At 55.9% G+C, this 56376-nt stretch carries 61 protein-coding genes (2 of these 61 cut by a window edge); 6 read left to right on the forward strand and 55 right to left on the reverse strand.

Going from position 1 to position 56376, the window contains the following annotated elements; translation table 11 throughout:
• Both H8709_RS02810 and H8709_RS02815 read right to left on the reverse strand, forming a co-directional pair.
• Positions 1–763, reverse strand: the 5' end (the start) of a protein-coding gene (locus H8709_RS02810; protein WP_316248740.1) for a DEAD/DEAH box helicase. Its footprint begins 764 nt before the window's first position; 763 of the gene's 1527 nt are visible here — the first part of the coding sequence; its start codon is at positions 761–763; its stop codon lies off the left edge, out of view.
• Between the two features lie 290 nt (positions 764–1053).
• A complete protein-coding gene (locus H8709_RS02815) occupies positions 1054–2316 on the reverse strand; it encodes a glycosyltransferase family 2 protein (RefSeq protein ID WP_262396846.1) in 1263 nt (420 codons plus the stop codon).
• Between the two features lie 734 nt (positions 2317–3050).
• Between H8709_RS02815 and H8709_RS02820 the strand changes: the two genes are divergently transcribed.
• The 3 genes from H8709_RS02820 to H8709_RS02830 are packed head-to-tail and all read left to right on the forward strand — an operon-like array spanning position 3051 to position 5312.
• Positions 3051–3797, forward strand: coding sequence for a methionine ABC transporter ATP-binding protein (locus tag H8709_RS02820; protein WP_262396847.1), 747 nt, complete (start codon positions 3051–3053; stop codon positions 3795–3797).
• 20 nt (positions 3798–3817) lie between these two features.
• Entirely contained in the window at positions 3818–4456 is a 639-nt protein-coding gene (locus H8709_RS02825; protein WP_262396990.1) for a methionine ABC transporter permease, read from the forward strand.
• A 19-nt stretch (positions 4457–4475) separates the two neighbouring features.
• Positions 4476–5312 carry a MetQ/NlpA family ABC transporter substrate-binding protein gene (locus H8709_RS02830; RefSeq protein ID WP_262396848.1) on the forward strand — a complete coding sequence of 279 codons (837 nt, stop codon included), beginning with the start codon at positions 4476–4478 and terminating at the stop codon, positions 5310–5312.
• Between the two features lie 237 nt (positions 5313–5549).
• Here the strand turns inward: H8709_RS02830 and H8709_RS02835 are convergent, their stop codons facing one another.
• From H8709_RS02835 to H8709_RS02970, 28 genes are all read right to left on the reverse strand, one after another.
• On the reverse strand, positions 5550–5909 hold the full coding sequence (locus H8709_RS02835; protein WP_262396849.1) for a VOC family protein: 360 nt from the start codon (positions 5907–5909) through the stop codon (positions 5550–5552).
• Between the two features lie 265 nt (positions 5910–6174).
• Positions 6175–6381, reverse strand: a complete 207-nt coding sequence (locus H8709_RS02840) for a heavy-metal-associated domain-containing protein (RefSeq protein ID WP_262396850.1) — start codon at positions 6379–6381, stop codon at positions 6175–6177.
• Positions 6382–6386: 5 nt separating this feature from the next.
• Positions 6387–8624, reverse strand: a complete 2238-nt coding sequence (locus H8709_RS02845) for a heavy metal translocating P-type ATPase (RefSeq protein WP_262396851.1) — start codon at positions 8622–8624, stop codon at positions 6387–6389.
• 145 nt (positions 8625–8769) lie between these two features.
• Entirely contained in the window at positions 8770–9645 is an 876-nt protein-coding gene (locus tag H8709_RS02850) for a DegV family protein (RefSeq protein WP_262396852.1), read from the reverse strand.
• 115 nt (positions 9646–9760) lie between these two features.
• Entirely contained in the window at positions 9761–11365 is a 1605-nt protein-coding gene (locus H8709_RS02855; protein WP_262396853.1) for a peptidoglycan D,D-transpeptidase FtsI family protein, read from the reverse strand.
• 92 nt (positions 11366–11457) lie between these two features.
• Complete coding sequence (locus H8709_RS02860; RefSeq protein ID WP_262396854.1) at positions 11458–11766, reverse strand: cupin domain-containing protein; 309 nt, start codon at positions 11764–11766, stop codon at positions 11458–11460.
• A gap of 18 nt (positions 11767–11784) precedes the next feature.
• Positions 11785–12252, reverse strand: coding sequence for a pyridoxamine 5'-phosphate oxidase family protein (locus H8709_RS02865; RefSeq protein WP_262396855.1), 468 nt, complete (start codon positions 12250–12252; stop codon positions 11785–11787).
• Entirely contained in the window at positions 12249–12752 is a 504-nt protein-coding gene (locus H8709_RS02870; RefSeq protein ID WP_262396856.1) for a flavodoxin family protein, read from the reverse strand. Before H8709_RS02870 ends, H8709_RS02865 begins: the two co-directional genes overlap by 4 nt.
• Before the next feature lie 68 nt (positions 12753–12820).
• Positions 12821–14089, reverse strand: coding sequence for a phosphoribosylamine--glycine ligase (gene purD, locus H8709_RS02875; RefSeq protein WP_262396857.1), 1269 nt, complete (start codon positions 14087–14089; stop codon positions 12821–12823).
• Between the two features lie 13 nt (positions 14090–14102).
• Entirely contained in the window at positions 14103–15650 is a 1548-nt protein-coding gene (gene purH / locus H8709_RS02880; RefSeq protein ID WP_262396858.1) for a bifunctional phosphoribosylaminoimidazolecarboxamide formyltransferase/IMP cyclohydrolase, read from the reverse strand.
• Entirely contained in the window at positions 15650–16270 is a 621-nt protein-coding gene (gene purN / locus H8709_RS02885) for a phosphoribosylglycinamide formyltransferase (RefSeq protein WP_262396859.1), read from the reverse strand. The genes purH and purN overlap by 1 nt, the downstream gene beginning before the upstream one ends.
• Before the next feature lie 145 nt (positions 16271–16415).
• Positions 16416–17447 carry a phosphoribosylformylglycinamidine cyclo-ligase gene (gene purM, locus H8709_RS02890; RefSeq protein ID WP_262396860.1) on the reverse strand — a complete coding sequence of 344 codons (1032 nt, stop codon included), beginning with the start codon at positions 17445–17447 and terminating at the stop codon, positions 16416–16418.
• Positions 17448–17472: 25 nt separating this feature from the next.
• On the reverse strand, positions 17473–18915 hold the full coding sequence (gene purF / locus H8709_RS02895; protein WP_392391649.1) for an amidophosphoribosyltransferase: 1443 nt from the start codon (positions 18913–18915) through the stop codon (positions 17473–17475).
• 15 nt (positions 18916–18930) lie between these two features.
• A complete protein-coding gene (gene purC, locus H8709_RS02900) occupies positions 18931–19641 on the reverse strand; it encodes a phosphoribosylaminoimidazolesuccinocarboxamide synthase (RefSeq protein WP_262396862.1) in 711 nt (236 codons plus the stop codon).
• A gap of 33 nt (positions 19642–19674) precedes the next feature.
• Positions 19675–20175, reverse strand: coding sequence for a 5-(carboxyamino)imidazole ribonucleotide mutase (gene purE / locus H8709_RS02905; RefSeq protein WP_262396863.1), 501 nt, complete (start codon positions 20173–20175; stop codon positions 19675–19677).
• A 72-nt stretch (positions 20176–20247) separates the two neighbouring features.
• Positions 20248–20370, reverse strand: a complete 123-nt coding sequence (locus H8709_RS02910; protein WP_262396864.1) for a hypothetical protein — start codon at positions 20368–20370, stop codon at positions 20248–20250.
• A 512-nt stretch (positions 20371–20882) separates the two neighbouring features.
• The gene (locus tag H8709_RS02915) at positions 20883–22037 is read right to left on the reverse strand and encodes a site-specific integrase (RefSeq protein WP_262396865.1); all 1155 of its coding nucleotides are present in this window, start codon (positions 22035–22037) and stop codon (positions 20883–20885) included.
• Positions 22038–22180: 143 nt separating this feature from the next.
• Positions 22181–22375 (reverse strand): excisionase, encoded by a 195-nt coding sequence (locus H8709_RS02920; protein ID WP_035301233.1) that lies wholly within the window; start codon positions 22373–22375, stop codon positions 22181–22183.
• 239 nt (positions 22376–22614) lie between these two features.
• The gene (locus H8709_RS02925; protein WP_262396991.1) at positions 22615–23910 is read right to left on the reverse strand and encodes a virulence-associated E family protein; all 1296 of its coding nucleotides are present in this window, start codon (positions 23908–23910) and stop codon (positions 22615–22617) included.
• 13 nt (positions 23911–23923) lie between these two features.
• Positions 23924–24559: a CHC2 zinc finger domain-containing protein gene (locus tag H8709_RS02930; protein WP_262396866.1), complete on the reverse strand. Its 636-nt coding sequence runs from the start codon at positions 24557–24559 to the stop codon at positions 23924–23926.
• Between the two features lie 15 nt (positions 24560–24574).
• Positions 24575–26050: a MobQ family relaxase gene (gene mobQ / locus H8709_RS02935; protein ID WP_262396992.1), complete on the reverse strand. Its 1476-nt coding sequence runs from the start codon at positions 26048–26050 to the stop codon at positions 24575–24577.
• Between the two features lie 2 nt (positions 26051–26052).
• Entirely contained in the window at positions 26053–26352 is a 300-nt protein-coding gene (locus H8709_RS02940; RefSeq protein ID WP_262396867.1) for a DUF3847 domain-containing protein, read from the reverse strand.
• A gap of 307 nt (positions 26353–26659) precedes the next feature.
• Positions 26660–27661, reverse strand: a complete 1002-nt coding sequence (locus tag H8709_RS02945) for a 3'-5' exonuclease (RefSeq protein ID WP_262396868.1) — start codon at positions 27659–27661, stop codon at positions 26660–26662.
• A complete protein-coding gene (locus H8709_RS02950) occupies positions 27658–28842 on the reverse strand; it encodes an MBL fold metallo-hydrolase (RefSeq protein ID WP_262396869.1) in 1185 nt (394 codons plus the stop codon). Before H8709_RS02950 ends, H8709_RS02945 begins: the two co-directional genes overlap by 4 nt.
• 14 nt (positions 28843–28856) lie before the next feature.
• Positions 28857–29447, reverse strand: a complete 591-nt coding sequence (locus H8709_RS02955) for a winged helix-turn-helix transcriptional regulator (protein WP_262396870.1) — start codon at positions 29445–29447, stop codon at positions 28857–28859.
• Positions 29444–29776 (reverse strand): hypothetical protein, encoded by a 333-nt coding sequence (locus tag H8709_RS02960; protein ID WP_262396871.1) that lies wholly within the window; start codon positions 29774–29776, stop codon positions 29444–29446. The genes H8709_RS02955 and H8709_RS02960 overlap by 4 nt, the downstream gene beginning before the upstream one ends.
• A 69-nt stretch (positions 29777–29845) precedes the next feature.
• Entirely contained in the window at positions 29846–30727 is an 882-nt protein-coding gene (locus tag H8709_RS02965) for a hypothetical protein (RefSeq protein ID WP_262396872.1), read from the reverse strand.
• A gap of 72 nt (positions 30728–30799) precedes the next feature.
• On the reverse strand, positions 30800–31021 hold the full coding sequence (locus H8709_RS02970; RefSeq protein ID WP_021632991.1) for a hypothetical protein: 222 nt from the start codon (positions 31019–31021) through the stop codon (positions 30800–30802).
• Between the two features lie 196 nt (positions 31022–31217).
• Here H8709_RS02970 and H8709_RS02975 point away from each other — a divergent pair, with 196 nt between their 5' ends.
• Positions 31218–31592 (forward strand): hypothetical protein, encoded by a 375-nt coding sequence (locus H8709_RS02975; protein ID WP_262396873.1) that lies wholly within the window; start codon positions 31218–31220, stop codon positions 31590–31592.
• Positions 31593–31607: 15 nt separating this feature from the next.
• A complete protein-coding gene (locus tag H8709_RS02980; RefSeq protein WP_262396874.1) occupies positions 31608–32450 on the forward strand; it encodes a helix-turn-helix domain-containing protein in 843 nt (280 codons plus the stop codon).
• Positions 32451–32597: 147 nt separating this feature from the next.
• On the opposite strand, the gene groL is transcribed toward H8709_RS02980, so the two are convergent.
• The 8 genes from groL to H8709_RS03020 all read right to left on the reverse strand — a co-directional run bounded on the left by groL (position 32598) and on the right by H8709_RS03020 (position 39236).
• Positions 32598–34229, reverse strand: coding sequence for a chaperonin GroEL (groL, locus tag H8709_RS02985; RefSeq protein WP_262396875.1), 1632 nt, complete (start codon positions 34227–34229; stop codon positions 32598–32600).
• Positions 34230–34271: 42 nt separating this feature from the next.
• Entirely contained in the window at positions 34272–34556 is a 285-nt protein-coding gene (locus H8709_RS02990) for a co-chaperone GroES (protein ID WP_262396876.1), read from the reverse strand.
• 49 nt (positions 34557–34605) lie between these two features.
• Positions 34606–34809 carry a hypothetical protein gene (locus H8709_RS02995; protein WP_262396877.1) on the reverse strand — a complete coding sequence of 68 codons (204 nt, stop codon included), beginning with the start codon at positions 34807–34809 and terminating at the stop codon, positions 34606–34608.
• A 5-nt stretch (positions 34810–34814) separates the two neighbouring features.
• Complete coding sequence (locus H8709_RS03000; protein ID WP_262396878.1) at positions 34815–35540, reverse strand: conjugal transfer protein TraX; 726 nt, start codon at positions 35538–35540, stop codon at positions 34815–34817.
• A 2-nt stretch (positions 35541–35542) separates the two neighbouring features.
• On the reverse strand, positions 35543–36283 hold the full coding sequence (locus H8709_RS03005) for an AAA family ATPase (RefSeq protein ID WP_262396879.1): 741 nt from the start codon (positions 36281–36283) through the stop codon (positions 35543–35545).
• A gap of 191 nt (positions 36284–36474) precedes the next feature.
• Positions 36475–37278: a TPM domain-containing protein gene (locus H8709_RS03010; RefSeq protein ID WP_262396880.1), complete on the reverse strand. Its 804-nt coding sequence runs from the start codon at positions 37276–37278 to the stop codon at positions 36475–36477.
• A 30-nt stretch (positions 37279–37308) separates the two neighbouring features.
• Entirely contained in the window at positions 37309–37890 is a 582-nt protein-coding gene (locus H8709_RS03015; RefSeq protein WP_262396881.1) for a LemA family protein, read from the reverse strand.
• A gap of 230 nt (positions 37891–38120) precedes the next feature.
• Complete coding sequence (locus H8709_RS03020) at positions 38121–39236, reverse strand: THUMP domain-containing class I SAM-dependent RNA methyltransferase (protein WP_262396882.1); 1116 nt, start codon at positions 39234–39236, stop codon at positions 38121–38123.
• A gap of 213 nt (positions 39237–39449) precedes the next feature.
• Here H8709_RS03020 and H8709_RS03025 point away from each other — a divergent pair, with 213 nt between their 5' ends.
• Positions 39450–40862 (forward strand): glutamate synthase-related protein, encoded by a 1413-nt coding sequence (locus H8709_RS03025; RefSeq protein WP_262396883.1) that lies wholly within the window; start codon positions 39450–39452, stop codon positions 40860–40862.
• A gap of 440 nt (positions 40863–41302) precedes the next feature.
• On the opposite strand, the gene hpf is transcribed toward H8709_RS03025, so the two are convergent.
• From hpf to hemZ, 17 genes are all read right to left on the reverse strand, one after another.
• Complete coding sequence (gene hpf, locus H8709_RS03030; protein ID WP_262396884.1) at positions 41303–41830, reverse strand: ribosome hibernation-promoting factor, HPF/YfiA family; 528 nt, start codon at positions 41828–41830, stop codon at positions 41303–41305.
• Positions 41831–41963: 133 nt separating this feature from the next.
• On the reverse strand, positions 41964–42806 hold the full coding sequence (locus H8709_RS03035; RefSeq protein WP_262396885.1) for a fumarate hydratase: 843 nt from the start codon (positions 42804–42806) through the stop codon (positions 41964–41966).
• Positions 42807–42848: 42 nt separating this feature from the next.
• Entirely contained in the window at positions 42849–44000 is a 1152-nt protein-coding gene (locus H8709_RS03040) for an amidohydrolase (RefSeq protein ID WP_262396886.1), read from the reverse strand.
• 215 nt (positions 44001–44215) lie between these two features.
• Entirely contained in the window at positions 44216–44650 is a 435-nt protein-coding gene (locus H8709_RS03045; RefSeq protein WP_262396887.1) for a S1 RNA-binding domain-containing protein, read from the reverse strand.
• A gap of 98 nt (positions 44651–44748) precedes the next feature.
• Entirely contained in the window at positions 44749–45003 is a 255-nt protein-coding gene (locus H8709_RS03050; RefSeq protein WP_262396888.1) for an FtsB family cell division protein, read from the reverse strand.
• Positions 45004–45013: 10 nt separating this feature from the next.
• Entirely contained in the window at positions 45014–45580 is a 567-nt protein-coding gene (yabQ, locus tag H8709_RS03055; RefSeq protein ID WP_262396889.1) for a spore cortex biosynthesis protein YabQ, read from the reverse strand.
• A 63-nt stretch (positions 45581–45643) separates the two neighbouring features.
• On the reverse strand, positions 45644–45928 hold the full coding sequence (yabP, locus tag H8709_RS03060; RefSeq protein ID WP_262396890.1) for a sporulation protein YabP: 285 nt from the start codon (positions 45926–45928) through the stop codon (positions 45644–45646).
• Between the two features lie 131 nt (positions 45929–46059).
• Positions 46060–46302, reverse strand: coding sequence for an RNA-binding S4 domain-containing protein (locus tag H8709_RS03065; protein ID WP_262396891.1), 243 nt, complete (start codon positions 46300–46302; stop codon positions 46060–46062).
• An 88-nt stretch (positions 46303–46390) separates the two neighbouring features.
• Positions 46391–46666, reverse strand: a complete 276-nt coding sequence (locus H8709_RS03070; protein ID WP_262396892.1) for an HU family DNA-binding protein — start codon at positions 46664–46666, stop codon at positions 46391–46393.
• 63 nt (positions 46667–46729) lie between these two features.
• Entirely contained in the window at positions 46730–47539 is an 810-nt protein-coding gene (gene mazG / locus H8709_RS03075; RefSeq protein WP_262396893.1) for a nucleoside triphosphate pyrophosphohydrolase, read from the reverse strand.
• 85 nt (positions 47540–47624) lie between these two features.
• A complete protein-coding gene (locus tag H8709_RS03080) occupies positions 47625–49367 on the reverse strand; it encodes a putative polysaccharide biosynthesis protein (protein WP_262396894.1) in 1743 nt (580 codons plus the stop codon).
• 75 nt (positions 49368–49442) lie between these two features.
• Positions 49443–51560 carry a glutamine synthetase III family protein gene (locus tag H8709_RS03085; protein ID WP_262396895.1) on the reverse strand — a complete coding sequence of 706 codons (2118 nt, stop codon included), beginning with the start codon at positions 51558–51560 and terminating at the stop codon, positions 49443–49445.
• A 62-nt stretch (positions 51561–51622) separates the two neighbouring features.
• Entirely contained in the window at positions 51623–52948 is a 1326-nt protein-coding gene (locus tag H8709_RS03090; RefSeq protein ID WP_262396896.1) for an amidohydrolase family protein, read from the reverse strand.
• A 16-nt stretch (positions 52949–52964) separates the two neighbouring features.
• Complete coding sequence (locus tag H8709_RS03095; RefSeq protein ID WP_262396897.1) at positions 52965–53783, reverse strand: purine-nucleoside phosphorylase; 819 nt, start codon at positions 53781–53783, stop codon at positions 52965–52967.
• 168 nt (positions 53784–53951) lie between these two features.
• Positions 53952–54446 (reverse strand): zinc ribbon domain-containing protein, encoded by a 495-nt coding sequence (locus tag H8709_RS03100; protein WP_262396898.1) that lies wholly within the window; start codon positions 54444–54446, stop codon positions 53952–53954.
• 121 nt (positions 54447–54567) lie between these two features.
• Positions 54568–55506: a uridine kinase family protein gene (locus tag H8709_RS03105; protein ID WP_262396899.1), complete on the reverse strand. Its 939-nt coding sequence runs from the start codon at positions 55504–55506 to the stop codon at positions 54568–54570.
• Positions 55484–56376, reverse strand: the 3' portion of a protein-coding gene (hemZ, locus tag H8709_RS03110; protein WP_262396900.1) for a coproporphyrinogen dehydrogenase HemZ. The gene runs 598 nt beyond the window's last position; only the last 893 of its 1491 coding nucleotides appear in the window; its start codon lies off the right edge, out of view — the gene reads right to left on this strand; the stop codon is at positions 55484–55486. The genes H8709_RS03105 and hemZ overlap by 23 nt, the downstream gene beginning before the upstream one ends.

The raw sequence follows: 56376 nt of genomic DNA on the forward strand, positions 1-56376 counted from the left end.
GCTTGGTACGGGTAAAGACCAACGCCGACGTGACCTTGTCATCCCGAAGCAAGTGGGTCAATAAGCGGCGCTTGTTGGCCTTATCCACAAAATACACCGACTGGTCAATGAGCTCCACCGTGGTAGCTTGGGGTGTCACTTCCACCCGGATGGGGTTAGTCAGCAGCGAGGAAACAAGCTCCTGAATCTCTCTGGGCATGGTGGCCGAGAAAAACAGGGTTTGCTTCTTTTGCGGAAGCTTGGCCACGATCTTTTTGACATCGTTGACAAAGCCCATGTCCAGCATCCGGTCGGCTTCGTCCAGCACAAAGATTTCCACCGCGTCCAAACGAATGTGTCCCTGGTTCATTAGATCCCACAGCCTACCCGGCGTGGCCACCAGAATGTCCACTCCGCGGCGCAGGGCCTCCACCTGGGGCACCTGGGAAACGCCGCCGAAAATCACCGCGCTGCGCAGGCGCAGATGACGGCCGTAACCGCAAAAGTTTTCGTAGATTTGCAACGCCAACTCCCGGGTGGGAGTCAGTACCAGCGCACGGATAGGGCGTCTGCCCTGCTCCTTGGCATGTGGGGCGAGGCGTTGGAGAATGGGAAGCGCAAAGGCGGCCGTCTTTCCTGTACCGGTCTGGGCGCATCCCAGGATGTCCCGGCCTTCCAGCGCGCCGGGGATCGCTTTTTCCTGGATGGGGGATGGTGTTTCGTATCCTTCCTGTTCTACCGCCCGAAGTAGCGGCGTAATGAGATGCAGTTGTTCAAATTTCATGCTTATATTTACCTAATCTTTCCAGACAGACGTCTGCCCACCGCAGCTCTCATCCTGCGGCGTCTTGTCTTCGGGAGCCGAATCCCGATCTGATATTAACCGAGTTTTTGGTAAGTCCTTCCTGCCACCGGCCCTTCATTTTCATGGGCAGTACGAGCGAGGTGCGGCAGAACGAAAACTCTGATGTAAGTTTAGTATATCACACTTTGAACAAAAAATAAACCTCAGCATTAGTCACGATCACAAGAAGTAAAAAAAGAGCACGCCTAAACGGCGTACTCTTTTTATCTTCAAGACTGAAAGTCCTCGATGGTTTTGACGACGGTATGCTCGATGGGCTTCCAGGTGATCTTCTGGAAGAGGGCGCAGACCGCGATGGGGATATAGGTCATCATAAACAGCGGGAAAGTAAAGAGATAGAAAATCTTTTTCCCCGTGGGGCAATGAATTTCCTTCCATTCGGTGAGGGTGGTGAGCGTCCCCATGACAAAGGCCAGCAGATAGACGTTGAGACAGGACCCGGCGATGGCAAGGAGGGTGGCCGGGATGATCTGGGGCGCCACACGCAGATTAAAGATGCCCACGATACAGAAAATGCCGTTAAATAAAAGGCTCGCGAAGGTGACGAACATGGCTGGAGATACATTCATGATCATGTCGTAGCAGGAGAAGCTGCGCTTTTTCACCGCCTGCTTGACTAGGGCACCGCCGTAATGTCCGAAGACCTGGTAGCTGCCCTTGGCCCAGCGCAGGCGCTGGTTCCAGGACTGCTTGAAGGCGATGGGCTGCTCGTCGTAGAGCTTGGCCGTGGCGCAGTAGCCAATTTTTTCGCCCTGCAGCACGCTGTCTACGGTAAACTCGATGTCCTCGGTGAGCAGATAGTGCTTCCAGCCGCCATTTCTCTCCACGATGTCCCGGTGGATGAGGAATCCGGTGCCCGAAATGGCGCAGCTGGTGTGCAGGCGCATCCGGACGTGGTTGAGGAATTTGGCCTCTCTGAGAAACCACAGGGAATATCCGGCGGAAATCCAGTTGGAATCGTAGTTTTTGGAGTTGCGGTAGCTGGTCACCACCCGGTAGCCGCTGTCAAAGACCTTGTTCATCTCCCGGATGTAGTTTTCATCCAGGAGGTTGTCCGCGTCAAAGACAAAGAAGCCGTCGTATTTTTCTAAAACGCCGTCCTGTTTCATCTCGTTAAACAGATCGTGGAGGGCATAGCCCTTCCCCACCAGGCGCTGATTAAATCGCTCGAAGACTTTTGCCCCGGCCCGGCGCACCACTTGGGCCGTATCGTCGGTGCAGTTGTCGGCCACCACATACAGGTCGATGAGCTCCTGGGGATAATTCTGCTTCCGGATGCTTTCGATGAGCCCCGGCAGCACCGAGCGCTCATTGCGCGCGGGGATGAGGACGGCATAACGATGCTCCTCCTTGGCCTCATACTTCTTGGGGCGCAAAAACAGACTGAGCACCGCATAAACCATTTGATAGGAATAGCAGGCTGTGAAGATGACGCAGATGGTCAGGTTGACGCCTTGAATGATGGAAAGCATGCCGTTTTCCTCTTTTCCTCATGCGGAAAGCATCCCTTCCGCCTGTTATTTTCGTTTTTGCTAATCCCATCATAGAGGAAATAGGGGGCGAAAACAATAAACATTCTCTTACTTAATCTTACGGAAGTCTTAACTTTACATGAAGAAAGTCTTCAATTTTTTTCCTATATCCGACACCATTTTTTGTGCCTCCCAGGAGGGCGCGGAAACCGCCCAAAATTTCCTCGCAAAATTTCTGTTGACGAAAGGGAGAAAATAGGGTAGAATGATGGCAATAACCACAAAGGCTGTGAAGAGAAGAGTAGGCAAAAGAACCCTCACAGAGAGTCCGGTAGGCTGAGAACGGGCAGGAAGATTGTTTTGCTGAACATGGTCTCGGAGCTGCGCACCGACGCATCATTGCCAGGCTGCGACGCATTCGCCCGTTAAAGCGAGATGGTATAAGCGGATTTTTTCGCCGTACCTGATGAGGCTGCCGGATGTGAGTCCGACGGCAAACAGAGGTGGTAACACGAAGCGATGGCTCTCGTCCTCGGATGCATAATCCGGCGGCGGGAGCTTTTTTGTATTGTGCCCTGGGGTGCCCGAAAGCGGAGCTCCTTCGGCGCCCCGTTCTTCCGGCGGTCGGGAAAACTGGGGCGAAAGAACCCTTACCCGCTCCGATGAAGAACCATTCCCAACACATATCCAACCGAAAATCTTGCCCATGTAGCAGAAAGTGGACGGTGAAAAATATGATCGAAATTACTGGTCTCACCAAAGTCTTTGGCGCCGACGGCAGCATCCGGGCGCTGGACAACATCAATCTTTCCATCGCCGACCGGGACATCTTCGGCGTCATCGGTATGAGCGGTGCGGGAAAAAGCACATTACTGCGCTGCATCGCTCTCCTAGAGCAGCCCACCGCCGGCACCATCTCCATCGACGGGCAGCCGGTCCAGGGGCTCAAGAACGCGGCGCTCATCAAGATGCGCCGGGAAATCGGTGTCATCTTCCAAGGCTACAACCTGCTCATGCAGCGCACGGTCATCAAAAACGTTATGTTCCCACTGGAGATCGGACGAATGCCCAAGGAGGCGGCTCTAAAGCGCGCTATGGAACTTTTAGAGCTGGTGGGCCTCTCCGACAAGGCCCAGGCCTATCCCTCCCAGCTCTCCGGCGGGCAGAAACAGCGGGTGGCCATCGCCCGGGCCCTGGCGGTCAAGCCCAAGCTCCTACTCTGCGACGAGCCGACCTCCGCCCTCGACTCCCTGACCACCCGCTCCATCCTGGACCTACTCAAGGAGATCAATAAAGAGCTGGGAGTCACCATCCTCATCATCACCCACGAGATCGGGGTGGTGCGGGCCATCTGCAACCGAGTGGCCGTCATCGATAACAGCAATCTTATTGAAATGGGCGAAACCAGCGAAGTGTTGGAGCATCCCAAGAGCGACATCACCCGTCTTCTCTTGGGCCAGACGCAAGGAGGTGACCGGTAGTGACTACGAAGATTATTTTCATGCTGCTCGAAGGCATCGGAGGCACCTTATATATGACCCTTCTCTCCACCCTCTTTGCCTATCTCATCGGCCTGCCTCTGGGCATCCTCACCGTCATTACCGGCAGAAACGGCATCAAACCCTGCCGCAAGCTCAACATGGTCTTGGGCTGGATTGTCAATATCGGCCGCTCCATCCCCTTCATCATCCTGATTGTGGCCCTGATTCCCTTTACGAAGTTCGTCATCGGCCGGACCATCGGCCCCACCGCGGCCATCGTGCCGCTGGTCATCGCCGCCGCGCCCTTTATCGCCCGACTGGTAGAGCAGTCCTTGGAGGAACTGGATTCCGGCATTGTGGAGGCCGCCAAAACCATGGGCGCTTCCAACTGGCAAATTATCTATAAGGTGCTTCTCCCCGAGGCCATCCCCTCCCTCATCCGGGGCGGTTCCATCACCACCATCACCCTCATCGGCTACTCGGCCATGGCCGGCTGCGTGGGCGCGGGAGGACTGGGCGACATCGCCATCCGCTACGGCTACCACCGCTATCAAAGCGACATCATGATTATCACGATCATTTTGCTTGTCATCATCGTCCAGGTCATTCAGTGCATCTTTAACCTGGCCGCCAACAAAATCGACAAACGAAACCGATAAAGAAAGAGAGGAACTACCTATGAAAGCAACCAAGAAAATTTTAGCAGGTCTCTTGGCTCTGGTCCTTGTTTTTGCCCTCGCCTCCTGCGGAGCAAAGGAGGAATCCTCCTCCGCCTCCGGCGGAGAAAGCCTCAAGGTGCTCAAGGTGGGCGCCAATCCCTCCCCCCACGCTGAAATTTTAGAAAATATCAAGCCTCTGCTGGCCGAAAAGGGAATTGACCTGCAGATCGTGGAATTTACCGACTATGTCATGCCCAACACGGCGCTGGACCAGGGGGACTTGGACGCCAACTACTTCCAGCACGGCCCCTATCTGGAAAAGTTTAACGCCGAAAAGGGGACCCAGCTTTCTGTGGCCGCCAACATTCACTATGAGCTGATGGGCATTTACAGCGAAAAGCTCACCGATCTTGGGGCGCTCAAGGACGGCGCCGAGGTGGCTGTTCCCAACGACCCGACCAATGAGACCCGGGCGCTCCTTCTCCTGGAGGCGAGCGGCCTGATCAAGCTGGAGGACGGCGCGGATGTGACCGCCACCGTCAACGATATCGCCGAGAACCCTCACAATTTCAAATTTACCGAAATCGAGGCGGCTCAGGTGCCCCGCACCCTGGGCGATGTGGACATCGCCGTCATCAACGGTAACTACGCGCTAGAAGCGGGCCTCATCGACAAAGTCCTGGTCACCGAGGAAGACAGCACCGAGGCCGCCCAGAAATATGTCAACATTCTCGCGGTCCACACCGGCGACGAGAACCGGGAGGACATCAAACTCCTGGCCGACGCCCTGCGCTCTGAAGAGTCCAAGAAGTTTATTGAGGAAAAATACGGCTCCATCGTCAAGGTTGCCTTTTAAAAACCAGGTGCATAAAAATAGCCGCAAAGCGGCTATTTTTTTTGCGCATTGAGGGCGGAGCGCTTAACGCGAATGCCCTGCGCATTGACTTTTATTTTTTGGTGTCACAAGTCTGCGCGTCATAGGCACGCTCCGCAAATCCGCATAAAATGACCATTTTCCCACGTATCCGCCGGCATAACCAGAACAGCGCGGTTTTGTAGAGCGGGGCGGCGATGGGAACTGGGCTTTTAGCCCTTACTTCCAAGGCATGATGGGAGGGAGTATACAAAACGGATGGCCCGCGGGATCAATCATGACCCGCCAACGATCATCGAATTGGATTTCCGACAGGGTTGCCCCACACGCTAGGGCATGCTGGACACCTATTTCCACATCTAAAACATGAAAATCTAAATGGGCCATTTGTTGTTGCTCCTCTTTTGTCGCAGGCCAAACGGGCGGGACATAGTCATCCACCTGTTGAATGGTAATCCAAGTGGGTATCCCTTCTTGTTCTAGATTGACCAGGACTGTATATTCCTCGCCTTTGAATCGGGTCCAGCCCAACAATTTTTCGTAAAATGCAGACAGCTCGTCCGCTTTATCGGAATCCAACACAACATTCCATCCTGCAAGATGAAGCGCCATCGTATCATACCTCGCTTCTAATGAGTTCAAATTGTCTGCCTTAGGCGTTTGAGAGCAAAAGGATAACTATTTCCATTCTAAGAGCAGCGAGCAGAATTGTCAACCGGCCCCTTTCATGTCATTATTTTATCCTGAGGAACAATTGATTTCTATTGGGGCACAGCAGAAAACGTACACACTCAAAAAAAACGCAGCCGCATGACGCGGCTGCGTTTTTTAAGCTCTTTGCGACTTAGGACATGACGGCCACGTCGTAGCCCAGCGCTTCGATTTCGTTTTTAAGAACGCGCTGGTCCAAGCTGTCGCCGGACACCACCACGGTCTTGGCGTCGAGGTGGACTTCCACCTCCCGGACTCCCTGGAGCTTTTTGAGACCTTCTTCAATTCTGCGGGAGCAGGCGCTGCAGCTCATACCGTCCACAATAAATCTTTCTTTCATTTTCTTCATCCTTTCTGATTGTCTACCCTTTGAAAACGCGAGAGACGCAGGGAATTGAGCACCACCGACACCGAGGAGAGCGCCATGGCCGCTCCGGCGAACACCGGAGAGAGCAGAGGCCCCCCAAACGCGTAGAGCACGCCCGCCGCGATGGGAATGCCGATGGTGTTATAAATAAAGGCCCAGAACAGATTCTCTCTGATAATCCGCAGGGTCTTGCGGGAGAGGGACAGGGCGTCCACCACCGAGGTCAGCTCCTCCCGCATGAGAATGATGCCGGAGGACTCGGCGGAAACGTCGGTGCCGCCGAAGACGGAGATGCCCACATCGGCGGCGGCAAGAGCGGGGGCGTCGTTGATGCCGTCGCCGGTCATGGCCACCCGCCTACCCTGTTCTTTAAGGCGCTGGACCTCCCCGGCCTTGTCCCCGGGCAGGACGTTGGCCAGTATCCGGCTGAGTCCCGCCTGCTTGGCGATGAGACCGGCCGCCTTGGCGTTGTCCCCGGTGATCATGGCCGTCTCCACCCCCATCTCCTTTAGGAGGCTCACCGCGTGGGCCGCGTCCTCCTTAATGGTGTCGGAGAGGGCTACCGCGCCCAGCACCTCTTTGTCCCGGGCCAGATAGATGGCCGTGCAGCCGTCTGGTATTTCCGGAAGGGACTCTTCCCTAATCTCGATTTGCCGGCCCGCCAGCAACTTGAGCGTCCCCGCCGTGATGGTCATGTCCTCATATTCGGCGATGATGCCCCGGCCCGCTACCGTCTTGGTGTTCCTGGGCGGATGCACCTGGATTTCATGCTCTGCCGCGTACCGGGCGACGGCCTCCGCGATGGGGTGCTGGGAGCCGTATTCGGCCCAGACCGTCAGACGCATGACCTCCTCTTCCCTCACCCCCGCCATCGGGAGGATGGAATGGATGGCCAGCTCCCCCTTCGTGATGGTGCCGGTTTTGTCAAAGAGCACCGTGTCCACCTTGGCGGCGGCCTCCATCACGTCGCCGCCCCGGTAGAGGATGCCCAAAGATGCCCCCCGGCCCGACCCGGCCATGACAGCGATGGGGGTCGCCAGTCCCAGGGAGCAGGGGCAGGCCACCACCAATACAGAAACAAAGACATTGATAATAAAGTGGAGGTCCTCTCCAACCAGCCACCAGATGACGGCGCTGACAACGGCGATGACGATGACCGCCGGCACAAAGATGCCGGAAATCTGGTCGGCGAGGCGGGCCGCAGGGGCCTTGCGGTTCTGGGCCTCGGTGACGAGCTTGAGCACCTGGGAGATGGCGGTGTCCCCGCCCACGCCGGTGGCTCTCAGGACCAGATGTCCGTCTTTGCAGATGGTGCCGCCTGACACCTTGGATTCCGGCTCCTTGAAGACGGGGAGGCTCTCCCCGGTGAGCATGGATTCATCCACCGCCGCTTCCCCCGAGAGCACCACGGCGTCCACTGGGATGCGGCCGCCGGGCTTGACCACCACCTTGTCCCCCACCTGGACTTCCCCGGCGGGGACCTCCACTTCCCCCTCCTCCCGGATGACCACGGCGGTCTGAGGAATCATGGAGACCAGGGATTTGATGGCGGAACGGGCCTGGTTTTTGCTGCGCTCCTCGAGGAATTTGCCCAGCAGCACCAAAGCCACCACCACGGCCGCCGACTCAAAATAGAGGTTGTGCACCGCGTGGGCGTCCCCCTCGTAAATGCGCCAGAGGTAGTAAAGGCTGTATAGAAAGGCGCTCCCCGTACCGATGGCCACCAGGGAATCCATGTTGGGGTGAAGCCGCACAAGATTCTTGGCGCCGTTTATAAAGAAGCTGCGCCCCGCGATCAAAATGGGCAAGGTGAAGATAAGTTGGATGAGGCCGAAGTTAAACGGGTGTTCTGCCGCGTCAATGATGGAGGGCAGCCAAAGTGGGAACGGCAGCATGTGGGACATGCCGATATAGAGGGTAAAAAGCCCCAGAATGAGCGCCACGGCAATTTCCCAGGAGCGAAACCGGCTCTTCTCGGCGCCCAGCCCGGTTTCCTCGTCGGTGAGGATGGTGGCGCCGAAGCCCACTTTCTCGATAGCCCGGACGATCTCGCTGTCTTTGAGTTCCCCCCGCATCCGCACCGTGGCCGTGTTGGTGGCCAGGTTCACCGTGGCCTCGATGACGCCCGGCACCCGGCGGATGGCCTTTTCACTGGATACTGCGCAGGCGGCGCAGGTCATGCCCGTCACCTGCAGCCGAATCTTCTTTTCGTCCATAGCACCCTTCCTTTCGGAAAATTTCCAGCGCGATTGCGCTGATCTTCTCACTTTAGTGTGCGCATCTTTGCGTAAAAAATGAGGGATAGGGAAAAATGGGCGCAAAAAAGCCGCCGCAAATTGCGGCGGCAATTGCCTATACAGTTTATCTTGTCTCCCCCATAAAGAAGAGGGCCACGGTGCCCGGCCCCGAATGGGCGCCGATGATGGGACTGATGTAGCCCATGACAAAAGCTTTGATGCCGAAGCGCTTTTCCACCAAGTCCTTGACAAACAGGGCGTCTTCCTCGCAGTCCCCGTGGGAGATGAAGACCACGTCGTTTTGATATCCGCCCAGCTTTCGCTCCATATTGTCCACCAAGGCGATCAGCGACTGCTTCCGACCCCGGATTTTGCCCTCCGGTACCAGCTTGCCCGCGTCGTCCACGTGGAGAACGGGCTTGATGCCAAGCATGGTGCCCACCACCGCCGTGGTCTTGGAAATCCGGCCGCCCCGGTGGAGATAGGCTAAATCCTCTACCGTGAAGTTGTGGCACAGGTGCAGCCGGTTTTCTTCCAGCCACCGGGCCACCTCTTCCATGGACTTGCCTTCCTTTTGCAGCTCCAGCGCCTTGTGCACCAAAAGCCCCTGGCCCATGGAGGCGCACAGGGAGTCGACCACAATCACCTTGCGCTCGGGGAACTCCTCGCGCAGATCGTCCCACGCCAGACGCATGTTGTTAAACGTGCCGCTGAGCCCCGATGAAAAGGCCACATGCAAAAGATCATATCCCTCTTGAAGATAGGTTCTAAAAAAGTCGATGGCCTGGTCCGGATTGATCTGCTGGGTTTTGACGACCGAACCCCCGCGCATCTTGTCGTAAAATTCGTGGATGCCCATGTTGGGATCGTCGCTGGAATAAGCCACATCGTCGATGGTATAGGTAAAATAGGTGACTGCCAGATTGTGCTCCTTCAAATAGGAGTCCGGCAGGTCCACATTGTTGTCCGTCGTAATGCGGTACCCTTTATTTTCCGCCATGCTTCCCACCTCATTCCTCTATTGTCCTGTAGGATGGTTCAAATTATAAACGATCTCGCCTGGAATTTCAAGCGAAATCGACCATTCTTTGGAAAAGGACGATGGGAGCGCGCCGCTAACCGACGTGGTTTTTTTCCATGGAATCGGCGATCTCTTTAAAAACGGGGGCCGCGAAGTCGCCGCCCGACTCCTTTTCCTCGCAGAGCACCACGATGGCATACCGGTGCTCCCCCACATCGCAGAAACCGGAGAACCATGCGTGAATGAGCTCCTCCCCATTTTGGAACATGCCCGTCTGGGCCGAGGCCGTCTTGCCCCCCGCCACGCAGTAGTCGGGCTTCGCCTTCTTACCGCTGCCCTCGTCCACCACGTTGATCATGAAGTTCTGCACCTTACCGGCCGTCTCCGCGCTCATGATGCGGGTGGGCTCCAAGATGTCCATGGCCTCCTCCAATTCCTTGCCCTCGCTGTCGGTGACGCCCCTCACAAGACTGGGCGTCACCGCGTAACCGCCGTTGGCGATAGCGCTGATGAGTTTGGCGATCTGGATGGGCGTGGCCATCAGGGTGCCCTGGCCAAAGCCCAGGTTTGCCAGCGTCGCCTCATTTTTTATTTCGTCCGCGGTGGTCATATGGCCCGCCGCCGAGGCGTAATCGGTGTAAAAGATGTCCTCCTTGCCGAGTCCCATGGCGTCGGCCATTTTGGCGATGTCCTCATACCCCACCTGGAGGGCCAGTTGGATAAAATAGGGGTTGCAGGAAACCTCCACCGCCCGGTTCATGTCGGAATATCCGTGTCCGGCCAGGTTGTGACAGTGGAAGATTTGGCCCTGGATGTCGATGGCCCCCTTGCATTCAAAGGTGGTATCGGGAGAAATTCCCTTTTCCAGCGCCGCCGCGCACACCAAAAGCTTGAAGGTGGAGCCCACGTTATAGGGGGTCATGGTCCGGTTGATGAGGGGGCCCCGCTCGTCGCTCAGGGACGCCCCCACATTTTCCGCGTCGTAGCTCGGGACGCTGACCAGAGCCTTGATTTCCCCGGTGGCCGTGTCCATCACCACCACCGCGCCCTTTTCAATGCCCTTGCGGGCCGCGTTTTGGGCGATGCGCTGGATGTCCCGGTCGATGGTCAGCATGACGCCCTTTTTGTCGCTACCCTCCTCCACCACTTCCAGCTGGCTTCCCGAGAGCGCCCGACCCAGGGCGTCCACCTGGTAGCGCGCCGAGGTGGTCTTGGTGCTCTGGGAGAGAACGTCGTCGAAGACCTTTTCCAAGCCGTCCACCCCGTGGCCCTCGCTGTCCAGGTAACCGATGACATGGCGGCAGAAATTCTCCGAGCCATACCGGTCCGGCTGGTCAAAAATCGTGATGTCGCCGCAGTCTACATCCAGGTACCCGATATTGACGGTGAAGGGGAGATTGTCCTCCCCCTTTTCCACCACATAGCTGCGCTTTTGTCCCCGCAAAAGAGACGTCAGCGCCGTGATGGATTCCGGCGTGGGAACCACGGCGGCAATATGGTCCACCGACGTATTGACGAGGGGTCTTCCATAGGTGTCATAGATCATGCCGCGGGACTGCCCCACCTCCAGCAGATAAGAGCTTTGTTTGTCGGCCGCCATGGCCAGAGTATCCTGCGTTGTCAGCGAAAAGATGCGGAAAAAGATGAGACTAAAAAGCAAAATCAAAACGCTGAGAATGCCAACCACCCGTTTTGCCACGGGTATCACCTCCCCCATATTCTGTGGGTTAGTTTGCCCACAGGGGAAGAAAAATATTTGGTTTTTAAGACAAAGAACACTGCCTGCGGGAACTATTTGACGGAAATGCCGATCATCACCGTCTCTTCCTCGCTGTGGTTCCAGACCGCGTGGGGGACCTGTCCATCCACTAAGAAGCTCTCGTCCTTCTTCACGATGACTTCCTCGGTATCCAGCTGGATTTTCGCCTCTCCCTGGGTGACGATGAACAGGTGGCTGTGGGCATGGGTGTGTAGTTCGGTGGGGCCGCCGCCGTTTACATCGATATAGGCGATGGCGCCGTCGAGAATCTTCCCCATCTCCCCAAACAGCTTCTTGGCTTTGAAATTCACATGGTTGGGCGGTGTCATAAATTCGCTCATCTTCTATTTCCTTTCTTCCTAGCCGTTTTTCTTTGCTGTAAAGCTAAAAGCCTTCACTTCTATTACCGTCACGCCGGTCAGATTTTTTTCGGGCAGTGGTAGTTCCTCCCTTGTAAACTTTCGCATCAGGCAAAAGAGCATGGCCCTTTTCTCCGCCGGGTCCTCCACAATTCTGGCCGTCCCCTCCCCCAAAACGCTTCCAAAGGTCATGGTATAATCGCAGGCATTGGGGCCGGTGATGAGGCGATAGGGCCGGTCGATGGCAAAGGACACCTGGGGATTCTTTCTCAGGATGTCGAGTTTTCTTCCCTGCTTGGCACAATGGAAATAGAGGGTGAGTTCCCCGTCCTCCAGCGAATAGCCGAAGTTGAGCGGAACCACATAGGCCCGGCCGTCGTCCACAAGGCCCAGATGGCAGACGTCGCACTCCTCCAATATCGCCCGGATGGTCGCGGGGTCGGTCACCTCCCGCTCCCGGCGCCTCATGCTTTCTCCCCCGCTCCGAAGAGGGCGTTTGCCTTGGCGGCAATGCGCCGGCCAAAGACTTTAGCCTGGGCCTTACCCGTTTCCACCTGGTCTTTGACCACCACACAGCCCAGGTGCAGATAGGGCTGGCCCAGGGCCGAGCCGCCCGAGTAGACCAGCATCCCTTTGACCAGCATGTGACCGATGATGTTCATGATGGCGGTGTCCGCCCCGCCCTGGATATAGTCGGCGGTGGCAAAGACGGCTCCCAGCTTTCCTTCCAGCCGGTAGCGGTGGGACTCATCGAACCATTTTTTCACCTGCCAGCAGGTGTTGGCGTAATAGGTGGGGGTGCCGAAAACCACCGCCTGGCTTTGAGAGAGAAACGCGTCTTCGATGGCGTCCAGAGGGAAGGCCCGGACTTCGCATTCGGGCGCCTCCTCCAAAATCCCCTCCAAAATAGCCTGGGCGATGTCACGCGTCCGGCCGGTTTTGCTATAATAGAGTAGTGATATTTTCATAGTTGCTCCTCCTCTTAAAAAGCGGATGGGACCTTTGGGTCCCATCCGCTTTGTCTGCGCTACGGCAATTATCTCTTGACCCGGCCGATATCTTTGCGGAAGTGGGCCCCGTCAAAATGGATGCGCTCCACCGCCTGGTAGGCTTTGTCAAGGGCGTTCTCCAAGCCGTCCCCGACGGCGGTCACGCCCAGCACCCGTCCGCCGGCGGTCACGAGCCTGCCGTCCTTGCCGGCCGTTCCCGCGTGGAAGACGGTGATATCGGGGAGTTGTTCCACCGTGGCAAGCCCCGTGATCTCCTTGCCGGTCTCGTACTTTTTCGGGTAGCCGCCCGACGCCATGATGACGCAGGCCGCGGCTTTGTCCTCCCACTCCACCTGCAATTCTCCCAGGCGCTCCTCATGGATGGCGTCGAAGATCTCGTACAGGTCGGTTTTGAGCAGCGGCAGGACAACCTGGGTCTCCGGGTCGCCGAAGCGGCAGTTGTACTCAATGACATAGGGACCCTTGGGTGTGAGCATCAGCCCAAAGTAGAGGCATCCCTTAAAGGGACGGCCCTCCTTGTTCATGGCCTCCATGGTGGGCAGAAAAATCTCTTTCATGCAGCGCTCGGCCATCTCCGGGGTGTAGTAGGGGTTGGGGGCAATGGTCCCCATGCCGCCTGTGTTGGGGCCGGTGTCCCCGTCCCCGATGCGCTTATGGTCCATGGAGGAGACCATGGGCGCCATGGTCTTGGAGTCGGTGAAGGCCAGCACCGATACCTCGGGACCGGTGAGGAATTCTTCCACCACCACCTGATTGCCCGAAGCGCCGAAAATTTTGTCCTCCATGATGGACTGAATCCCGTCCTCAGCGTCGGCCAGGGTCTGTGCGATGATGACGCCCTTGCCCAGCGCCAGCCCGTCGGCCTTGATGACCACCGGGAACTCGTTTTTCTCCTTAATATAGTCAAGGGCGCTTTTTGCGTCGTGAAATACTTCATAGGCCGCTGTGGGGATGTGATACTTTTTCATCAGGTTCTTGGAGAAGACCTTGCTCCCCTCGATCATGGCCGCCTCAGAGCGGGGTCCAAAGGTCTTGATGCCGGCCGCTTCCAGCGCGTCCACCATTCCCAGCACCAGCGGATCGTCGGGGGCCACCACCACCATGTCCATGTGGTTCTCCGTGGCAAACTTTACCACCCCGTCGATGTCGGTGGCCTTGACGGGCACCGAGGTCGCGATCTGATTGATGCCCGCGTTGGAGGGGCAGCAGTAGAGCTGCGTGACCTGGGGGGATTCCTTCAGCTTGCGCGCAATGGCGTGCTCCCGGCCGCCGGAGCCTACGATCAATACTTTCATCACTTCGACCTCCTTAGTGCTTAAAGTGCCGCATGCCGGTGAAGAGCATGGCAATGCCCGCTTTGTTGCAGGCGTCAATGCTCTCCTGGTCGCGGATGGAACCGCCCGGCTGGATGATGGCGGTGATGCCCGCCTTTTCGGCCGCCTCCACGCAGTCGGAGAAGGGGAAGAAGGCGTCGGAGGCCATCACCGAGCCTTTGACCTTGTCGCTGCCGTATTTGATCGCCAGCTCCAATGCGGTGATGCGGTTGGTCTGGCCGGGGCCCACGCCCACGGTCTGGTCATTTTTAGCCAGCACAATGGCATTGGATTTGGTGTGCTTGACCACCTTCCAGGCAAAGAGCAGATCCTTCATCTCCTCGTCGGTGGGGGCGCGGTCGGTGACCACTTTGAGATCCTGGGGATTGTAGATTTTGGTGTCGATCTCCTGCACCAGCAGGCCTCCCGCCACCTTTTTCATATCTACCATGTCGGAGGTGTTGGGGTTCGCGAGCCCCGGCAGCTCCAAGAGGCGGATGTTCTTTTTCTTGGTGAGGATTTCCATTGCCTCCTTGGAGAAGGAGGGGGCGATGATGATTTCCAAGAAAATTTTGGCGAGTTCGGTGGCGGTGGCTTCGTCCACCTCCCGGTTGAGAGCCACGATGCCCCCGAAGATGGACACCGGGTCCGCCTCGTAGGCTTTCTGGTAAGCTTCCAGGATCGTCTCTCCCAGTCCGACGCCGCAGGGGTTGGCGTGCTTAACGCCCACCGCGCAGGGGATGTCGTAGCCGAACTCCTTAATGACGTCCAAAGCTCCGTTGGCATCGTTGATGTTATTGTAGGAAAGCTCCTTGCCGTGGAGCTGTTTGGCGGCAGAGAGGACGTTGTCCCGATTGCCGATCTCTTTATAGAAGGCGGCGTTCTGATGGGGGTTCTCGCCGTAACGCATCTGCTGGACCTTTTCGTAGGTCATGGTCAGGGTGTCGGGGAGGCTGTCCTTGCCCAGTTGTTTTCTCAGGTAATTGCAGATCATGGCGTCGTAGGAAGCGGTGTGCTCGAACACCTTGTAGGCCAGCTCAAACTTGGTCTCCTTGGAGACGCCGCCCGCCTTGATGCCGTCAATGACGGTCTGATAGTCGGCGGGATCCACCACCACCGCCACGTCCTGCCAGTTTTTGGCCGCCGCGCGAATCATGGTGGGGCCGCCGATGTCGATGTTCTCGATGGCTTCCTCCAGCTCCACGCCGGGCTTTAAAATGGTCGCTTTGAAGGGATAGAGGTTGATGGCCACCACGTCGATGAGGGTGACGCCCAATTCCTCCACCTGGCGCATGTGCTCGGGGTTGGAGCGCATAGCGAGGATACCCGCGTGGACCTTGGGATGCAGGGTTTTCACCCGGCCGTCCAGGCACTCGGGAAACCCGGTGATGTCGGAGACGCCGGTGACGGCGACGCCGTTTTCCCTCAGGGTGCGGGCCGTGCCGCCGGTGGATACGATCTCATAGCCGAGGGCTTCCAGCTCCTTGGCAAACTCCACGATTCCCGTCTTGTCAGAAACACTGAGAACTGCTCTTTTTTTCATCATAAACTCCCTTTCTTCCCTTGTTCCAATTCCCTTTTTTGGCAGAGCATCTGCACCGCTTTGGGCAAAAGCTCCCATTCCGCCTCTTCCATCACCCGGCGCTGCAAAATTTCGGGGGTGTCCCCCCCCCTTACCTCCACCGCCTTTTGGGCAATGATTTTGCCGCCGTCGGCCACCTCGTTGACAAAGTGGACGGTGGCCCCCGTCACCTTGACGCCGTAATCGAGCGCCGCCTCATGGACCCGCAGCCCATAATAGCCCTCGCCGCAAAAAGCGGGAATCAGGGCCGGGTGGATGTTGATGATCCGATCCTTATAGGCGTCGGTCACCTCTTTGGAGAGGATGGACAAAAAGCCGGCCAGCACCACCAGATCGATCTGGTGGGCGTTTAGGACCTGGATGATTCTTCTGCCGTAGCTAATGGAGTCCGGGTAGTCCTTCCGGGCCACAACCGCCGTCTCGATACCGGCGCGGCCCGCCCGCTCCAGCGCATAGGCCTTCGGGCTACTGGAAACGACCAGCACCACCCGGCCGTCGGTGATGACGCCGGAGGACTGGGCATCCAGAATCGCCTGCAAATTGGTCCCGCCGCCCGAGACCAAAACCGCTACCTTCTGCATGGTATTCCTCCTGAATTGATGGTGGCAAAGCGTTGGAAACATCCGCCGCTTTCCCCCTACCCCGCATAATCCCTCGCGGGAAAAAGCAACAAGCGCATGACCGCCACATGGGGCATACGCCTGTTAAGCTCAGTAAAAAGCTGGTTTATTTGATCTCGATTCCCTCGCCCGGGCGCACTTCACCGATGACATAGGCGTTTTCCCCGTAAGAGCGCAGGATTTCCACCGCCTTGTCCGCTTGGGACCCCGGTACGATGACGCACATACCCACGCCCATGTTGAAGGTGTTGTACATGTCCCGCAGCGGAATCTGTCCCACCGCCTGAATCATCTTAAAGATGGGCAGCACTTGCAGGCTGGCTTCCTCGATGGAGGCCATCAGGCCCGCTTTGAGGCTGCGGGGAATATTTTCATAGAATCCGCCGCCGGTGATGTGGGCGATGGCCCGCACCGGCACCGACTCCAAGAGCCCTAGAATGGGTTTGACATAGATTTTAGTGGGAGTCAAGAGGGCCTCGCCCACCGTCATGCCCAGCTCGTCGCTATACATGCTCAGATCCCGTTTCTCCACGTCGAAGACCTTGCGCACCAAGGAAAAGCCGTTGGAGTGCACGCCGCTGGAACCCAGGGCGATGATGGCGTCCCCCGCCTCCATGGTGTTCTGATCCAGAATCTTTTCCTTATCCACAACGCCCACCGAGAAGCCGGCCAGGTCGTACTCGTCCTCGGGGTAGAAGCCCGGCATCTCCGCCGTCTCGCCGCCGATGAGGGCGCATCCCGCCTGGACGCAGCCCTCCGCCACGCCGGACACGATCTGGGCCACCCGCTCGGGGACATTCTTGCCCACCGCCACATAGTCTAGGAAAATCTGGGGTTTGGCGCCGGAGCAGATGATGTCGTTGACGCACATGGCCACGCAGTCGATGCCCACGGTATCGTGTTTATCTAAGAGGAAGGCGATTTTCAGCTTGGTGCCCACGCCGTCGGTCCCGGCCACCAGCACCGGGTGTCGAATTTCCTCCAAATCCAGCGCAAACAGGCCGCCGAACCCACCCAGGCCCGACAGAACGCCGGGCAGCATGGTGCGGGCGACATGCTCTTTCATCAGTTCTACCGCTTTATACCCGGCCGTCACGTCGACGCCGGCCGCTTTATAGCTGTCGCTAAAACTATTCATGGTTCGATTAACTCCCCTGCTCGTTCTATTTCTGTTTTTTGCTGATCTTTTGCTCAAATTTGTCCTTGGGCATCTCTCCCGGCACGTCGATGGGGTAATTGCCGGTAAAGCAGCCTACGCAGAACTCGCTACCTGGGATGCCCGCAATCTTCTGCACGTCCTCGACGCTTAAAAAGCCCAGGCTGTCCACGCCGATGTGGCGGGCCATCTCTTCCTCGCTCATCCGGCAGGCCAAGAGCTTGTCCCGGCTGTCCACATCCACGCCGAAGTAGCAGGGGTTGCGGAAGGGCGGCGAGGAAATCCGCATGTGGACTTCCGTCGCGCCCGCCTCCTTGAGCAGATCAACAATGCGGGCGCTGGTGGTGCCGCGGACGATGGAGTCGTCGATGAGGACCACCCGCTTGCCCCGCACCGTGGCTTCCAGGGCGTTGAGCTTGATGCGCACCGCGTTTTCCCGCTGCACCTGGGTGGGCTGGATGAAGGTCCGGCCCACATAGCGGTTCTTGATAAAGCCCACGCCGTAGGGGATGCCGGACTGTTTGGCAAAGCCCAGCGCCGCGTCGAGGCCTGAGTCGGGGACGCCGATGACCACGTCCGCCTGCACCGGATGCTGCAACGCCAGATAGGCGCCCGCCCGCTGTCTGGCTTCGTGGACGCTGCTGCCCTCGATGACTGAGTCGGGTCGGGCGATGTAGACGTATTCAAAGACGCACATATTGCATTTGTGTCCGCAGTGGGTCTTGATGCTGCGCTCCTCTTCCTTATCCACTACCACAATTTCGCCGGGCTCGATGTCACGGACAAATTTGGCGCCTAAGCTGTCCAGCGCGCAGCTCTCGGAGGCAAAGATGGTGGAATTGTCCAAGGTGCCCATGCACAGCGGCCGGAAGCCGTTGGGGTCTCGGGCCGCGATGAGCTTGGTCGGGGACATGATGACCAGGCTGTAAGCGCCCCGCAGATGCTTCATGGCCCGCTCGACGGCCTCTTCGATGGAGCCGCACTGGAGCCGCTCCTTGGTGATCATATAGGCGATGACCTCGCTGTCATTGGTGCTGTGGAAGATGGCGCCTCCCATCTCCAGCTCCTCCCGCAGCTCCCTGGCGTTGACTAAGGCGCCATTGTGGGCCAGTACCATGGGGCCTTTGATGTGGCGGATATAGAGGGGCTGGGCGTTGGAGCGGCTGGCGTTGCCCATGGTGGAGTAGCGCACATGACCCACGGCCATCTGGCCCTTGCCCAGCTTTGCCAGCACGTCCTTATTGAAGACGTCGGGGACCAGTCCCACGTCCTTGTGGGCGGTGATGACACCGTCGTCGTTGACCGCGATGCCGCAGCTCTCCTGGCCGCGGTGCTGCAAAGCGTAGAGTGCGATGTAGGATAAGAAAGCCACGTCGTGGTCGTCCCGGTCAAAGACGCCAAAGACGCCGCATTCATCGTTGAGCTTGTTTAGCACAGAGGTTCCTCCCATGTTTATCAAATCGGATTATTCGCCCAGCAGGCGCTTCATGATCTCCTGATAGGCGTCTTCCACATTGCCCATATCCCGGCGGAAGCGGTCCTTGTCCAGCTTTTCGTGGGTGACGGTGTCCCAAAAGCGGCAGGTGTCGGGGGAAATTTCGTCGGCCAGCACGATGGTGCCGTCGGCAGTTTTGCCGTATTCCAGCTTGAAGTCGATGAGTTCGATGTTGAGGTCTTTGAGGTAGTCGGTGAGGAGGTCGTTGATCTTAAAGGAGTAGTCGGCGATGAGGCTCAGTTCCTCCGGCGTAGCCAACTCCATGGCGAAGACATGGTAGTCGTTAATCATCGGGTCACCCAGCGCGTCGTCCTTATAGCTGTATTCCAGCACGGTTTTCGCTAGCTTGGTACCCTCGGGGATGCCCAGGCGCTTGGAAAGGCTGCCCGCGGCGATGTTGCGCACGATGACTTCGATGGGGACGATGGTCACTTTTTTGACAATGGTCTCCCGGTCGGAGATCTCCTCCACGAAGTGGGTGGGGATGCCCTTGGTCTCCAGCATCTTCATCAGATGGTTGGTGACGCGGTTATTGATGATCCCCTTGTCCTGAATGGTGCCCTTTTTGAGCCCGTTAAAAGCGGTGGCATCGTCCTTATAGTCGACGATGACCAGATTGGGGTCGTCGGTGGCGTATACCTTTTTTGCCTTGCCCTCATAGAGCTGTTCCATCTTTTTCATTTGATTGCCTCCCGTTTATCATAAATTAATTTTTTACAGATCATACAGCTGAGATTGGAGCTTGTCGTCCTTGGCGACTACCTTTTGCACCATGTCCTGTTTCATGTCGAGGAGTTTTTCCGCGATGGACTCGTCGGTGACACCCAGAATTTGCAGCGCCAGGATGGCCGCGTTCTCCGCGCCGTCAATGGCGACGGTGGCCACTGGAATGCCGGAGGGCATCTGGACGGTAGCCAGCAGGGCGTCCAGCCCATCCAAAGTGGACGACTTGATGGGGATACCGATGACCGGCAGGGTGGTGTGGGCCGCCAGGACGCCGGCCAGGTGGGCCGCCTTCCCCGCCGCCGCGATGATGACGCCAAAGCCGTTGTCGCGGGCTCTCGACGCGAAGGCGCAGGCAAGCTCCGGAGTGCGGTGGGCGCTCATGACATGGACTTCCACCTCCACGCCGAAACTTTTGAGTTTGGTGACACACGCTTTTAAAACCGGGAAGTCGCTGTCGCTCCCCATGATCAGTGCTACTTTCTTTGCCATTGTTTCATACTCCTTCTCTTTTTAGTAAAACGGAAAAGGGCTACATGCAAAATCTTGCACGTAGCCCTCATTTTATTGCAGTTTTCCGCCATTCGGCACACAAAGGCTGTTCGGAAGCAGGGAAATGCCCGCTAACTGGCGCACCCCACCCAAACCAAATACAGTTTCTACATTGAATTTTGCTTTCAGTACCATCACAATACCTCGCTCACATTCAATATATATCTAATCATATACGATTGACCCGGGAAATGCAATTGTCAAAAATGAATGGGATTTCTTCCCCGGCGGCAGAGGCAATCGGGCAATTTTTACATATTCCTTACAATCCCGTCCCATTTGTCCGCATTTTTACAGGAATCGCGGGTACCGCCGCCTCTTATCCCCTGACTTTTCCTGCTTTCTTTTGCAGGAAAAAGCCGTTTTCCCTGCACAAATGAAAAAAAGAGCGGCTGTCCGCAGACAGCCGCTCTTTTGAAAAGACGTACAAGGAATTAATACATGCCGCCCTTCAAAACCGCAACTTTTTGAAGCAAAACGCATATAACGCAAAACGTAGATTCTCGTAGAGTTATCAAGGCTTTGAGCTGCTTTTTTCAGTTTTCTTGATTTTGATGAAATTCACACATTTCTACGTAAATCTACGCCACTTGACAGGAAATTGGCGTAAGTTGTGGCGTAAGCCAGCCAACTTCGTACAATGAAAATTACAGGCTGCTGGCGATCTGTTCAAAGGCTCTCTCGACGGAATCAAAGCTGCTGTGCGTGTAGACGTCCAGCGTCACGCTGGCGTTGGAATGTCCCATCAGATATTGCAGGCTTTTCACATCAAGTCCTGCCTGCTGAACGTTGGTGCAGAAGGTATGCCGTAGCACATGGGGCGTGATCCGAGGGACAGGCTTGCCGTATGCCTTTTCAAATCGCGCTTGCAGACCCCGCATATAGTTCTCCAAGTGCATCGCGACCTTCGGCATCCCGGACTTGTCCAGAAAGAGGAAGCCGCTGTGACCGTCCACCAGCAATTCCACCTTCGGGGCAGTTCTGGCTTTCACCACCCGCATCAGCGCCATGTAAACCGCGTCCGTCATAGGAACGTTTCGGATGCCGCTTTTGGTTTTGGGCGGTGTGACGAAATAGGGCTTTTCTGCCGTCCGGCATAGTTGCCGCCGCACATGGATACAGCGTCGGTCGAAGTCAATATCTGCCCGTGTCAGACCGTACAGCTCACTCACACGCAAGCCGGTTCCCAGCAGGATTACAATGTCATCATAGTAATTTCCGCCGCAGTCCTGCACGAATTGAAGATACTTCTCCTGCTGCTCCTTGGTCAGCGCGTCGCGTACATAGGCGTCTTTTGGCACCACGTCAGACAGCTTGAACTTGAACGGATTCTTGCGAATGATGTCATCATCCACTGCCATTTCAAACGCCGGTCTGACAACGCTTTGCAGGACACCGATGGTGTTTTGCTTGATGCCGCTGTCGTGCAGGAACACAAACCAGCCTTTTGCGTCGGACAGCTTTACGGTTTTGATCGGCTTCTGCCCAAAGGGGTCGGCATGAATCCGCTTGACCGCAGAACCATACGACCGCAGGGAGTTTTGCTTCAAGCCCCGTTTCAGGTTCATGTAGCGGTCAACCAGCTCTGCCACGGTCATGTCACCCGCTGCATAGTCGATGCCGTCTGCCATGTCGCGCCGCAGCTCGTCCTCTTTCTTCCGCAGCTCTGTCAGGGATTTGGCGTAAATACAACGCCGTTTCTTGTGTATATCGGTATAACGATAGTCATAGGTGCCGTTTGCTCTCTGGCTCTCGCCATCCTTCAAAACACGCCCCTTGCTATCTTTGCGCTTTTCAGACAATTCAGAAACTCCTTTCCGTGAAAAGCGCGATTATAGGGATTGATACAAGTATATCATACCGAATATGCGATTTCCACTGATCTTGAACGGAAACAGACAACTTTTTCAAAGTATCGCTGTGTCATGATTTTCACATCACTTTTTCAAATAGAATACGCCTGCTCGATGAACTGATCGAACAGGCGGCGTTTAATCAGGCGCTTGTTTCCCACCCAGAGGACGAATTTGCATCGGTCTTCGTTGGTGATTTCGCGCAGCTTGTTGATACCAATGCCGGAGTAAGCCGCAGCTTCCTCCAAGCTCAGATTGCTCTTTTCCCAAATCGGGATTTCCTTCATAGGCAGTTTACCCTCCTTATAAAAATAGCCAGGCAGGGCGAGGCGGCAACGAAGTCCGGCAACGGACTTCCAAAAACCTCGAAACATACCCGGTCTGACGGTTGATTTACGATTTTCTTTTTCTTCTATTTTTCTGTTGTTTTGGTTGTCAAAGGTAGAAAAACCTGACAGGACAAGGATTTCTCCGGCAACCAGCCCGGCAACGGGACAGCAACAGGCTTTGCAACAAACCGTGCCTTTCAGAACGGCATCTCGATCTGCTCTGTAATCTCTACAAAGCCGTCCGGGATTTTTGCGGCTGAGTTGCCGCTGCCGGTTGCAGCTCTTTCGCGCTCCCAGCCCTTTTGCCTGCCGTACCCGGCAAAGCTGCGGGGATTGGAGAAATACGTCCAGCCGGTCACGCACTGGTTCATAATCTCGTTGATCTCGCGGATCTCCCATTGCTTCGGCTCGTCAAAAGCATGGTTCAGCGCCTCCTTGTAAAGCTGCTTGGAACAGACGGTATCGCCCGTGTAGCTGTCCAGAAACGCCTGAATCATGCCCGCTCTCGTGTCCTCCGGCATGAAGTCCTTCTGATGCTCTTTGAGATAGCGTACCATTTCCGGGCTGAATGTCAGCTTCCAGCCACCTGCCCGGTAGATGGTCATTGCCTCTGCCCACACCTGCTGTAAGTAGGCTCTGGATGCGGCTTCATCCTCCAGAATGTGAACCTCTGCCTGCTCCGGACAAACCAGCACCGGCAAAAAGCGCCGGTTGCCGGAGCGGTCGAGGGGCAGGAAGTCCATTGCGTTGGACGTGCCGCCGAATACGCATTGCCGCAATCGGTCTGCCGGGTGGGTTTCATACGGGATTTTGTAGACCTCCTTCTGGCGACTCAGAAACGACTTGATTTCCTCAATGCTCTTGGCATTGGCGGTGGCGATCATTTCAGACATTTCGATGATCCAGTGACCTTGCAGCTTGCGGTACACGTTTTCATCGTCCAGCTTCCGCAGATCATCAGAAAACCACTCGTCCTTGCCTGCCAGTAGGCGAAAGAAGGTGGACTTTCCCGCGCCCTGACCGCCCACCAGACAGAGCATGACCTCAAATTTACAGCCCGGACGGAATGCCCGATGAATCGCACCCAGCAGGAACAGCCGCAGCGCCTGAAAAGTGTATTCGTCTGCTTCCGCGCCGAGAAAGTGGTGCAGACAGTAGCGGATACGTTCTGTTCCGTCCCATGCAAGACTGTTCAGATAGTCCCGGACCGGGTGATAGCTGTTCTGGTGGGCGGCAAGATCGGCGGCATCTATGATTTTCTTCTCACTTGTCAGGTCGTAATTCTCTTCCAGATACAGCCGGATGTATTTCATATCCGTGTCGGTCATGGAGGTGCCGGGGCTTCGGTCGTAGCCGATGGGCTTCACAATGTCGGTGCGGTCGGTCAGCAGATTGTAGGCAATCGCGCCGGAGAGCAGCGGATCGTGCTGAAATACCGTCAGGCAATTCTTGATACTGTTGCGGACACCGCCTTTTTCCGTGGTGTCCAGCATGGCTTTTACTTCTTCAATGCTCATCGGCGGCGCTATACTGCCCGCCTGAATTTTGAGCTGCTGCCTCATCTGCGGCGGCAAGCTCTGCCATTCGCTGCTCAATTTTTCTCACTTCCTCTCCATATTCGATCACAACGGACGCCCGCGCCTGCATATCCCCGCACAACAGTTCGTCCAGCAGATATTCAACCAGCGGGAGCTTCTGCAAGGCTTCTCCAAAGCGCGGATGATAACCGTCCTCCGGCGTTTGCGGGGCATAATCCTCCTTCCAGCGGCATAACAGCCGGTAATAGTCCAACAGCACACGGAAGCAGTATCGTTCCATGTGCTTATAATTTTGTTCGTCAGTATTTTGTTGTCGCGGCTTGCTCATTTTGCCCGTGCCATCCTCATACGGAATAGCAAAATCCTGTGCCAGCAAAGTTGCCGCCTCCTTGCTGCCGATCCCGCGAAGCCGGGAAACGAAGTCGATCACGTCCCCGGTGGCACCGCAGCCGAAGCAGTAATACCGGCGATCCAGCTTCATGCTGGGTGTGCTGTCATCGTGGAACGGGCAGCGGCACATTCCGTTTCGTTCCACCCGGATGCCGTATCGCTCCGCAGCCTGCCGGGTGGTCACGGACTGCTTGACGGCTTCAAAGATACTCAATAGGCAACGCCCTCCTTAGTGTTCGATTTCCTGCTTTTTCTGCCGCAGCTCGGTGTTCTGGCGTTCCTGTTCATGCTGCACCTCGTAGATGTTGTAGTGAATCGCCCAGAGCTTTTTCGCGTCGGCATGGAGCGGCGAAAGCTCCGTCTGAATGTCCCTGTATTCCTGCTCCAACTGCTCGCGCTCCCTGCGCCATGCTGTGATGGGCAGTTTGCCGTCCTTAAAATACGGCTTTAATTTGCGCTCTGCCATGTAGAACGTCCGCAACTCGTTATCGTGTTCGGATTTGTATTTCTGCCTGGATTTCTCAAATCGGATGGATTTCAGCTTGTCCGCAGCGGGCTTGCCAGACTTGTAGTAGTCCACCATGCGCAGCAGCCCGTCCAGTTCCTTAATACGGGATTGCTTTGCCGATGCCGACTTTTTCAGCGCGTCGATCTTATCCTGCATGGCGTGAAGTGCGTTATCCAGATCGTCCACAGTGTAAAGGTTTTTGGATTGCAGAAAGCTGAACGCCTCGGCGTAACGCTGCAAATTGGCGTTCTTTGCTTTGTTGCTGTATGCACCCCTGTTGCGGTTGCTGCAATGCAGCGCCAACAGATCGTTGAGCGTAGGCGGCTGGGGCTTGGCAAGCTCGGCTTTTACATCCCTCAGCCAGCCGATCAGCGCGGCGATTTTCTCTTTGGCTTCCCGTAACAGCGCGTTGGTTTTCCGAATAAAGCGGTTGAGATTGCCCTTGTCGGTGCGGATACCCTTTGCCTCCATTGCCCGGACGGTGGGACCTTCGTGCTGGGTGGGGATCTGCTCCACACCCTGACAGGCAAAGCTGCGGTGGTCGATGCGGCAGTCCAAATTCTTCTCTGCAAACATGGCATTGCACAGTTCAGCCCACGACTGCCGCCACGCTTCCAGCGTTTCGGGCTTTCCCCAATCTGTCGTGGGAACGGCGTTGAACACATAATTGCCTGCCTCGTCCAGAACGCGCTCCCCATGCTCGTCCAGCACATATTCCCGCCGCTGTTTGTTTCCCCATCTGCCATCCGGCTCGATGGGGCGAATCGGACACATGACGTGAAAATGCGGATTGGAAATGCCGCCGTCTCCTTTGTCGGGCGAGTGAACAGCGAAGTCCACCACCATGCCCCGGCTCACAAAATTATCCGATAAAAATTGCCTTGCAAGGGCGATGTTCTCCTGCATGGAAAACTCGTTCTGCAAGGCAATGTCAAAGCTGTACGCAAGCTGTGCTTTCTTCCCGCGCTCGGCTTTCTCCACGGCGTTCCAGAGCGTTTCGCGGTCTGCGTACTCTGGCGGGGCGTGTGACGGCAGCAGGATTTCAGAACAGATCACTCCGCCTTTGCGGGTGTAGTCACTGATCTCGCCGTAGTATTCGCTGTGCAGCTTTTCCCCGGCACGGTAGGCGGCAGCAGCCACGGCAGATTGCCCCGCGCTGCGCTTGATCTGAGTTACATGAAAATGGAACAGTGCGATGCTCAATCACCTCCTGCATGGTTGCTGATAACTTCCGTGAGCAGCCTTTGCGTGTCCGGCAGAGCAAAGAGCTGTTCGGCAAAAGCGTAAAACGCGGTTTCACTCAAATCCTTCGTCTGCGGTGCAACGCTCTCAATGGCAGCGCCGCGAGTGATAAGCCGGTGTGCTCGCTTGCGCCGATCTCCCTTTTCGTAGTAGGCGGCGCGGTTCTCAAGGCGTTGGATTTTATGCTGCTCCTGCACAAGCTGCCGCTCGAATGTTTCCTGTTTGGCTTGCAGTTCTTTAATTTCTTTTTCGGGCATGATTTTGACCTCCTGACTGATAAATGGATAGAAAAAGACCGCCTACGTTTTCGGTAGACGGTCTAACTCACGGTACGGTTTTTTCAGACTTTGCAGCGGGAACGGTCTGTGCCAGCAGACCGTTTTCGCTGCAAAGTGCGCTGGGATAGCTGCTATGGCAGCGCAAGGGAGGCAATCCCTTGCTCGGAACGGAGTGACGCAAAACAGCCCGGACATTCGGAGTGTCCGGGCTGTTTGCCTCGCAGAGCGCACATACAGGGCTTTCCCCTGTATAGAAGTGCGCCCTTGTTACCAAGGGATTTTTTCATCACTCACAGAGTTCTGCCGCATATAGTTTCGCAAATTCTTCTGGGCAGCGGACATCGCAGCGAGTTTGCAGCGCCTCAAAGGTGCAGGCGGTCAGAGCGAACAGCTTCTGAAGTTCCTCATCCAATGGCTGTTTTCTCAAAGTTTTAAAGCCAACCAATGCTGGAATGTTCCACGCCTTTCGCTGCATCAGATAGCCAAATGGGATATTTGCCAGCTTGTCGATTGCGACATACGGGCGGTCAAAGGTTTTCCCGCAGCGAAGGTACTCGGCATTCAGAAAGACAGCTGCAAAATCCTCGTTGGTAAACAGGAACGGCGTATCCTTGCAAGGAAGACTGTCCAGTTCTTCCAATGCTTCTTCCATCGAAACGCCGCCCGCCAGCATATCGTCTGTGATACCGGTAATTTCAGAAATTTGTGCTGGCAGCAGTTTATCTTGACGAATATAAATCGTCGGTCGCTCCCAGTTGATTTCGTAATTTGCCATGCGCGCAATGCGAATGGCGATGATGCGGTCTTTCCATCTGTCCAGCCCTGTCGTTTCAATGTCGATCAAATACCACGCATCGTTAAACATATTGCTGCGCATGGCTTCCCGGTTCTGCCAGCAGGGAAGTGTCGATTCCCGGAGCAGCTTTACCGCAAGATTTCGATTCCGGTCGAAACGCTCGTGCAGATCAACCGAAAGGATTGAATACTCCGGCATGAAAACCTCGTGGCGTTGTTCCTTGGTCATGGTGTCTGAGAACAAAATAATCGGCACAGGCGCATTGTTCCACCGCTGATAGTCCTGCCCGCGCAGAAAATCATCCAGCAAATCTACGGAGAGCCGCTTCGGATTCAGGATGATGCAGCGCGCCTGATCGATTACACGCACGACGGCGGCATGATCCAGTGCTTCCGATGAAACAGGGATGATCCGGAATGTAATTGGTAGAAGAACGCCCAGTGTTTGCAGCTCCGTCCGTGTCAAGCCGACGCAAAAAATATCATTCGTCATAGCAGTAGTTCCTCCCTGTCTTTCAGTAGAATCACCCTACGATTCTGGCAGAGTGTCTGCATTTTCTGCGGTGCGTCGGTGTGCATGGGGATGACGATTTCCGGGTCTGCCTTTTCAATCACATGGCGCAGATCATCCGGCGATGCGTGACCACTGGTGTGAAGCTCTACCCATGTTCCGGTCAGTGACAGAAACTCCGGGATGGTGCTGTCCGGTTTTGTTCGGTAGCCGTCCCACATGGAATAGAGCAGAATGCTTTGCTGCGGGTCAAATTGTCGGATAATGCGTTCAAACTGCCGATTGACACGGACAAACATCAACCCGCCGCGCTCTTGAAAGCCCTGAAGAATACTGGAACCGGGAGTATTCAGCTTTGGCATCTCATAAAATGTCGATAGACTGCTCCAACGCTCGGAAACCACCTTGACCAGCGTTTTTTGATACTCGTCACAAATGCAGTATTTTCCACGCGGCACTGCCCGCGCCAGCGCAAAAATCCGGTCAAGGTTCGTCGTTGCACACAGCACGAATACATATTTGTACTGCTGCAAATAGTTCCTTACCCGCGCTTGCAGTTCCCATTCTGTGACGGTTTTGCCGTCCGTGCGGGATACCGTCGTCCCCTCAGTGATGATGGCATCGACCTTTCCAATCCGACGGTCCAGAATTTTGTCCATTGTCTTGCCCCGCACCCCGTGCAGCCGGAAGTCTCCAGTATACAGCACGCGCTTGCCGTCGGCTTCGATGAGGAACAGATAACTGTCCGCAGCGGAGTGGTCAATACAAAAGGGTGTGATTTGGATGTCGCCAATGAGAAACGGTTCGCCAGGAGAGAAGGTTTGAATGGTCTGCATCCGAGCGGAGAGTGCGTCATCTTTATGCCCGCCATGTTCTGCTGACTGGAGCATAATGTCCTTCGCCAGTGCCCCGGCATAGAGCGGAATCTCCGGGCGGATACGCAGCATCTGACCGGTGTGGTCGCCATGATAGTGGGTAAACAGCACCGCGTCACAGTGCCCGTTGGCATCAGTCACACCCGAAATATTCAGCGGAGCGGAGACAAAGTTGGAGTCAAGGGATAGCTCATCACCCATGTCGATGAGGATTCGTGTCGTTGCCGTGGAGATTTCTGCGGCAATGCCGCCGATCTGATGCGTCCCACGATGAATGCAGAGTTTCAATCCCATTCCTCCTTTCAGACCTCGCCATAGAGCATCGAAATTCCATGAAACAGCTTCCAGCCTCGAAGTGACCGGTCATATTCGATCCATTCTCCAGTGGCTTGCAGGGCGGCAATATAGCGCTGTACACTGCGCAGCGGTAGTTCGGTCAGCTCAGCCAGTTTCTGCGTGGAGATGCCAGGATGACTCCGGATCAAGGCGAGGATTTTCAGCCCGTTTACCAACTTTTCACTGTATTCGTGCGCCTTTTTACTCTTGCTGTGTGCCGTGAGCAGCAGATATTTGAGCTTGTCCGTGATTGCATCAAAGGAATCGTAGCATTTGAAAAACTTTTGCAGCTCTTTTGGAGGTTTGGGCTCTCCAAGCCAGATAACGGTTTCGTCGGTGCAGCCGTTGACCTGCGAATAGTAATCGAAGATCATGCCGATGGAATCCTGGTCCATCTCCGGGGCATAGATGATCAGTACCTCACAGTTGATTGCGATCAGGTCGGTCGGCGCATCGGTGTCAAAAACCTCATAGTCCCGTGTCGGGATATTATCTTCAACGAGTGCGTTCTGTTCTTCGGTCAGACCGAAGGTATTGATACGATAGTCCCGACTCATTTGCTGCTGCCCCCTTTCGCGAGTTCACTTCTTGCCACATCAAAATTTGTTCCGCAGGTGATGCACCGCATCCGGATATACTGCTTTGCCAGCTTGTTTTGTTTCAGCCGGATCACCAATGCGATGCTCCAGAAAACAATACCCACTATCGTGACAAGCACTGAGAGCATATAACCGCCGAACGCAACGATCAGCCACAGAAAAAACCAGATACCAAACTCTACTTTTGGATACGGAACGCAGTACACATTGTGACTGCCGCAGTTCGGACAGGTCACATCGTCCCCCGTCAGAACGGTTTTGCCCTGTGTGAATTGTTCTTCTGCCATAAAACCATCCTCCTGTTTTTGAGGACAGTATAGCAAACCGCCGCGACAACAGGGTGGTAGTGCAAAAAATTATTTGCCTTTTATCTGCTTCATCTGTTCGGCATAAAGACCATAGCCCATATAGGAGGCATTTGCAACCAGAATGGGGAAGGGATACTTATCCGGCTCAACTTCTTTTAGAAGAGCAGGAAGAATTTTGCTCTCTGGATCGTGGTTTGCGAAGAGAAAAATCACTTCCGGGTCCAAGGAACTGATTTTAACATCATACTGTCTTTCATTAAGACCATCTACCAGTCCCAGCCGGCACTTCTGGGAAAATACCAGAGACATGTCCCGGCAGAAATCACTTACTTTTTCCCTGTCACTGAGAAACGCCTGAAAATCCTCCAGATGCTTCTCAATTCCGGCAGTCCCTTTTAATGCACCGTCCCCATATTTGACTTCAATCAGTGCGAGAGAAATTCGGCTAGTGTCTTTTCGTACGGCGCCATTGGACAGCCATTTTAGTGCTACCATGTCAAATCTGGCGCTGCCGTCAGCAAATTCAATGTCGGCAATGTAATAGTCTGTGCCGTTGGAAATTTTGCCGTGGTTATTGTTTTCCCGCGCGATTACCTGTTGGAACTCTCGTTCATATTTTGGATGTTTGTGAAACCACCAGTCCATGGCCTGCTTATAAAAGGGAAGATTTGAGACTGCTTCTGCAGGAGATGGATTTCTGCTAAGGCTTGCAGAGTCTTCTGTACAGTAGTTTGTATCAAAAGATATCGAGAACGAGTTGTTGATTTCCTCAATTTTGAAAATGCTCCCTCCACGGTAATAGATGTTCACGGAGTCTCCACGAAGTTCCAAGTCTAAAGTATCATCTTTTTTGACGGCCTCCAGCAAGGAAGACAGCTCTCCGGACAAGAAAGCGTTTAACATTTTCTCGGAAATTTGTCTCTTTTTCATGCAATTTACCTCCTGCTTATTTTTATGTCTACATTATATGATTTTACCATATAAGGCACAAGCCCAAAAGTTTTATTTTCTCTTCTGCCACACAATGTCATACCCCAGCGCGTCCGCCAGTTCCACCGCCTCGCCATAGCGGAGCGAGCCGCGCTTGAGCTTGCCGGAGAGATTGGGAACGCTGCGGCTCCAGCCGTACTCGTCGGAGAGGTAGTCCACCACCTCGGTCATGGTCATGCCGGTGCGGACGATGTAGGACTTGATCTCGTTGCGATAAGTTTCAGATTTTCTCATATTAAAACTTCCTCCTGTTATTTCGTTGCGCTCTATGGTAAAATAGGTTTGTCAAATCGTGACACCTATTCGCCATAGGGCGCTGGTTTTTGATGCACGGCTTTCGGCTGAAAATACTGCCAATGATACGTTGGTCACGGGCAACACCCGCAGCTTTTGCCGTTTGATGTGTCTTTGCGTGAAGCGGAGAAATATCATGTTGAACGACAAACGTCGTTCACTGCTGAATAGCGCTCTATTCCGTGCATATAACCGCACAGAGCGGAAAACTATTTCGCTGTTTTCACTTGCTTTGATTTTTACGTTTGATTTTGCCGCTCTTTCCGAACGTCGTTCCTGCCCGGAGGATCGCTCCCGGCGTTTCGTTCTCCTTGGTGCGCTGGATGCGGCACTTCGCCAGAGAACATATCCCGTTCGGACGGTCATGCAATTTTCAAGGTTCAGGTGCGATTGCAAGACCATTTTAGTGAAAAATATAGCCCTCTCCCGTATATCCAAGAGGTCGGAAAACGCGCCAAAAAATGCAAATTTCCACGCTTATGGACAAGACCGGAAAAGGGCAGAAATTTGAAGGGAGGACACCGCTATGCAGCCAAAACTCACCATTCAGGAACGGCTCAAAGACCTGCGTGTGGAGCGCGGTCTGACGCTGGAACAGCTATCTGCGGAAACAGGTATTTCAAAGTCTGCGCTGGGAAAATACGAAGCCGATGATTTTAAGGACATCAGCCCGTTCAGCATGGTAGAGCTGGCAAAGTTCTACGGCGTGACCACCGACTATCTGCTGGGGCTGACAGAACAAAAAAATCACCCAAACACAGAGCTGGACGCTCTGCATTTGGGTGATGATGCAATCGAAGTATTGAGAACGGGCAAGTTCAATCATCGGCTGCTGTCGGAATTGATCTGCCATAAAGATTTCCAGCGGTTTATGCTGGACACAGAAATTTACGTTGACCGGATCGCGGATATGCGGGTCAACGACATGAACGCCGTGCTGGAAGCAGTCCGGCAGATGACATTGATGAAAAACGGCGGCGAGGAAAATGATCTGCACCTGCGGACACTGGAAGTCGCGCAGATCAGAGAGGACGAGTATTTCGGAAGTCTGATTGCGGGCGATTTGAAAGATATTCTCCGTGATATACGGAGTGAACACCGCCCTGATACCATGACGGCAGATGAAACATCCCTTGTCGCAACCGTACAGGGGCAGTTGCAGGATGCGATGAACTTTGAGGGGAGCGTCGAGGAAAAGAAAGCAAAAGCACTGCTTGCCACATTGGGGATTGATTATGATGCCATTACGATGGAACAGTTTGTCAACTTGATCGAGGTGCTGAAGCTGTCCAAGCACCTGAAAACTCCCATCAGTCAGCGTGGGAAAACAACCATGACCCACGGCAAGGGAAAACGGAAACGAAAATAAGTAAAATCGGCACCTGCTTTTTGGCAGGTGCCGATTTCTGTTACCCTATAATGCGCTTGAATTTTTGGCGTAAGTGGCGTAAGTTTGGCGTAAATCCGCTTTTGCACGCTCAAAAAATCAAGCAATTTCAAGGCTTTGCGGTGTCTCTTAGTACATGCCGCCCATCTGGCCGCCGGCGGGCATGGGAGGAACGGGGTTCTCCTCTTTCTTGTCAGTGACCAAGCTCTCGGTGGTTAGCACCATGGCTGCCACAGAAGCGGCGTTTTCCAGTGCGCTTCTGGTGACCTTGGTCGGGTCGACGATACCAGCCTCCATCATGTCGACATACTTTTCGTTGTAGGCGTCAAAGCCATAGCCGACCTTGCGGGCACGGCGGATCTTGTCGATGATGACGGAGCCTTCCAGGCCTGCGTTCTCCGCGATCTGGCGGATGGGGGACTCCAGCGCTTTGAGGACGATGCGTACGCCGGTCTTCTCATCGCCGTCGCAGGACGGAATGATTTTCTCCACCGCGGGCATGGCGTTGATCATCGCCACGCCGCCGCCGGCCACGATGCCCTCTTCCACAGCCGCCTTGGTTGCGGAGAGTGCGTCTTCGATGCGCAGTTTCTTCTCTTTCATCTCAATTTCAGTGGCCGCGCCGACCTTGATAACGGCAACGCCGCCGGCCAGCTTGGCCAGGCGCTCCTGGAGCTTCTCGCGGTCAAAGTCGCTCTTGGAAACATCCAGCTGCGCTTTGATCTGGGCAACTCTCGCCTTGATTTCCTCAGGATTGCCGGCGCCGCCGACGATGATGGTGTTCTCCTTCTGAACTTTGACCTGGCGCGCATGGCCCAGCTGCGCCATGGTGGTCTCTTTGAGATCCAGTCCCAGTTCGTCGCAGATCAGGGTGCCGCCGGTCAGGATGGCGATATCCTGGAGCATCTCTTTTCTTCTGTCGCCAAAGCCGGGGGCCTTGACGGCGACGCAGGTGAAGGTGCCTCTGAGTTTATTGACAACCAGGGTGGTCAGCGCTTCGCCTTCCACATCCTCGGCGATGATGAGCAGCTTCTTGCCGGCCTGTACGATCTGCTCGAGCAGGGGCAGCAGATCCTGGATAGAGGAAATCTTCTTGTCGGTGATCAGGATGAGGGCGTCGTCGAGGACCGCTTCCATCTTGTCGGTGTCGGTAACCATATAGGGTGCGATATAGCCGCGGTCAAACTGCATGCCTTCCACGACCTCGCTGTAGGTCTCGGCGGTTCTGGACTCTTCGACGGTGATGACGCCCTCGGCGGTCACCTTATCCATGGCCTCGGCAATCAGGGTGCCGATGGTCTCATCGCCGGAGGAAACGGAAGCGACACGGGCGATGTCCTCGGTGCCGGAAACCTTCTTAGAGTTTTTGACAATCTCACTGACAGCGGCGTCCACCGCTTTTTTGATGCCTTTTTTGACGACCATGGGATTGGCGCCAGCGGCTACGTTCTTCATGCCCTCGTTGACAAGCGCCTGGGCCAGCAGGGTGGCGGTGGTGGTGCCGTCGCCAGCGGCGTCGTTGGTTTTGGTGGCCACTTCTTTGACCAGTTGCGCGCCCATATTCTCAAACGGGTCGTCCAGGTCGATCTCCTTGGCGATGGTAACGCCGTCGTTGGTGATCAGCGGAGCGCCGAATTTTTTATCGAGAACTACATTTCTGCCTTTGGGGCCCATGGTGATTCTGACGGTGTCCGCCAGCTGGTCAATACCGGCCTGCAGAGACTTTCTTGCCTCTTCGCCGTAGGAAATAATCTTAGCCATAATAAACTCCTCCAATAAAACTATGTTTCGTTGTTCTTATGCTTATTCTACCACAGCGAGAATGTCGGACTGGCGCAGGATGATGTATTCCTGGCCGTCGATTTTCACATTGGTGCCTGCGTACTGGCTCATCAGGACCTTCTGTCCCTCTTTGAGGTACATTTTCACTTCTTTGCCGTCGACCATGCCGCCCGGGCCCACCGAAATTACTTCGGCAACCTGGGGTTTCTCTTTGGCGTTGCCGGCCAGAATGATGCCGCTCTTGGTGGTTTCCTCGGCTTCCACCATTTTAATCACGACTCTGTCAGCAAGAGGTTTGATTGTCATTAGTAGTTCCTCCTTGTATGTTGGTTTTGATTAAACAAATTTTTAGCACTCAATATTCCCGAGTGCTAACTAATATTTTAGCCGATTTTTTATAAAAATCAAGCCCTTTTTTTATTTTTTTCGCTTTCTCATAAAATTTAACAAATCGTTCAACATTTGGCGGCAGTCCCATCTTATTCCTATGTGAAGCGGTCCCCCTGTGTGAAAAAAGGACAGCGGCGGCGGCCGCTGTCCTTTTTTCAACGCTTTTCATTATGCTTACATCCACTGGCCGATCAGATACAAAACCCAGATGTGCAGCGGATAAAACACATAAAACAGATATTTGACAAAGGGCGTATTCCTGCCCCGCTTCCCGTTATAGAGGAGGAGGGGGACGATGGCAAAGACCATCATCCACTGGGGATTGACCTGGAAATAATAGCTCGCCGGCTGCAACAAAAAGACCTCGCTTGCCAAGAGGGACGCCACCACATAGGCGGCGGCGAGGGGGCCGCGGGTCCCGTGGAAAAAGTAGAAGGCCAAGGTAATGGCAATGCCAATGAATCCCGCCTCGGTAAAGAGGACAAAGAGCATGGAGAGCAGGACGCCGACGAGGCTTATTCCCCGGCGTTTCCCCCGCAGGAAGCTGTCGATAAAAATGACCATGAGCAGACATCCGGCCAGTCCGAGAAAGATATTGTTGGGGATGCCGCTGTCGTCGTGGAAAAGCTTTACCAGCAGCCAGTTGCCAAACTGCATCCCCACACCGCAGCCCAATAGCCGCAGGAGATACTTTTCCACGTGCCGGCTGTGGAAGAAGGCTTCTACCATCAAAAAGAAAAAGATGGGCGCGCTCAGCCGCCCGATGTATCGCAGCCAAAGGGGCGTGCCGGGGAGAAATTCCCCGATGTGATCAGCCACCATGCACAATAGGCCGAAGACCTTCAAGCTCAGGCCGCTGAGTGCCCCGCCCCCGGCGCTCTCTCTTTTTTGCAGTTGCATGCTTATTCCTCCTCCCCCCGCAGCAGCTCCCGGAGCATCCGCTGGGGACTTTCCAAAAATGCCTTGGTAATCCGGTAGTGCTCGGTCTCCTCATATTTGACCCGGCGGATGCCATCCTCCCCAAAGAGCAGGATGTCCGCTCCGGGGTAGGCCATCAAAATGGGGGAATGGGTGACGATCAAAAACTGGGAGCCGTCCCGGACCAGTTCTCCCATCCGAGCCAAAAAAGTGAGCTGCCGGGAGGGCGACAGGGCCGCCTCCGGCTCGTCGATAAGATAAACGCCCTTCCCCCAAAAGCGGTGAATGGCCAAGGACAAAAAGCTTTCCCCATGGGACTGCTGGTGCAGCGACTTCCCGCCAAAGGAGTCAAAGAGGCCGGGCCCCCCGATTTCCTCCAGCCGCTCCACCTCGGTGGCCACGTTATAAAAGCTCTCCGCCCGCAGAAAGAACCCGTCCCTGGGCCTGACGGGTCCTTTGACCAGCCGCAGGGCCTGGTAGAGCCCCGAATGGGTGGGGTTGGAGGAAAAGGCAAAGTTCTTCGAGCCGCCCTCGGGGTTAAAGCCATAGGCCACGGCCACGGCTTCCAGCAGGGTGGACTTGCCGCTGCCGTTTTCCCCCACAAAGAAGGTGACCGGGCTTTGTAAATCCAGCGTTTCCAGCCCCCGGATGGCCGGGATGTCAAACAGGTAGCTGTCACACAGTTCCCTGGCATTTTCCTTGAGGACAATCGACCGAATATACATGCGCTTCCCCTCCATGCTCCCCAGTATAACACAATCTTCCTCATGGGAACACCCTCCCCCGCCTTGAAAGGAGCATACTCCCGCCGAAAACGGGTGACATACGGGGTTTGGCCCGCCCATTCGTTTGCTTGCCGGACAATAAAAAAGAACGGCTTTCGCCGTTCTTTTTTCTCTTTGATTCAGCTTCCCGTTTAGAAGCCGCGGGAACTGCCGCCCCCGCCGAAGCTGCCGCCTCCGCCGGAAAATCCTCCGCCGCCTCCGAAACCACCGCCGCCAAAGCCGCCCCCTCCGAAGAAGGTGTCATCGTCGTGGTGATGGCCGCGGCCATACATCATCGGCATAAAGAGGAAGCCGCCTCCGCCTCCACGGCCTCCACGGCCGCCGCGGGTAAGGACGCTCGCCAGGATAATGAGGCCAATGATGCCCATCGGCACAAGGACGGCGGGAAAACTTCTCCCCTCTTTCTCCTCGATCTCTTCGGCCGAGGGAAGCTCGTCGACCTGGATGCCGTATTCGTCATAGACGAGACTGAGCACCGCTCTATACCCTTCCCGCATACCAGTGGAGTAATCTCCATCCTTGTAGTAGGGAAGCATGTATTTGTCCTGGATTTGGCCGGTGCGCAGATCGGTCAAAGCCCCTTCCAGGCCATAGCCGACTTCGATGCGGCTCTGCCGCTCCTCCATGGCGAGTAGGAGCAGGACGCCGGAATCGTCCTCCTTGTCCCCAATGCCCCAGCTTTCCGCCAAGGTGTGGGAAAAGGTCTCCAAATCCATGCCGTCCATATTGTCGACGGTGACGACCACTACCTGCGCCTTGGTCTGCTCATAGAGACTGACGCCCAAGCGGTAGATCTCGTCCTCATCCTCCTGGGAGAGGACATTCGCAAAATCGTTGACAAAAAAACGGGAAGTGGGCTGCAATTGTTCGGGCGCGGCACCCATCAAAAGGATGCACAAAAGGCCCAGCACTGCTATGATACGCAGTTTTTTCATGTCGGTTCCTCCGCTTCTCGTTTTTCTCCGTTAGGCTCCAAAGTCCACAGAGGGCACATCCTGGGCGCCTTCCGAAGCCTGGAAGTAGTCCGCTTTGTCAAAGCCGAACATGGAAGCGATCATAGAAGACGGGAAGCGTTTAATTTTGGTGTTATATTCCTGGGCCGCCTCATTGTACTTGGTGCGTGCCACCTTGATGCGGTTTTCCGTTCCTTCCAACTGGTCCTGCAAAGCGATAAAGTTTTCGTTGGATTTGAGCTCCGGATAGTTTTCGACGATCAATAAAAGTCTGGACAGCGCAGAGCTCAGTTCGGAGTCCGCCTGGGCGCTTTCCTGCATGTTGGTCGCGCCGGCCAATTTGCTGCGGGCGTCCGCGATGTCGGTAAAGATTTCCTTTTCCTGGCTGGCGTAGCCTTTGACGGTCTCCACCAGGTTGGGGATTAAGTCCGACCTTCTTTGTAAATCCGCCTGAATGTCGCTGGCATATTTATCCACGTTTTCCTGGGTGGAAACTAAGGAGTTATAGGTGCCGATGCCCCATCCAAAGGCGATGACGACCAGCAGAACCAGAACGCCGACCACTGCTAATACGGTAATGGTTGATTTTTTCATGGCTATCCTCCAAAAATGTGTTGATTCGTTGCGTACACCGGACATCTCCGCCCCTGCAGGGAACCTTTGATGTGGTATGCCATTATTGTATCCGATCATCAAAGAATTAACAATGCCGGAAAAAGCGCGGTTTGGACCGTTTTGGACCAGTTTTGCTCGTTTTGGGTGCAGAGATACCCGGCTCGTATCCAGGGTAATGCAGGGTCATCCGCGCCCCTTCGCTCCCTCAATTATTTAAAATACATATAAAGCTGGCACTTGAGCATGCCGTTATAGAGCTTTCTTCTCTTATCCGCTCGGCGCCCAAATAACTGTTCAAACTCCTCGTCGGGACTGATGATGTAGTATTTGAGATACTTTCTGTGCTCGAACACCTGCCCCATAGTCCGATAGATCTCCCGGGCGGCGCTCACTTCCAGCATCCGCTCCCCATAGGGCGGATTGCAGTAGATCACCGCGCTTTCAAAGTCAGTGGAAAAGCTCCCAATATCTCGTTTTTCCACCCTAATCCTCGGGGATACGCCCGCTTTTTTGGCGTTTTCCCGGCTGAGCTCCACCGCCGCGTCGTCAATATCGAAGCCGTAGCCGTGATATCCCGCCTGCTTGTCGATGGCGCTGAGAGCTTCCTGGCGGGTCTGCTTCCAGATTTCCTGGGGAATAGCGCCCCAGCGCTCGCAGTCAAAACGGCGGTTGATGCCCGGCGCGATGTTCATGGCCACCATAGCCGACTCGATGAGGAAGGTGCCCGAGCCGCAGAACGGGTCGATGACGTTGGCGTCCTTCCGCAGTCGGGAGAGGAGCACGATTCCGGCGGCCAGCGTCTCTTTGATGGGGGCGAGATTCGCGTTTCTCCGATAGCCCCGCTTGTGGAGCCCCGGACCCGAGGTGTCGAGCATGATGGTGACCCGGTCCTTCATGATGGAAAACTGAATCTGGTGAAGCGGCCCCGTCTCCTCAAACCAGGACTGGTGGTAGACGTCGGACAGCCGGGTCACCACCGCCTTTTTGACGATGGACTGGCAGTCGGGCACGCTGTGCAATTTGGAATTGAGGGACCACCCCTTCACCGGGAAGCTGTCTTTTTTGCCGACAAAGTCCTCCCAGGGGATGGCCTTGACCCCCTGGAATAAATCCTCGAAGCTGTAGGCCGGAAACTCGGCCAGAATGATCTGGACCCGCTCGGCCGTGCGCAAATGAATATTGGCTTTGGCAAGCTCCGCAAAGCCGCCGTCAAAGGAAACCCGTCCGTCCACAACCTGGACATTTTCTAACTCCAGACGCCGGGCCTCGTCGCCCAGCACCCCTTCCAGGCCAAACATGCAGGGACAGGATAATTTCATCTTCATCCGTTTCTCCATTCCTTACTCATTTTCCCTTTATTATACCCCACTCCCCCCATAGCCGCAATAAATTTTCAGGACGGCTGGCAATTCTCTTCCCCCCATGGTATACTAAAATTAGTGATATTCCACAGTTTTTCTCCAACATCTCCGCGTTTTTTATCGCTGCATGAGCGAAGCGCGGTGTGGTGTCATCTAGTTACAAAAGGAGGTCATCATATGGCTCGATACATCTGCCCCATTTGCGGAAACAGTTACGACGAAGAAAAGGAGGGCGTTCCCTTCTCCGAACTGGCATCCGATTGGAGCTGTCCGGTCTGCACGGCGCCCAAGCACCTGTTCCAAAAGGAGGCGGACGGGGAAAAACCGGCGCCAGCCTCTCTCTCCGGTGCCGGCGAGGGCAATCCCTTAGCCTATCCCGCCCAGTTTTTCCGTCCGTCGGAGCCCTCCCAGCCCTACATGGCCGATATCCATGAAATGGCGGTCAGCGGAAAGTCCATCATCGAGTGCATGGGCACCCGCCTGCCCCTTCCCTCCTGGAACGATATCTTAATTCTCGGCGCACAGCTGGCCACCTTCCCCTTAGACGAACACGCGCCGGTACGCACCACCACCGTCATCGGCAAGCACGCGAAGAAGCCTATGGTCATCGAGAGTCCCGTCTATATCTCCCACATGTCCTTTGGCGCCCTCTCCAAAGAGATGAAGACGGCCCTATCGGCCGGCGCGGCCCTGGCCAAAACCGCCATGTGCAGCGGCGAAGGCGGCATCCTCCCGGAGGAGCGGGCCGCCGCCTATAAATATATCTTTGAGTATGTGCCCAATTTATACAGCGTCACCGACGAAAATCTGCAAAACGCCGACGCCATCGAGATCAAGATCGGCCAGGGCACCAAGCCCGGCATGGGCGGTCATCTGCCCGGCGAAAAGGTGACGCCGGAAATCGCTCAAATCCGGCAGAAGCCCCTGGGCAAGGACGTCATCAGCCCCTCCCGCTTCTCCGACATCCGCTCCAAAGAGGATTTGAAGAATCTGGTGGAAAGCCTCCGGGAGCGCTCGGGCGGGCGGCCCATCGGTGTCAAGATCGCGGCGGGCCACATCGAGCGGGACCTGGAATTCATTTCCTACGCCGCCCCCGATTTCATCACCATCGACGGGCGGGGCGGCGCCACGGGAGCGAGCCCCAAGATCATCCGGGACGCCACCAGCGTGCCCACTCTCTTCGCCCTCTACCGCGCCCGCCGTTACTTCGACGACCACGGCCTGGATATGGAGCTCGTCATCACCGGCGGCCTGCGGGTGTCCTCGGACTTTGCCAAGGCCATCGCCATGGGCGCGGACGCCGTCGCGGTGGCGAGCGCCGCCCTCATGGCCGGCGCCTGCCAGCAGTACCGCATCTGCGGCTCGGGGAAATGCCCCGTGGGCTGCGCCACCCAGGACCCGGAGCTGAGAAAGCGCCTCCAAATAGACACTGCGGCCCAACGGGTGGCAAACTATCTTAAAGTCTGCAACGAGGAACTCAAAACCTTTGCCCGCATCACCGGACACGACGATGTGCACGATCTGTGCCTCAACGACCTTTGCACCACAAGCTCCGAAATCTCCGATCACACCAACATCCCCCATGTCTGAGTCTCTTTTCAGTAAAAAAGGCCAGCCGTTATTGCGGCTGGCCTTTTTCATTCGATGCGCAGGGGCATCCGCGCCCAGCGCTTCGCCCCTCATGCGCAAAAATAGCCGCTTTCGCGGCTATTGGCGTCGCTTCGTTTTGCCAATTGAATGCGCAGGGGCATCCGCGCTTTCGCGCTCCGCCCCTCATGCGCAAAAATAGCCGCTTTCGCGGCTATTGGCGTCGCTTCGTTTTGCCAATTGAATGCGCAGGGGCATCCGCGCTTTCGCGCTCCGCCCCTCATGCGCAAAAATAGCCGCTTTCGCGGCTATTGGCGTCGCTTCGTTTTGCCAATTGAATGCGCAGGGGCATCCGCGCTTTCGCGCTCCGCCCCTCATACGCAAAAATAGCCGCTTTCGCGGCTATTTTATTAATATCAATTGACCGGCGTTACTCGGCCGGATTACTCTTCTTCAATTTCAGGCTCGATCAAACCGTAATCGCCATTTTTGCGCCGGTAGACCACACAGATGTCGCTGGTATCATCGTTGCGGAACATGAAAAACTCGTGCTCGAGCAGATTCATCTGCAAAATGGCTTCGTCCACACTCATGGGCTTGATGGCAAACCGTTTGGTCTTGACCACCCGGAAGTCCTCCTGCTCCACCGCGTCCTGATACTCGGGTGCAAACGCATCGACGCGCAGCCTCTTTTCCAGGCGGGATTTGTTCTTGACGATCTGTCTGACAAGGGAATCGACAACCACTTCCAGGGAATCAAACATGTCGCGGGTGGTTTCCTCTGCCCGGAAGACCATATACGCGGCGCGGATGGTTACTTCCACCGTCTCTCTGTCGCGCTCCCGGGACACTGTGACAACCGCCACCGCGTCCTGGTCAAAAAAGCGATCCAGTTTTTTGAGCTTTTTCTCTACGCGGGCTTTAAAAGAGTCGTTGATGGTCACCCTTCTGGCATTGATTGTGATGTTCATAAATCGGACCCCCTTAACTGGCTTATTCAACAATTTATATAAATTGTCTGTCTTTATTGTATCACAAATTGTTGAATATAGAAAGATATTTTCCGAATTTTCCATGAATTTGGCTTACTGTACAAAAGGGGGGTTATAAAACTGTGGTTTTGTGCCTTGTCACATGACATCCCATATTGACCGCTACGGGAAGTCCCGCAATGTGGGTGGGATAGGTTTCGATATTGACCGCAAGCGCCGTGGTCCTCCCGCCGAAAGCCTGGGGGCCGATGCCAAGGGCATTGATTTTATAGAGCATCTCCGCTTCCAGCGCCCCGTACAGATCGTCGGGGTTGCGCAGGGAGGCGTCCCGGCACAGGGCCTTCTTGGCCAGATACGCGCACAGCTCAAAGTCCCCGCCGATGCCCACGCCCACCACCACCGGCGGGCAGGGATTGCCGGAGGCGATCTCTACCGTCTCCACCACAAAGTCCACGATGTCGCCGGGCGTGGCGGAGGGAGTGAACATTTTGAGCCTGCTCATGTTCTCGCTGCCGAAGCCCTTGGGAGCCACCGTAATGCTGATTTTATCCCCCGGCACCACCGCCGTATGGATGACCGCCGGGGTGTTGTCGTTGGTATTGACCCGCCTGAGGGGGTCATCCACCACCGAACAACGCAGATTTCCTTCTAGGTAACCCTCCCGGACGCCCTGATGGATGGCAGCCTCGTAGTCCCCGCCCACGATGTGGACGTCTTGACCCAGCTTGACAAACACCACAGCCATACCCGTGTCCTGGCAGATGGGAATTCCCTGTTCCCGGGCGGTTTGGAAGTTGACGATCAAATCCCCCAGCACCTGCTTGGCCAACGGGAAATCCTCCTCTTCGTAGGAGGAGCGCATACAGCTTTCGATGTCGTCAGGAAGAATGTTGTTGGCTTCGATGCAAAGATCTTTGATGGCGTCGGCAATTTGCCGGACATGAATTTCTCTCACGATAAATTCCTCCTTCCTCGTTTTGTCCCGCAGTAACCCGTCTTACATGACGATGGAACCACCGATCATAACGAGCTTCGGTTTGGCGTAGACGGAGAACGGGTCCCCGGCGAATACCACCAGGTCCGCGTCCTTGCCCACCTCGATGGAGCCCACCCGGCTGTCGATGCCGCAGATGCGGGCGGGGGTAATGGTAATGGCTTTGAGCGCTTCGTCGTAGGCCATCCCCTCCTTGACCGCCAGCCCCGCGCACAGGGGCAGGTACTGGATGGGGATGACCGGGTGGTCGGTGCAGATGGCCACCTCCACCCCGCTGAGGGTGAGCAGTCCCGGATTTTGGGGAGAGAGCTCCTTGAGCTCCGGCTTGGAACGGTCGCACAAGAGCGGACCGGTGATCACCTTGGCCCCTTCTTCCCTTAGCGCGTCCGCGATTTTGTAGCCCTCGGTACCGTGGACCACCACGTAATCAAGATCGAACTCCTTGGCCAGCCGGACGGCGGTGAAGATGTCGTCAGCCCGGTGAGCGTGGATGTGGGCCTTTACTTCCCGCCGCAGGACGGGCAGCAGGGCCTCACATTTCATATCGTATTCCGGCTCGTCGCAGTCCTCGTCCTCCTGGGCCTTCTCCAAGTCCTGCATGTAGCGCCGCGCCTTATAAAGCTGCTCCCGGATGAGGGCTGCCGTGGCCATCCGGGTCACCGGCGTTTCCCCCTTGGGGTGATAGGTACCCTTGGGATTCTCCCCCAGGGCGAATTTCATGGCTACCGGCTCTTTGATGACACAGTCTTCCATCCGCACCCCCCGGGTCTTCATGGCCACCATCTGTCCGGAGATGGGGTTGGCGCTGCCGGGGCCGGTGATCACCGTGGTAACGCCTGCCTGTCTAGCTTCCTCAAAACAGCGGTCCAGGGGATTGATCGCGTCGAAGGCCCGCAGATGGGGGGTAGTGGGATCGGTGTCCTCGTTGCCGTCGTCCCCCTCAAAGCCCAGGCCGTCCTCCCACATGCCTAGATGGGTGTGGGCGTCTATGAAGCCGGGGTAAACGGTAAAGCCATGCAGGTCGATGGCCTCTCCCTGTTCCTCCAACTCTTCCATAGGTCCCATCTGAGCGATGACGCCGTCCTCAATTTTGAGATATCCCTCTTCGATGACGCCTTGGGTGACTGTGTTAATTTTTGCGTGAATCAGATACATTTTCATCCTCGTTTCCATTTATTAGAAAAATTTCTTTAAAATCAATTGACAATTTCTGTAAATTGTGATATTCTATCAGCAATCCCATTTCCAAACACTTCCCCTATCACTCTTTTGATGTAACGCCGTTTCGATGAAACGGCGTGTTTTTTTATTCAAAAGAGGTAAGAGAAGCAACAAAAAAACGAAGCGTCGCCACTTCGTTTTACAAAAGCTTATTTGTTTTGTCCGCCGCCCCGGCGACCCGATGTGCCGCGTTTGCCATCCATAAATTTTTTGAGATCGTACATTTTTTCGTCACTGGTCTGTTTAAACTTGCTCATCATATCTTCAAAAGTCTGAGGCTCGCCCTTTTTACTGCGGCTGAAATCGCGCTCCTGCCGCTGAAAGTTTCTGCGCGGCGGGGGAGTTGGATTGTCCATGGCGCGTTTGATGGAGAGACTGACCTTGCCGTCCTCACTGATATTGAGCACCTTGACCTTGACCATCTGATTTTCCGTAAGATGGTCTTTGATCTCTTTGACATAAGTCGGCGCCACTTCGGAAATATGTACCATACCGGTTCTACCTCCAGGCAGTTCCACAAAAGCGCCAAACTTTGTGATTCCGGTCACCTTGCCCTCCACGATGCTTCCAACTTCCAGCTGCATATAAAGCAATTGCCTCCTTAAATTTACACTTCAATGCGTTACATTATACTTAAAACTGACAAAAAATGCAAGAACCTTTTTGATGGGATGACCCATCATCAGCTGCCGGAAGCGTCCACAAACACCTTTTCGTCGGGATAGGCGTAGTCCAGTTTGTCCCGGGCCACCTTTTCCACATAGGAACGGTCGTCGCCCTGGCTGAGCAGGCGCTGAACCTCCATGTTCTCCATTTCCTGTGTCTGGCACTGCTGCTGCACGTTGGCGAGCAACGCCTTTTTCTCGCGGATTTCCAGCTGCTGTCCCACGATGGAGGCCACCAGATAGATGCCGAAAGCTACAGCCGCCAGGCGCACAAAAATATGTTTACCCGTTTTTTCTTGTTTTCCTGCCACTGTTTTTTCCTTCCTTTCGGGCCCGCCTTTTTTTCTTTTTCTGTTTTGGATGAGGTTTAAGTAGATTATACAATAAAACCCGTTGTTGTTTCAAGCGAAATTTTGCGTTTGTACCAAATTTTTTTAACGGTGCTGTGCATTTTGAAAACAACTTTTGTAGCTTTTTGCCGATCCATTGCAAAAATAAGAGGATAGGCCGAATAAAAATTCGAAATAGAAAATGCAAAACCGCTTTAATTCCCCGGATGATAAGTTTGGAAATTTTCATCACTAGCGCGCCGATGGTAAAATAGTAGATCACCGCGCCCAAGAATTCGCCCAGGAGTATAAAAAAGCGGAGCTGTCCGCCCATGGCCTGCATCATATAAAAAAAAGTGACCAGGGCGCAGACGGCGAAAAAAAGGGCGTCTTCGATAAAGACGATGACGGCTGAATTTTTGACCGCCAGGCGGATCATCCGGAACACGTCGTAAAACGCGCCCAGTCCCGCGCCAATGAGACATGCATAGAGAAAGACTTGCGTTTGCTGACTGAGCATCACATTCACTGCGCTTTTACCGTACCTTTCCGGATTCTTCAAAGTCCGCCCCAGGGCGGAAGATTATTTAAAGATTTTGGAGAAGAAGCCGCCGCCCTTCTGCGGCTGTTCGTCGGCGTAGGACAGGGCGTAGATCTCCCCCTCCAGCGTCAACTCCCCTGTATCCACATTGAGCTTGTTGATATGCAGGTTGTATCCCTTGATCGTCAGTTCCCCCAGATCGGTGAAGAGGACGACGCTCTGTTCGTCAAAGCTGTCGATGTCGGCCACGCCCGAGACGCTCAGCGCCCTTCGATCCTCCAAGATTAAGTTGTGGGGCAATTTGACCACTTTTTTCTCGTCTACCATTTCTTGACCTCCATTGCTAATTTTTAGGCGCCTTGTCTCCATACCGGCAGTCCGGCCATGAAAAAAACTCCTGTTGTCCATCACTGCATTTTATGATGGGCAACAGGAGTTTATGACTTTGTTGGACAAAGCTATTCCATGACCTCGTAGTGGGAGGCGGCGTTTTCCTTATTGGCGTATTCGCTGACCTTGAGGACCTTCACCTTAAGCGGGCGGGAACCCATGTTGATTTCCACTACATCCCCCTCCTTGACGTCGTAGGAGGCCCTAGCCGGTTTGCCGTTGACCACGATCCGGCCCGCGTCGCAGGCCTCGTTGGCAATGGTGCGCCGCTTGATGAGCCGCGTCACCTTGAGGTATTTATCCAATCGCATGTTTACACCTGATTTCTTTTAAAGTATTCTGCCGGTAATGGGCAATAAAAAAACCGGTATAAAACCGGTTTTTAAGCACATAGGAAATTTATTTCGCAACAGCGTCTTTGAGGGCTTTGCCAGCTTTGAAGGTCGGCAGTTTGGAAGCGGGGATAGTGATCTCCTCTTTGGTTCTGGGATTTCTGCCCTTTCTTTCGCCGCGCTCTCTGACCTCGAATGTGCCGAAACCGACGATCTGGATTTTTTCACCGTTCACCAGTGCTTCCGTGATGGAATCGATGACAGCGCCAACCACTTTGTCGCTCTCTTTTTTAGAAATTTCCGCTTTTTCTGCAACTAAATTTATCAGTTCTGCTTTCGTCATTTGAAAATTCCTCCGTATAATCACATTTTATTTCCTAAAACAACTGTACCGGTATCCTTCCAGTCAGCCGTTTGACAACTGTTTTTTGGCTTCTTTCCATAGGACATCAAGCTGCGCGAGATCACTTTGTTTCATATCCACCCCATTTTGCTTTGCAAGCTGCTCCACTACGGCAAACCGGCGAATAAACTTATCCGTCGCTTCGCTTAAGGTCTCCTCCGCGTCGGCGTCAAGAAAGCGGGAAACGTTGACCGCGGCAAAGAAGAGATCTCCCATCTCCTCCCGGCACTGCGCTTTCTCCCCTTTGGCAATGGCCTCTTCCAGCTCGGCAATCTCGCTTTTGAGATCGGCGAGTGCTCCTGTCACGCCGTCGTAATCAAAGCCTGCCCGGGCCGCCCGCTGCTGCACCTTGCCCGCCCGCATCAGCGCCGGCAGGACCTTGGGTACGTTTTCGAGCGTTTCGGTGGCCGTCTTTTGGCCCTTGGTCGCTTGCTTAATTTTATCCCAGTTGACGAGCACCTGCCCCGCAGAGCTCACCTTGATGTCACCAAAGATGTGCGGATGGCGGATGATCAGCTTCTGACAGATATCGTTGGCAACATCGTCAAAGTCAAACCTTCCCTGTTCCTCTTCCATTCTAGCGTGGAACACGACCTGCAACAGCACGTCGCCCAGTTCCTCCCGGAGCAGTTTGGGGTCTTCGTTGTCGATGGCCTCCAGTACCTCGTAAGTCTCCTCCAAGAAGTTTTTCCGGATGGAGTGGTGGTCCTGCTCCCGGTCCCACGGACAACCGTTTTCCCCGCGGAGCACCTCCATAATCTTGATGAGGTCTTCCATCTTATATCTGTCTTTACGCTCAAAATCCTGTGGCATGATTTCACCTTTATTCTTTGTCTATCCGGCCCAAAAATCCGCTTCATTGCTCAATTCCCCGGATTTTTAGTGAGCAAGTTATATCTTACCCTATCAGACCCCGTTTTTCAAGTAGTTTTGCGATTTTTTCTCCCTTTGGCAGCATCAAAATGTCGTCTTTGGTGATGGCGTGAATCAAAAACAGGGCGAGAACATAGACGACGCCCGCCACCGCGATGGACGCAATGGTGGACATGCTCCCGGACAGCCCCATCCGAAAGAGGCCGTAGCTCGCCCAGCCCGCAGTCGCGCAGATGCCCCCGGCGATCAAAGGTTTGAGAAATACGCTTCCCACACGGGGTACCACCCCTGTGGTCCGGCACAGGCAGACAATCCCCACTAAGACAATGATTAGATAGCACAGCACTGTACCAATGGGCGCGCCGTGGATATTGATAGAGGGGATGGCCACCAGGAAAAAGTTAATGCCCAGCTTCACAATGCCGCCGACAACCATCAGCTTCACCGGCAGGTCGGGGCGGCCCACCGCCTGGAGCATGCTGTTGACCGGCGTCGCCACCGCCACAAAGATGGCGGCAATACCCAGCGTGCGCAGGAGTGGGGTCGCGATAATGGCCTCCGCCGCCCGGGCGGAAAAGAGCAGATGGAGGATGGGGCCGCCCAGAGCGAAGAGCCCCAGGCCCGCCGGAATGGCCACCAAACAAGTGATGCGCAGCACCACCTCCACATTGCGCTGCAAGTCCTTCATACTCCGGGTGGCCCAGGCCGTGGCTACGGCGGGCAGGGCGCTGACGCCGAAGGTGGTGGTCAGCGCTGGCACCAGGTTAAAGATGGTGATGGACAGCGCCTGATAGGAGCCGAACAAAAAGTTCGGCAGCTGGTCCAGGGTCATGCCCGCGGGGATGAGATGGCCGTACATGGCAAGCAGAGCGCCGCTGTCCCTGGCGATGGCGGTGTCCAGCCGGTTCATCACCGAGGCCAAGTCGATCATGGAGGTTAAATTGACTACCACCGCGCCCAGGCAGACCGGGATGGCCAGCTTGATGAGCCTGCGGCGCAACTGATTTGCCGGACGCGGCTCGGGCGCCGCCTCCAGTTCCTCGGGCGTGATGCCGTCCCCCTTGCGCTTGTGGCGAAGCCATAGGTAGAACATCCCCGCGAAGGTGCTCAAAGTGACGCCGAAGATGGCGCCCGCCGCCGCGTAGGGCAAGGTGACGGACTGGGCCTCGGCCAAAGTCGCCGCCGCTTGGCCAAAGACTTTGCCGCCGCCTTTAAACTGGTTGAGGCCCCACTGCATCATCAGATAAGCGCCCAGCATCCCCGCCGTCAGCTTGCAGACGGCCTCCACGATCTGGGAGGCGGCGGTGGGATACATGTTGCGCAGGCCCTGATAATACCCCCGGTAGGCGGAAGTCATGCAGCCGAAGAAGATGGCGGGAGAAATGGCTACCACCGACCAGAAAGCGCCGGGGTTTCCCACCGCCCGGACAAAGAGCCCGGAGCCGAAGATCATGAGCGTCAGACCCACGAGTCCGGTGCCCAAAAACAGAGCCGTCGAAATCCTCATGATGCGGCGGATATCCTTATACCGCCGTATCGCCGCGTTTTCCGCCACCATCTTGGCCACCGCCACCGGCAGTCCGGCGATGGACAGGGCGTAGATGGGATTGAAGAGCCCGTAGGCCGTGGTAAAATACCCCATGCCCTCCCCGCCGATGAGGTTGGTCAGCGGGATTTTGAACACCGCGCCAATCAATTTGACAATGATGGTCGCCGCCATCAAGATGATTGCGCCGTGCAGGAAGCTTTGTTTGGGTCTGTTTGGCATGGACGTACTTCCCCCTCTTTCGTATTCGCGGACTGGGACAGCCGTTATTTCATAAGTATTACCGGACGAGCGGGATTATACGTTAAAGAGGATGTCCTGATAGGACGGGATGGGCCAGCGGGCCTTATCCACAATCAGCTCCAACGCGTCGGCGATACCCCTGATCTGGTGCATCAGCGGCAACACCACATCCCGGCAGCGGGCGGCCCGCTCCTCCATATCGGTGAGGGCCGTGGTGCTTTCGCACAGCACCCCCAGCTGCACCGTGTAGCGGTCCAGTTCGTCCAGCTTCCGGCTGAGAAACTCCAGCCGCTTTTCCTGGGAGGACGCCGGAAAATGGTGGGACCTGATTTTGGTCAGGCTGTCGGCCACCTCGGTCGCATAGCGCATCACCGCCGGGTAGATCTCCCGGTTGACCATCCGCACCATGGTCCGCGCTTCGATGAGGACATGTTTGCCGTAGCGCTCCAGCATGACCTCTTCCCTGGCCCGCATCTCGCTCTCCCGGCAGACGCCGTACCGGTCAAAAAGCTGGAGCGCCCGCGGATGCACCAAAGTCTTGGCCCCGCTGACCGCGTCGTTTATGCAGGGCAGGCCCCGTTTGGCGGCCTCCGCGGGCCAATCGGGGTCGTAGCTGTTGCCGTTATAGATAATCCGCCCGTGTTTCTCATAAATTTCCCGGATGAGGCCCACGATATCGCCGTCAAAATCCCGGCTCTTTTCCAATCGGGTGGCAATGTAGTCGAGTGATTCCGCCACCATGGTGTTGAGTGTGGCGTTGACCCAAGACACCGACATGGAGGAGCCCAGCATGCGAAACTCGAACTTGCTACCGGTGAAGGCGAAGGGGGAGGTCCGGTTGCGATCGGTGGCGTCCACCGCCATCTGGGGCAGGGTTGGGATGCCGAAGTCCACCACTGTATCCTTCTGGTAGTCCTCCGTTCCCGGCTCCCCCGCCACCCGGCGCAGCACCGATAAGATGGACTCGCCCAGGCACAGGGAAACGATGGAGGGAGGCGCCTCATAGCCGCCCAGGCGCTGGTCGTTGCCCGCGCTGGAGGCGGCGGCTCTGAGCAGCGGGGCATACAGGTCGATGGCGCGGATGACAGCACACAAAAACAGCAGGAATTTGGCGTTGTCGTAGGGGTTATCCCCCGGCTCGAACAGATTTTGGCCGTCGTCGGTGATGAGGGACCAGTTGTTGTGCTTGCCGGAACCATTGACATATGCAAAAGGCTTTTCATGGAGCAGGCAGACCAGCCGGTGGCGCAGTGCCACCCGGTGGAGAGTCTCCATGATGAGCTGGTTTTGGTCGGCGGAGATGTTGTCCACCGTGAAGATGGGGGCCAGCTCATGCTGGCAGGGGGCCGCCTCGTTGTGCTTGGTCTTGGCCGAGACGCCCATGCTCCAAAGCTCCTCGTCGATCTCCTTCATAAATAAGGAGACCCGCTCCCCTAAAGAGGCGTAGTAATGATCGTCCATCTCCTGGCACTTGGGCGGCCTCGCGCCGAACAGGGTCCGGCCACAGAGCTTTAAGTCCTCCCGCTTCTGGAAGGTGTCCAGGTCGATGAGGAAATACTCCTGCTCGGCCCCCACCGACGCCCTCACGTGCTTGACCTGGTGGTCTCCGAAGAGATGTAACAGCCGCAACGACTGGGTTTCCAGCGCCTTAGCTGCCCGCAGTAGCGGCGTCTTCTCGTCCAGCGATTCCCCGGTGTAGGAGCAAAAGGCGGTGGGGATGCACAAAGTCACCCCCGATTTGTCCTCCTTGAGGAAGGCGGGGGATGTGGGATCCCACATGGTGTACCCCCTCGCCTCAAAGGTACAGCGCAGGCCGCCCGAGGGAAAGGACGAGGCGTCCGACTCCCCCTTGATGAGCATTTTGCCCGAAAATTCCATGATGGCCCCGCCGCCGGAGGTGGTGGACATAAACGATTCGTACTTCTCCGCCGTGCAGCCGTTGAGGGGCTGGAACCAGTGGGTGTAATGGGTCGCCCCCATGGAGACGGCCCAGTCCTTCATGGCGTTGGCCACCACCTCCGCCAGTTTGGCGTCGAGCATGCGGCCCTCGTCGATGACCTTTTTCAGCTCCCGGTAGGTCTCCTCCGGCAGACGCTCCTGCATCAGCCGGTCGTCGAAGACGTGAGTGCCAAAAATATCGCAAAGTTTGCAGTCACGGATAGAATCTTCCATGTTGATTCATTCTCCCCTTTATCTTTCTAAAACGCCGGACTTTTTCTCTGTATCCGGCGCGTTTATTCCGATATGGACTCTATCTGCCGCACTGGCCCAATGCGGTTCAAAATCTCTTTGGCCGAGCGGTCCGCCCCGGCCATGATACTCTCCTCACCCAGCGTCAAATAGACGCCGTCCTTATAGAGGACCCGTCCGTCGCACATGGTCAGAACCACGTCGGAGGCTTTGGCCCCGAAGACGACGGCGCCCAGGACATCGTGGACCGGCTGGATGTGGGGGCGATGCAGGTCGAGGACGGTGAGGTCCGCCCGGAAACCCTCTTTGATAAGCCCGCAGTCCTCCCGGCCCTGGCTGAGGGCCCCGGCGCGGGTGGCCATGTAAAGGACTTCCCGGGGCGGCAGAAGACAAGGGTCCCCCGCTATACCCTTGCCAAGCAAAGAACAAAGGCGCATTTCAGAGAGCATATCCAAATTGTTGTTGCTGGCCGCGCCGTCGGTGCCGATGGCCACGTTGACCCCGCTTTTTAAAAGCGCCGGGACGTCGGTCACCCCGCTGCCCAGCTTGAGGTTACTGGCCGGACAGTGGGCCACACTGGCCCCGGCGGCGCGCAGAAGCTCCCGGTCGCCTTCCTCCAAATAGACGCCGTGGGCAAAGTGGGCCCGACTTTCCAGCAGGCCGCAGTCGGCAAAGTACCGGGCGGGCGTCCTCCCGCCCCGGCGTGCCTTGCACCCCTCGTGCTCCTCCCTCGTCTCCGAGAGATGGACATGGGTGATGCTGCCCTTCTCTTTGGCCAGCCGTGCCATCCCCCGCACCGTCTCCTCGTCGGTCGTGTACTCCGCGTGCAGGCAGGTGTCAATTTTGATGCGGCCGTTTTTGGCCCCGTCCCAGCGCTTAAAAAGGGAAAACATGTGGCGCACCAGTAGGTTATCCTCAAACGGGACCGGCGGAACGGGGCTTGTCACCCCCACCGCCAAATTGCACTTGATGCCGCTTTCCGCCACGGCCCGGGCGATCTCCTCGCAGGAAAAATACATCTCGGAAAAGCTCGTCACCCCGCAGGCGAGCATTTCGGCAATGCCCAGCATGGCGCCATAATAAAAGTGCTCGGACTGGATCTGCGCCTCGAAGGGGAAGACCTTTTCGTGAAGCCACCGGTCCAGGGGCAGTCCCTCGGCATACCCCCGCAGGAGGGTCATGGCCACATGACAGTGGGCGTTGACAAACCCGGGCAGGAGCACCTTGTCCCGCCCCCCATAAACTTCGCCGAAGTCCTCCTTTGGCAGCTCGTCAGAGAGATAGGCGATCTTGTCCCCCCGCACGCCCACATAGCAGTGATTGCGGACCTCAAAGTTTTCGTCGATGACGGTGATGTCCCGAAACAGCATGACGCACCCTCCCCGCCTAGATTTTTTCCAGAATGGCGCCCAGCAGCTTCTGGAAGTCGCCAGCCCGTTTGGAGGTGATTTCCACCACCTCTTCGTCGGTGATGGGGGCGTCCAGGATGCCCGCCGCCATGTTGGAGATGCAGGAGATGCCCAGTACCTGGATGCCGCAGTGGGCCGCCGCGATGACTTCCGGCACGGTGGACATGCCCACCGCGTCGCACCCCAGTGTCCGCAGGGCGCGGATTTCCGCCGGCGTCTCAAACTGGGGGCCCGGCATAAAGGCGTAAACGCCCTCCTGCACGCCGATGCCGCAGGACGCGGCGGCCTCTTTAGCCAGCGCGCGCAGCTGGGGGTCGTAGGCGTGGGACATGTCAAAGAAGCGGGGGCCCAGCTCGTCGATGTTGCCGCCCCGGGCCGGGGACTCGGTGAAAAACTTCACGTGGTCGGTGATGAGCATGAAGTCGCCCACCGAGAAGCCGGGGTTTAACCCGCCTGCGGCATTGGTGACCACCAGCTTTTCGACGCCCAACAGCCGCAAAACGCGGGTGGGATAGACCACCTGCTCCATGGAAAAGCCCTCATAGTAGTGGTAGCGCCCCGACAGGAGGAGCACCTTCTTCTCCCCCACCCGCACCAGATGCATCCGGTAAGCGTGGGCCTTATTGGTGCCCTTGGGGAAGTGGGGAATCTCCTCATAGGGAAGCGTCACCGCGTCGGAAAAGCGGTTGGCGTAGACGCCCAGCCCCGAACCCAGGATGACCGCCGCGTCGGGCTGCTCGCCGATCTTCTCCCCGACATACATGGCGCTAGCCGCATAGTCACTGTAATGAAACAACCTCGTTCTCTCCTTTGTCCTGTGCTCCCGTTTCCCCCTTGAGGGGCGGGAGCTTTATTCCTCTTAGTTTAAACTAAAAAAACGCGTTTGTATAGAAAAAAGGGTGAATATCTCTATTCACCCTTTCGGTCATGTCTTCGTTTTGCGTTTAAGACCCTGGCCCTGCTATTATTCCTCGGTCTTGGGCTCCTCTGCCGCCGTCTCAGCGGGCTCCTCGGGGGCCTGCGGCTCCTCAGTGGGCGCTTCCTCCGCCGGGACCTCCTCTCCGGGGGCCGCCTCCTCTTCGTCCGCGGGCTCCGGCATGGGGTCCAGCTTGGCGCCGCAGCGGTTGCAGTAGAGGGAACCGATGGGGTTAGCGTAGCCGCAGGATTTGCAGCGAATGAGCTTTTTAAGCTGCATCAGCTGATCGGTGTCCGCTTCCAACTGGTCGATGAGGGCCTGAATCTCCGCGACGCACACGGCGACCAGTTCATCGTTCTCGACGCCGGACTTTTTGCAGTCGAACACGATCTTGCCCAGACGGCCATAGGCTTTTTCAATCTCCGCCTTGGTCTGGGAACATTTGAGTTTGAGCTTGGAAATGGCGACGACCTCTTCGGTCATCTTGCCCGCTTTGTCACAGGCGTCCTTTGCCGCATTGACGAAACTATCAAACATATCCATAGAAATCCTCCTTGTGATCCCAGGAAATAGATGCCCTGATTTGGTTATCATTATAGCTCTTTTCCCCAGCCATGGGGGATTTTTGCAAGAGAATTTATAAAAAATTAATAGTTTTCTAAACTTATTCCCCGCCGATAAATTCGCGGAGGAGGGAGTCGGCCGGAACCAGCTGGGGACTCACCGGCAAAAAGGCAGCGATGGCGCTCTCGATGCGGGCCACCTTCTCCTCATGATCCTGGTGGTGACCTTGGAGCAGGGGAGCGAGCTCCCGGCCGAAAAGGCTGGGTTCATACATGATGGCCGTGTCGATGGTCAGATCCGCCGTCTTCTCAAAAGGCTCGATATAAAGCTGAGAGGCATGGCAGATGTCCCGCCAGTCTTCCAGCGTCTTATCGGGAGGCGTGTTACGGAAATGGTAATCTCTGACCATCCGGCGGATAAGCCGGGTATTCTCCTGGCCGATGAGCACCTGATTGCCGATGACAAACCGGCTTTTCACCGACACGTAGATGCGAAAGAGCCGCTCCTGCTCCATGGGGGGCAAAAGCACCGGATTGAGGGCGTGAAGGCCCTCCACAATGACCACATCGTTTTGGGAGATGCGCACGTGTCTCGCTTCGGGAGAGCGCATACCAGTGCCAAAGTCAAAGATGGGAAACCACGCCTGGCTATGGGAAATGAGGTTAAAAAAGCACCGATGCATGCATTCAATGTCCAGGGAAAAAATGCTCTCATAATCGCTGCGGCCGTCGGCAAAACGGGTGGGCGCCTCGGCGCCGATAAAAAAGTCGTCCAAAGAGATGACCACCGCGCCGATGCCGATTTCCTCCAGCTGGTGTTTGAGTTTGCGGGCCGTGGTGGTCTTGCCCGAGGCGGTGGGGCCCGCGATCATGACAAAGTTTACTTTACCGATGCGCTTTTTGATCTCCAGAGCCGCGTGATAGAGGTTTTGCCGATACTTTTCCTCCCCCAGCGCCACCAGCGCCGCGGGGTCTTCCTTGGCCATGCGGTTAATTTCCGAGATGTCGTAATGGGGCTTACTTAAGTCCATTGTGTTCATAAAAGCTCACCACCCGATTCTTTCTTTCCATCATCTGGTCAAATCTGTCGATATACTCATAGGGATATTTATAGTTGTAGATTCTTTCAATCTTCCCGGTGGGCGCCACCAGTTTGGTCACCGCCCCGGCCCCCACCGCCAGGATGGTGTGGACCTCCTCCATGATGAAGATGTTGTAGTCACTCTCGTGTCCGGATTTGGCGTAGCCCACGTTTTCCAGGTTGGCGATGGTGTTCTTCTGCCGGTAGAGGTAGTAGGGCTGCCATCCGCCGTCCATGAGGCGCTGCCGGGCGTGGTCCACCATGGCGGAAACTTCCTCCTCGGTGGCCTTATAGAGGGAGGCATACTCCCCACCCATGTCGGAGGAGCGCTTGACGGTGAGAGTATGTACCGTCACATTCTCGGGCCCCAGCGCCATCACCTTAGAAAGGGTATCCCGAAAGCCTGCCAGGGTGTCGCCGGGGAGTCCCGCGATCAGGTCCATATTGATGTCGTCAAATCCCATCTCCCTGGCCAGATGAAAGGCCTCCACCGTCTGGGCGGCGGTGTGGTTTCTGCCGATGGCGCGGAGCACCTCGTCCTGGAGGGTCTGGGGGTTGATGCTGATGCGGGTGACCCCCGCCTCCTTCATCACCCGCAGCTTATCCCTGTCGATGGTGTCCGGCCGGCCGGCCTCCACCGTGTATTCCAGCGCGTCGGAGACGGGGAAGCTCTCGGCCACCGCGTCGAGAATCTGCCGCAGCTGGGGGGCCGTCACCGCAGTGGGGGTTCCGCCGCCGAAGTAGATGGAAGCAAGACGCAGCCCCAATTCCCTGGCCTGCCTGCCCGCCGCCCGGATTTCCTCGCACATCAGGCGCAGATAATCGGGTA

Origin of the sequence: Zongyangia hominis (assembly GCF_014385095.1) — a bacterium.
In the GTDB taxonomy this organism is placed as follows: Bacteria; Bacillota; Clostridia; order Oscillospirales; family Ruminococcaceae; genus Zongyangia; species Zongyangia hominis.

Bases quoted from the DNA above. Each gene is read 5' to 3' on its own strand.
- H8709_RS03100 (WP_262396898.1), bottom strand. From the start codon at position 54,446: ATGGATATGTTTGATAGTTTCGTCAATGCGGCAAAGGACGCCTGTGAC.
- H8709_RS02815 (WP_262396846.1), bottom strand. From the start codon at position 2,316: ATGCTTTCCATCATTCAAGGCGTCAACCTGACCATCTGCGTCATCTTC.
- H8709_RS02850 (WP_262396852.1), bottom strand. From the start codon at position 9,645: ATGGCGGAAAATAAAGGGTACCGCATTACGACGGACAACAATGTGGAC.
- H8709_RS03015 (WP_262396881.1), bottom strand. From the start codon at position 37,890: ATGAAAAAATCAACCATTACCGTATTAGCAGTGGTCGGCGTTCTGGTT.
- H8709_RS02920 (WP_035301233.1), bottom strand. From the start codon at position 22,375: ATGAAGGAAATCCCGATTTGGGAAAAGAGCAATCTGAGCTTGGAGGAA.
- purN (WP_262396859.1), bottom strand. From the start codon at position 16,270: ATGCAGAAGGTAGCGGTTTTGGTCTCGGGCGGCGGGACCAATTTGCAG.
- purM (WP_262396860.1), bottom strand. From the start codon at position 17,447: ATGAATAGTTTTAGCGACAGCTATAAAGCGGCCGGCGTCGACGTGACG.
- H8709_RS02820 (WP_262396847.1), top strand. From the start codon at position 3,051: ATGATCGAAATTACTGGTCTCACCAAAGTCTTTGGCGCCGACGGCAGC.
- H8709_RS02975 (WP_262396873.1), top strand. From the start codon at position 31,218: ATGTTGAACGACAAACGTCGTTCACTGCTGAATAGCGCTCTATTCCGT.
- purD (WP_262396857.1), bottom strand. From the start codon at position 14,089: ATGAAAGTATTGATCGTAGGCTCCGGCGGCCGGGAGCACGCCATTGCG.
- H8709_RS02980 (WP_262396874.1), top strand. From the start codon at position 31,608: ATGCAGCCAAAACTCACCATTCAGGAACGGCTCAAAGACCTGCGTGTG.
- purH (WP_262396858.1), bottom strand. From the start codon at position 15,650: ATGAAAAAAAGAGCAGTTCTCAGTGTTTCTGACAAGACGGGAATCGTG.
- H8709_RS02870 (WP_262396856.1), bottom strand. From the start codon at position 12,752: ATGAAAATATCACTACTCTATTATAGCAAAACCGGCCGGACGCGTGAC.
- H8709_RS02925 (WP_262396991.1), bottom strand. From the start codon at position 23,910: ATGCTGGACACCACGGAAAAAGGCGGTGTCCGCAACAGTATCAAGAAT.
- H8709_RS03085 (WP_262396895.1), bottom strand. From the start codon at position 51,560: ATGGAAGATTCTATCCGTGACTGCAAACTTTGCGATATTTTTGGCACT.
- H8709_RS02955 (WP_262396870.1), bottom strand. From the start codon at position 29,447: ATGAGTCGGGACTATCGTATCAATACCTTCGGTCTGACCGAAGAACAG.
- H8709_RS02970 (WP_021632991.1), bottom strand. From the start codon at position 31,021: ATGAGAAAATCTGAAACTTATCGCAACGAGATCAAGTCCTACATCGTC.
- H8709_RS02940 (WP_262396867.1), bottom strand. From the start codon at position 26,352: ATGCCCGAAAAAGAAATTAAAGAACTGCAAGCCAAACAGGAAACATTC.
- H8709_RS03020 (WP_262396882.1), bottom strand. From the start codon at position 39,236: ATGAAGATGAAATTATCCTGTCCCTGCATGTTTGGCCTGGAAGGGGTG.
- purE (WP_262396863.1), bottom strand. From the start codon at position 20,175: ATGGCAAAGAAAGTAGCACTGATCATGGGGAGCGACAGCGACTTCCCG.
- H8709_RS02845 (WP_262396851.1), bottom strand. From the start codon at position 8,624: ATGGACGAAAAGAAGATTCGGCTGCAGGTGACGGGCATGACCTGCGCC.
- H8709_RS03045 (WP_262396887.1), bottom strand. From the start codon at position 44,650: ATGCAGCTGGAAGTTGGAAGCATCGTGGAGGGCAAGGTGACCGGAATC.
- yabP (WP_262396890.1), bottom strand. From the start codon at position 45,928: ATGGTAGACGAGAAAAAAGTGGTCAAATTGCCCCACAACTTAATCTTG.
- H8709_RS03010 (WP_262396880.1), bottom strand. From the start codon at position 37,278: ATGAAAAAACTGCGTATCATAGCAGTGCTGGGCCTTTTGTGCATCCTT.
- yabQ (WP_262396889.1), bottom strand. From the start codon at position 45,580: ATGCTCAGTCAGCAAACGCAAGTCTTTCTCTATGCATGTCTCATTGGC.
- H8709_RS03070 (WP_262396892.1), bottom strand. From the start codon at position 46,666: ATGACGAAAGCAGAACTGATAAATTTAGTTGCAGAAAAAGCGGAAATT.
- purF (WP_392391649.1), bottom strand. From the start codon at position 18,915: ATGGGAGGAACCTCTGTGCTAAACAAGCTCAACGATGAATGCGGCGTC.
- H8709_RS03090 (WP_262396896.1), bottom strand. From the start codon at position 52,948: ATGCTGTTTCGGGACATCACCGTCATCGACGAAAACTTTGAGGTCCGC.
- H8709_RS02830 (WP_262396848.1), top strand. From the start codon at position 4,476: ATGAAAGCAACCAAGAAAATTTTAGCAGGTCTCTTGGCTCTGGTCCTT.
- H8709_RS02860 (WP_262396854.1), bottom strand. From the start codon at position 11,766: ATGAGCGAATTTATGACACCGCCCAACCATGTGAATTTCAAAGCCAAG.
- H8709_RS02960 (WP_262396871.1), bottom strand. From the start codon at position 29,776: ATGGCAGAAGAACAATTCACACAGGGCAAAACCGTTCTGACGGGGGAC.
- H8709_RS03040 (WP_262396886.1), bottom strand. From the start codon at position 44,000: ATGTATCTGATTCACGCAAAAATTAACACAGTCACCCAAGGCGTCATC.
- H8709_RS03005 (WP_262396879.1), bottom strand. From the start codon at position 36,283: ATGTATATTCGGTCGATTGTCCTCAAGGAAAATGCCAGGGAACTGTGT.
- H8709_RS03105 (WP_262396899.1), bottom strand. From the start codon at position 55,506: ATGAACACAATGGACTTAAGTAAGCCCCATTACGACATCTCGGAAATT.
- H8709_RS03025 (WP_262396883.1), top strand. From the start codon at position 39,450: ATGGCTCGATACATCTGCCCCATTTGCGGAAACAGTTACGACGAAGAA.
- groL (WP_262396875.1), bottom strand. From the start codon at position 34,229: ATGGCTAAGATTATTTCCTACGGCGAAGAGGCAAGAAAGTCTCTGCAG.
- H8709_RS02840 (WP_262396850.1), bottom strand. From the start codon at position 6,381: ATGAAAGAAAGATTTATTGTGGACGGTATGAGCTGCAGCGCCTGCTCC.
- H8709_RS02825 (WP_262396990.1), top strand. From the start codon at position 3,818: ATGCTGCTCGAAGGCATCGGAGGCACCTTATATATGACCCTTCTCTCC.
- purC (WP_262396862.1), bottom strand. From the start codon at position 19,641: ATGAAAAAGATGGAACAGCTCTATGAGGGCAAGGCAAAAAAGGTATAC.
- H8709_RS02965 (WP_262396872.1), bottom strand. From the start codon at position 30,727: ATGAAAAAGAGACAAATTTCCGAGAAAATGTTAAACGCTTTCTTGTCC.
- mazG (WP_262396893.1), bottom strand. From the start codon at position 47,539: ATGCCACAGGATTTTGAGCGTAAAGACAGATATAAGATGGAAGACCTC.
- H8709_RS02990 (WP_262396876.1), bottom strand. From the start codon at position 34,556: ATGACAATCAAACCTCTTGCTGACAGAGTCGTGATTAAAATGGTGGAA.
- H8709_RS03000 (WP_262396878.1), bottom strand. From the start codon at position 35,540: ATGCAACTGCAAAAAAGAGAGAGCGCCGGGGGCGGGGCACTCAGCGGC.
- H8709_RS03080 (WP_262396894.1), bottom strand. From the start codon at position 49,367: ATGCCAAACAGACCCAAACAAAGCTTCCTGCACGGCGCAATCATCTTG.
- H8709_RS03065 (WP_262396891.1), bottom strand. From the start codon at position 46,302: ATGCGATTGGATAAATACCTCAAGGTGACGCGGCTCATCAAGCGGCGC.
- H8709_RS02910 (WP_262396864.1), bottom strand. From the start codon at position 20,370: ATGGTACTGAAAGCAAAATTCAATGTAGAAACTGTATTTGGTTTGGGT.
- hpf (WP_262396884.1), bottom strand. From the start codon at position 41,830: ATGAACATCACAATCAATGCCAGAAGGGTGACCATCAACGACTCTTTT.
- H8709_RS02865 (WP_262396855.1), bottom strand. From the start codon at position 12,252: ATGAGGCGCCGGGAGCGGGAGGTGACCGACCCCGCGACCATCCGGGCG.
- H8709_RS02995 (WP_262396877.1), bottom strand. From the start codon at position 34,809: ATGAAAAGCGTTGAAAAAAGGACAGCGGCCGCCGCCGCTGTCCTTTTT.
- H8709_RS02945 (WP_262396868.1), bottom strand. From the start codon at position 27,661: ATGACGAATGATATTTTTTGCGTCGGCTTGACACGGACGGAGCTGCAA.